The organism is Acrocarpospora pleiomorpha, from assembly GCF_009687885.1.
In the GTDB taxonomy this organism is placed as follows: Bacteria; Actinomycetota; Actinomycetes; order Streptosporangiales; family Streptosporangiaceae; genus Acrocarpospora; species Acrocarpospora pleiomorpha.
On sequence record NZ_BLAF01000011.1, the window covers coordinates 115,344 to 171,738 of the forward strand.

A 56,395-nucleotide genomic window follows, 5' to 3' on the forward strand; every position below is an offset into this window, starting at 1 on the left:
CAAGAACGTGGACGCGGTCATCATCTCCGGCGGCCCGCTGGAGTCCGCGCCCGCGGTGCTCAACTCCATCAAGGCGGCCGGCAAGCCGGTCGTGCTGGTGGACCGCAAGTTCCAGACCGGTGAGTACACCAGCTGGATCGGCCCCGACAACGAGGCCATCGGGCGGCAGAACGGCGAGTTCCTGGCCGAGAAGCTGCCCGACGGCGGCAAGGTCGGCATCATCAAGGGCGGCCCGGCCGACAACACGATCGGCTCGGCCCGGACCAACGGCGTCAAGTCGGTGCTGTCCGCCAAGTCCAACATCACGCTGGTCGAGGCCCCGGACTTCGGCAACTGGGGTTCGGACGGCGGGCTCACCGTGATGGAGAGCCTGCTCGCCACCAACGGCGACCTGAAGGCGGTGTTCTGCGAGAACGACGCGATGTGCCTGGGCGCGCAGCGGGCGATCGCGGACGCCGGCAAGACCGACCAGATCATCATCGCCGGCGTGGACGGCCAGGCCGAGGCGCTGAAGGCGATCATGGACGGCACCAACTACCTGGTCACCGGCCTCAACGACGCCGACATCATCGGCGCCATGGGCCTGGACCGGGCGGTCGAGATCCTGGGCGGCGCCCAGGTCGAGAAGGACACGGTCGTTCCGTCCCCCCGAGTCACCAAGGAGAACGCGAAACAGTTCATGAACCCGGACGGCAGCTTCTAAGCCCCCCGCGGCCCGGTGGCGGACGGCGACGCCACCTGGCCCTCCCTTCCTGAGAAGGACCAATGAAGAAAACCCTCATGCGCCGGGCGACCATCGCCGCGGCCGCCTCCGCCCTCCTCCTCACCGGAACGGTCGCGACCAGCCCAGAGGCGGTCGCCGATGATCCCACCCGCCCCGGCTGGACCCTCCTCTACAACGAGACGTTCACCTCCGCGCTGAATCCGGGGAACGTGCCCTGGACGCGGGACACCTACGCCCAGCCGTTCGACACGATCATGGATGATCCCGGGCAGTGGTACCGCAACGACTACGGGCCCGCGTGGACCACGGCGCTCAACTCCTTCAACACCTACCGGAAGGAGTTCCCGGTCGGGCAGAGCGGCTGGCTGACCGCATCCTTGTCGGCCCGCGACTGGAACAAGGACGGCGTGATCGAGAATCCGCCGACGCTCACCACGCAGCCGCTCGGCGCCGAGAGCGTGGCGGTGATGAACGTGCCCGATCACACGGGTGGCGTGATCCTGCGGCCGACGAACCGGCTGCCTGATCGGTATCGCGTGGAGTACAAGCTGAAGACGCTGGACTTCGGGGGGAAGCGGAACGGGTCGATCACGTACAACAACCGGACCAACGGGTACAGCAACACGGGGTGTAAGACGCAGCACCCATGGGGTGAAGGGTCGCGTTCGCCGGGGTGGACCGGTAACGCGTCGGTCCCGTACTGCGAGTGGCAGGACGTCAGGTCTGGCCCTTATGGGTATAACGGGTTCCACTTCATGGCGATCGTGGACTTCGCCAATCCCGCGCCGCGGAACAACCACTTCTGGCACTACCGGCGCAAAGTGCTGATGGACTCCTTCTCCCAGCATCCGGATCGGGTGGGGTCAGGGACCGGTGGGCGGGTTTGTAACGCCGCGAACAACACGTACTACAACTACCGGGACGGCAACTTCAACACGGTCAACATGTGGATCAGCGGGCTGCCGAACTGGAACCCGGGTCCTGGTGGGCTGGCGGGGAACTCGCAGTGGTTCATGACGCCGTGCTCCAACGGCGTGGCGGAGCAGCAGCTGTCCTCGGCGGCCGAACTCCAGCCCGAGCTGATGCCGAACCAGTTCTACACCTTCGCCATCGAGCGTGACGCGACCGGTTACGTGCTCGAGGTGACCGGAAACTTCGCCCGGTCAGGTCAGCGGACGATCCGGATGCACCGGCCGTTCATCGTTAACAACGCGCCGATCTGGCACTACAACACCGCGCCGGGCGAGTACGACGGCCGCTACAACGCCAACCTGGTCCAGAACGAGCCCAACGGCAGCACCACCTGGCCCAACCAGTGGCCCGCCGGCTCGTCCTACCCCGACTACTTCGTGATCGGCGACCTCTACACCAACGTGTACGAGGGCAGCGCCAGCCTCACCGATCTCCGCCTGTACGTCCCGCAAACGGGCACCCCGAACCTGGCCCTCAACAAGCCCGCCACCGCCGACAGCCAGTGCGCCGCGGGCGAAGGCCCCGCCAAGGCCGTCAACGGAACCTACAACGCCGGCCTGGCCGACAAGTGGTGCTCCCTGGGCGCCTCCAAGTGGCTCCGCGTCGACCTCCAGTCGGCCACGACGGTCAGCAAGGTCGTCATCCGCCATTCGGGCGCGGGCGGCGAGAAGACCTCCTGGAACACCAAGGACTTCGACGTCCAGCTCAGCACCAACGGCACGACGTGGACGAACGTGGCAACGGTGCGAAATAACACCGCAAGTACGACCACGCACACGTTCACCCCGGCATCCGCCCGATATATACGACTAAATGTCATCACTCCCACGAGTGACAGCGACACCGCCGCCCGCATCTTCGAACTGGAGGCATACGCCAGCTAACGACAGCAAGGGGGGGCCGGGTCACGACCGGCCCCCTGTCAGTGCTGGAAGACCAGGATGGATTCGGACTCGCCCCGCCGGACCCGCAGCTGAACCGTGTCACCGATACGAGGGTCCTCGTCGGGCGAGACGGCGAGCGCGACCAGGCGAGCGCCGTCGGCCTGAGGCAGTTCAATCACGCCCAGGACATACGGCGGTTCGAGCCCCGGCCGTCTTACGGTGGGGCGGATCACCCTGGTCCAGGAATGGACAACGCCGCTCGTGCCGACGTCGTCCCACTGCCAGGTCTGGCACCCGCAGGCCGGGCACGCCACCAGCGGGTACCACTGCCACCGGCGGCAGTCCTGGCACCGCGTGATACGGACGACCCCTTGATCCAGGCTGAGATGCCAGAACCGGTAGCCGTCGCCATCCAGCACATCGGACAGGAACTCTTCAGGCATCGGTCCTCCGGAACAGCAAGCCGGTGTACTGACGGCCGGGCCCGGCCCCCACGAACGCCGTGGTGGCGTCCTTGACCTGGTTGCCGAGCGCCTCGTGCCGCAGCTGCCGCACCGCCTCGGACACGTGCGCGGCACCGAGCAGGTAGCCGTGCGACAGGAGCCCCCCGTGTGTGTTCGTCGGGAGAGCACCGCCGATGTCGAGCTGGCGTCCCGCGACCGCTTCCAGGGTTCGCCCGGGCTTGGTGATCCCGAGCGCCTCCAGCTGCACGACGGTGGCCATGGTGAAACAGTCGTACAGCTGGAACATGTCCGCGGACGCGACGTCCTGGCCCGCGCGCTCGGCCACCGTCGCGGCCACGGCCTCCGTCGCGGGCAGATGGGGAAGGTCCCGGCTCTGCGTGTAGAAGGCCTCGTCGGGCAACGGCTGGACGGCGTGACCCCAGCCGGCGAGGGTGACGACTCTCTTCTCCGCGGCTACGGCGTCGCCGGCAGACACGACCATCGCCACGGCGCCGTCGCTCAGCAGCGAAATGTCCGCCCGTCGCAGCGGCTGGGCGAAGTACGGCTGCGCCCGGTAGTCGTCCGGGCCGAGCTCGTCCCGGGCTTGGGCGTGCGCGTGCCGCTGGGCGTTACGGCGAGCCGACGTCGCGACGCGACAGAGCAGATCCTCCAGCTCGGCGGCGGAGAGGCCATAGCGGTGGGCGTACCGCGTCGCCATCGTCGCGAAGTACAGCTGCGGCCCGCTGAAGCCGATCGGGTACTCGACCTCCCGCTTGGCGTCCATGGCGCCGTGGATCCCGGCCGGCCCGGATCCGTGCGTACCCCAGTCGACGCCGAAGAACGTCAGCACGTGGCGGGCGAGACCCGCCTCGACCACGCTGTGCGCCTGGGCGACGGCGAGCAGGATGCCCGCCCCCACCGGACTGGACAGGCCCTGGTAACGCAGCGAGTCCAGCCCGAGGGCCGGGGCGAGCTTGTCGACCGTGAGCACCGGCGGGGTGAGCATCGCCTCGGTGATCACTCCGTCGATGTCCGCCCTGGCGATGCCGGCGTCGGCTATCGCGGCGTCGATGGCCTCCAGCAGCAACGACTGCGCGTGACGCCCGGATCGGCGCTGGGGGTGAACCTCACCCAGGCCGGAGACGACCGCTGTCGCCATGTCAGAACACCACGACCGGGGCCAGCGGGCTGGCGGTCGCCCCCACGATGTTCAGCGGGGCGAGCGTCAGCATCCCGGCCACGGCCGCGCCGGCGAAGCCGGCCAGGTCGAGGAGTTCGACGAAGTACACGCCGTGGTCCCGCATGAGCCGGACGTGCAGCGGAACGGCGCACGCCGGGTCGCTCGCCGGCGACATCTCCACGCCGATGTTGTCGGCGCCGATGATCGGGAAGCCGCTCTCGAGGACCCAGTCGATCGCGTCGACGTCGAGGCCGCCCCAGCCCAGCTGGTCTTGCACACCCGCCGCCCAGGCCTCAACCCAGCCGGTGCGCAGGAACAGGGCGTCGCCTCGTTCGGGGACGAGACCGGCGGCGTCGAGCCTGTGCCGGACGAGATCCAGCGAGACCGGTTCGGCGGCATCCAGCCACGGGCGGCCCTCGGGGACGGCGTCGACGATGAGGACCCTGGTGACGACCGGGCCGGCCTCCTCGATCCCGAGACGCTTCGCCCCGCGGCTGGTCACCAGATCGGCGGGGAGGTCGCCGTACATCCTGCCGTCCTGCCAGACGTGGCAGAGCGCGTCCATGTGCGTGGTCCCGTGCGTGGGGATCAGCAGGATGTCGTCGCTGAAGGAGAAGCCGTGCCGGGCCGACGCTTCCGGCGCCAGCGCCGCGTCCCCGCCGTCACGGACCATGAAGTGCTGTGGCGGCTGCCGCCGGGGCCCCACGGGTCCCTTGCCGTTGCGCACCTGGAGGCCGAGGCTGCGCACCTCCATCGTGCTGACGGCGGCCATGGCCCGCTTGATGACCGTCCCGTCGATGTTCGCCAGAGCTCCCCGCCCCGAGACCTCGGTCATCAGTTCCGCACCCATCCCGGACTCCACTTCCCTTCGTCGCTCTGGAGACCATCCTTCCGCCCCATCGAGGGTGTGTCAACAGTAACGTTGACAACGCGACATAGCCTTCGCCGTCGTATAACGTGGCGCCGTCAACACTTGTATTGAGTCGGCGCAGGAAGGGCACCCTCCCATGACAAGCGACATCAGCCGCCGCCGTAAGATCGCCGCACGGGAGCAGAGCGCGGTCTACGTGGAGCGCCGGCAGGCGCTGATGAAGGCGGCGGCGGAAACCTTTCGGGAACAGGGCCTCGACGGCGCGTCCCTGAACGACATCGCCAGCCGCGCCAAGCTCGACCGCGCGAGCCTGTACTACTACGTCTCCTCGAAGGAGGAGCTCTACCGCGCGCTCGTCGAAGAGATCGTCCAGAAGAACGTCGAGCAGGTCGAGATCGTCCGGTCCGGAGCGGGGACGGGCGCGGACAAGCTCAGGGAGATGATCCGCCTCCTGATGAAGAGCTACGCGGAGAACTATCCGCACCTGTACATCTTCGTCGCGGAGGACTTCGGGCGCCGGGGACCCGGGCGGCGCCAGGGCCGCAGCTCGGCCAAGGTGGCGGAGTCGCAGGACTGGCGGGCCGAACTCTCCAAGCTCGGCGACCTCTACCACACCGCCGTGCGCGACATCGTCACCGAAGGTTTCGGCGACGGCTCGCTGTCGTCGCCCCTGTCACCGGGTCTGGTCGCGCACGGTGTCATCGGCATGGTCAGCTGGAGTCACCGGTGGTTCGATCCCGACGGCAGGACCACCGCCAAGGAGATCGCCGAGGGGTTCGTGCACATGGTCCTGGACGGCCTGTCGCCGCAGCCTTGACGCTCAGGAAACCCGCGTCATCGCGAAGCTGGAGTACCCGCGGGCCGCTTCCTCCGCGAGCAGGCGACGGTAGCGCACCGCGCCGCCCGTGTAGATCATCGCCCGCGGCCGCTCATCCCGGTCGAGATTGCGGTTGTGGCCGTTGAACCACGACTTGACCTTGCTCATCAGGACCCTGTCGTTGATCTCCATGACGTGGTCGAGCCACGCGAGTTCGGCCTCCCTGGTGGCGGCCACCCGCACGATGTCGTGCTCCAGGAGGTACGACACGAACACGATCATCCAGTTGACGATGTCCTCGATGCCGCGGGGGAAGTTGGCGGCGACCGATCCCGACTGGGGGCCGACGAGCGTGAGCAGGTTCGGGAAGGCCGTGGTCTGCACCCCGAGATAGGTGTCGGGTCCGTCGGCCCACTTGTCCCGCAGGCGTACGCCGTTCTCGCCGACGAAGTCGATCCGGTCGAAGGCGCCGGTGACCGCGTCGAAGCCGGTGGCGAAGACGATGACGTCGAAGTCGAAGTCGCGGGCGCACTCGCCGCCGGCGGTCCTGATCCCGGTGGGGGTCACCTGCTGGATCGGCGTCACGTTCAGATCGACGAGCTCGACGTTCTGGCGGTTGTAGACCTCGTAGTAGCCGGTTTCGAGCGGCACGCGCTTGGTCCCGAACCCGTGGTCCTTCGGGATCAGGATCTCGGCGACGGCCGGGTCCTGCACCCGCTCGCGGATCTTGCTCGCGATGAACTCCGACAGCTCCGCGTTGGCGGTTTCGTCCATCAGCGTGTCCCGGAAGTTTCCCAGCCAGATCCCGAAGCCCGGCGAGTCGTAGAGCTCCTCCCACCAGGCGAGGCGCTCCTCCCGGGTCACATCGGTGCTGCGCCGGCGGTCCGGCCGGTGGATGAATCCGTTGGGTGAGTCGAAGCAGCGCTGGAAGATCTCGTCGTACGAGTCCTTGATCTGGGCCATCTCCTCGGCGCTGATGGGACCGTTGTGCAGCGGCGCGCACCAGTTCGCGTCCAGCTGGAAGACCGTGAGCCGCGCGACCTGCTCGGCGATCGTGGAGATCACCTGCACGCCGGTCGAGCCGGTGCCGACCACCGCGACGCGCTTCCCGGAGACGTCCAGGTCCTCGGGCCAGTCGAAGGTGTGGAACGCCCGTCCGCCGAAGGTCTCGAGCCCCGGCAGCCGCGGGGTGGTCGGCACCGAGAGCAGGCCCATCGCCGTCATCAGGAACCGGGTGGTGATCTCCCGGCCGTCGTCGGTCCGCACCCGCCACTGGAGGTGCTCCTCCTCCCAGTGCGCCGCGACGACCGTCGTGTCGAACTGGATGTGCTCCCGCAGGCCGAACTTGTCCGCGACGTGGTTGAGGTAGCGCAGGGTCTCCGGTTGCGCGGCGAACCGCTCGGACCAGTCCCACTCCGCCAGCAGTTCCGGCGAGAACGAGTACGCGTAGGTGTAGGACTCCGAGTCGAACCGGCATCCGGGGTAGCGGTTGCGGAACCAGGTCCCGCCCACGCCGCCGTTCATTTCCAGCACCGTCACCTTCGCGCCCAGCCCGAGCAACCGATGCAGCTGGTACAGCCCACACACGCCGGCCCCGATGATCACGAACTGGTAGTCCGGCTCGCTCCTGTCCGACATCTTCACCCCTGACTGCAGACCCGACTCACCGGGCGATCCTGGCTGGGACTTTCTGGGCGTCAACATAACTGTTTACAATCCTTTGTGTCAACATAATCGTTGACTGCTTGGGCGTGCAGGGTTGCGGCGTTTCACAGTCCGAAAACAGCGTCCCCTCAGGCCTGCCGAAGGGCCGGAGGGAGGAGGCGGCTCAGGTCCGGGTCACCACCGGTTCAGGTGAAGGACGTCGTCGAGTGGCTGCCGTGGCCCGGGGCGGAAATCGGTGCCGAGGGTGTAGGCGACCGGAACGAGGGCGGCCTGCGTGTAGTCGGCGTACGGGATCTCGAGGATGTCGGCGACCTCCTGCTCGTAGCGCAGGTGCATCGTCGTCCACGACGTGCCGAGGCCGCGTTCGCGGGCCGCGAGCATGAAGCTCCACACGGCGGGAATGATCCCGCCCCAGTAGTTCGCCTGCCGGTGCGCGGAGGTCAGCTGGTCGGCGCGGCCCGCGGCGACCGGGACGAGCAGGCACGGGACGCGGTGCAGGTGCTGCGCGAGGTAGGCCGCCGAGCCGAACACCTTCCCCTGTGCCGCGTGCCGCTCGGCGTCGTCGGCGAACAGCCGCCCGGAGTTGAGCGGACTGGCCTCGTAGTCGGCGAACGCCTTGCGGTACACCTCCGCGACCCGCGCGCGGCGCTGTTCGTCCCGCACCACCACGAAGTGCCAGGACTGCTTGTTGCTGCCGCTCGGCGCCTGCAGGGCGACTTCGAGGCACTCCCGGATGACCCCGAGCTCGACGGGGCGATCGAAGTCCAGGCGCTTGCGAACCGCGCGGGTCGTCGTCAGGACCTCGTCGACCCCCAGCCCCAGCTTGTCCATGTCTCCTCCTCGTCCGTCGTCGTCGCCGGTCGCCCGGTAGCTGATGCGTCTGCTGGCGAACACCCACTCCCCTTCTGGACCGAGCACGACGCGGTCGTCGTACTCCCCGCACGCCAGGACAGCGGCGTGCTCGTCCAGGACGGCGAAGGTGGCACGTCCCCGGATGACGCCGCCGTCTTCCCGGTCGAAGAGCGTGTTGCAGGTCAGATGGGTGCGCCCGGCATGCCACCGGGACCGGATCCGGTCCATGATCGCGTCCTTGCCCCGCGCCGAGTAGACGCCGTCGACTTCGTACGTCGCGTCGGCCGCGAAGCAGCGGGCCACGAGGTCGAAGTCCGCGCCGTCGAGGCCCAGCGCGTAGCGGGCGTAGAGATCCTGGAGCGCCTCGATCATGACGCGCCCCCGACGATCCCGGCGGCCCGCAGGCCGGCGACATCGTTCGCGGACATCCCCAGCACGCCGGTCAGCACCGCGTCGGTGTCGGCGCCGAGCAGGGGCGCCGGTCGCTCGACCCGGAGCCGCTGGCCGTCCTGTCGCCACTCGATGCCGAACAGCGGCTGCTCCCCCAGCCAGCGGTGGCTGACCAGGTCGAAGACGTCCCGGCCGCCCGCCCGCATCGACTCGTACGTCGCCACGGGGGCCACCGGAATCCGCAGGACCGCGAGCTCGGCCACGACGCGTCCCGGCGGTAAGGCGGCGAGCATGCGCTCCAGCGTGGCTTCGAGTTCGTCCTGCGCGGATCCGCACCAGCTCGTCAGGCGGGCGCGCTCGTCGTCGTTGCGGCACGCGAGCGCCACCCAGCCGTCGTCGCCGGCGCACCGGTAGACGCCGTGCGGCCACCAGGTCGCGTGTCCGTTGGCCGGCGGAAGCACGCGGCCCTCCACCTGGGCGCGGTGCACCGGGACCTGGAGGATGCTGAGCAGGGCCTCGACCTGCGAGACGTCGATCCACGCGCCGCGCCCCTCGCGCAGGGACCGGCGGAGCGCGGCCAGCACGACCGCCAGACCGTGGGCGGCGCCGTTCGGGTCCCCCAGCGCGGGATTGAAGGTGCCGATCAACCGGTCCGGTCCGTACCCGATCAGCGAGTCCAGGCCCGCCAGGCCCGACATCACCACGGCGTAGCCCCGGATCCCGCTGAGCGGCCCGGTCTGGCCGAGCATCGACAGCGACACCATGACCAGCGCCGGATGGTCCTTGGACAGCCCGGCGTAGTCGAGACCGCGTCGCGCCAGGACACCGGGCCGCATGTTCTCCACGACCACGTCGCACTCGGCGGCCAGCCGGCGGACGAGTGCCGCCCCCTCCTCGGTGGTGATGTCGATCTCGACCGAACGTTTGCCGCGGTTCATCTGGTTGTGGTACGGCGTGACCTCGAGTTCGGGCCCGGCGAGCGGCTCGCCGTCACGGTAGGCGCGTCCACGCATCCGGGAGGGGTCCGGGCGGGCGCGGCTCTCCACTTTGATCACCTCGGCGCCGAGGTCGGCCAGCGACGCGGTGACCATGGGCCCGGACCACACCCAGGCGAGGTCGAGCACCCGCAGGCCGGCCAGGGGCCGGTCATCGGCGGCGGGCGTCAGGCGTGGCACGCGGGCGGGCCGCTCGGTCGCCGCCGGATCCGTGACCCGGTAGGGGCTGCCTGGAATGAGCGATCCCGACGGTCCCTTGACGAAGAATGCGCGGTGCAGGAGTTGTTCCTCGCGCATCGCCTCGGGAACGGTCAACACGGGAGCGACCGGGAAGCCGTGCCGGCGTCCGGCCTCGAAAACCTCCGCGCGGGACAGCGACCGGCACCATTCGGTCACGATCGGATCGAGCTCGTCGGCATGGTGGCGTGCCACGACTCGCGCGTCGCGGTAGCGCTCGTCGGCCAGCCACTCGGGGCGATCCAGGGCGGCGACCAGGCCGTGCCATTCGACTTGCGTCCTGCACATCACGGACACCCAGCCGTCCTCGCATTGGAACATGGCGGCGGGGTAGGACCCGCCTGACATGGTCGCGCGGGCGCCGTCCCGGTGCCAGGGCCGCTCGTACGCCACGAAGTTCGAGCTGATCTGCCCGACGTAGTTGGATATCACGTCGCTGACCGCGACCGACCAGCGCTGCCCCGGCCGCTGGACCGAGGTCAGCAGCGCCAGGGCGGCGGTGGCCGCGGCCTCGGTCCCCGCGAGGTAGTCGGGTATGTCGAAGGGCAGCGTGAGCGGGCGGTCGCCGGGATCGCCGATCGCCCACGACATGGCCCCTTCCGCGCAGGCGGTGAGGCTGGTGCCCGCCGGCCGCGCGTCATCCCCGTGGGCGGGGATCTCGACCACGTGCGTGTTCGGCGGCAGCTCGGCGAGGAGCGCCTCGACGGCGGCGCGGGCCGTTCCGCCGGTCGCGTCGTCCTTCGTGCAGTCGGAGATCACCACGTCGCAGGAGCCGATCGCGAGCGCCGCGTCCCGGAGCCGGATCGTGGTCTTGTGCTCGTCCATGGACGACCGGACGGCGGCGAGCTCGTCCGGGCGGCAGTCGAACGCGGTAGGCAGGTCGACGCGGGTGACCTCGGCGCCGAGAAGCGCCAGCAGCCGCCCGGCGTAGGCGCCCGCCGCCCGGCTCGACAGTTCGAGCACCCGGCAGCCGGCGAGGAAGTCCGCCCGGGGGCTGACCCCCGGCCAGTCGGTGTCCGCCGCCTCGGGCATCTCAGTAGCTCCTCGGCAGGCCGAGCGAACGCTCGGCGATGAAGTTCAGGATCATCTGGTTGTTCACCGGCGCGATCCGCTGCAGCCTGGACTCGATCCAGTGCCGGCCGATGTGGTACTCCCGCGCGAAGGAGTAACCGCCGAAGACCTGCATGGAGCTGTCGGTGGCCGCGAACGCCGCCTCGGTCGCGAGGTACTTCGCGGAGTTCGCCAGCGTCCCGACTCCGGCCTGGTCTCCCGACTCGTACTCCTCCACCGCGCGGTAGACGACCTGGCCCGCGGCGAGCAGGCCCAGGTAGCTCGCGGCCAGCGGGTGCTGGACCGCCTGGTTCATGCCGATCGGCCGGTCGAACACGACACGCTCCGCGGCGTATTTCGACGCCGCCCGGAGGGCCCAGCGACCGACTCCCAGCGCCTCCGCGGACAGATACAGCCGCTCCCCGTTGAGGCTGTGCAGCAGATGGTAGAAACCGCGGCCCACCTCGCCGAGGACCTCAGAATCGGGGATGAAATGCTCGCGGAAGAAGACCTCCGCCGACGCCACGGCGTTCCGGCCGATCTTGGGGATCGGGCGGATGTCGATGGTCGGCGCGTTCAGATCGGTCAGGAACAGCGTCAGCCCGGTGGCTCGTTTCCGGTCGGAGTCGGGCGGGGACGTGCGGGCCAGGAGCAGGATCTTGTCACCGCGCAGCGCGCCGGAGTTCCACACCTTGGTGCCGGAGACGAGGTAGCCGCCGTCGGCCGGGACCGCGCGCGTGCTGATGCTCGCCGTGTCGGTGCCCGCGTCAGGCTCGGTCACGCCGAAGGTGACGAACAGCTCGCCGGCGGCGATCCGCGGCAGGTACGCCTGCTTCTGCTCGTCCGATCCGAAGGCGAGCAGGGCCGGGATGCACAGCAGCGGGATGTGCACCGACGAGCACGCGTTGATCGCGCCACCGCCGGCAGCCAGTTCCTCCAGGACGGCCACCTGGTCGGAGAGGGTCCCGCCACCGCCGCCGTACTCCTCGGGAATGGTGATGCCGAGCAGCCCGGCCTTCGCGAACTCCCGGAAGAACTCCTCGGGGAACCGCTTCTCCTCGTCGCACGACGCCCAGTAGTCCTCGTCGAACTTGGCGCAGATCGACTGGACCAGTCGCCGCAGGTCGGGCTTGGTGCTCTGGTGCGGGAACGGCTGGAAGTCCATCTGCACTCCTTGGCGACATAGTGACTGGACGGTCTCGACGGTAGTGATGGGATGAGCAGGTTGTCAACACTAACGTTGACAGCCTCAGAAGATCCGTTCCAGGTCGGCCCGCCAGCGCCGCGTCGACGCCCCCTTCACGGCCGCTCCGTTCTCCGTGACGACGGCCCCGACGTGCCGCGTCTCGACGGTCACCGTTTCCAGGGAGTCCACCAGGGCGGACTTCCCGGAACGGCTGGTCGAGGGGAGGGCGATCACGCACAGCCCACCGGGGCTGGCCGCGGCGCCCGCCGCGAGGTCGGGGGCGCCGCCGAGGCCGGAGACCAGCCGTCCGGCGACGCGCTCGGCGTTGGCGTTGCCCGCACCGTCGACGTTGAGGGCCCCCAGCACGGTGACCAGCCGCTCCCGGCCGGACAGCCAGCCCGGGTCGTGCACCAGGGTGGACGGCAGCAGCCGTACCCGGGGATCCGTCGCCGCCCAGTCGATCACCTCGGGACCGCCGATGACCGACATGCCGATCACCTCGGCGGCGGCGTCGAGCGCCCCGGCCTCGGCGAGCATGCGCGCGCCGTCCGCGAGGGCTCCCGACACGAGTCTCAGCCCCTTCATGTCACGGCACTCCTCGGCGAGCGCGTCGGGCACCTTGCCCACCCCGAGGGAGAGCGTGCACCGCGGCGGGAGCAGGCTCGCGACGTGTGCGGCGATCCGGCGGCTGATCGGATCGGGCGCCGCGGACAGTCCCCGGAATCCCGGGGCGGGTGGAGCCGGGATCACCGCATCGGGCGGCCGGACCGTAGCCGCTCCGGGCACGGACGGGAGATCGGCCATCTCTTCGAGGACTATCGTCCTGGCCATTTCGCCCGCGAGCTGGAGGTAGCCGTTGACGACGCCCAGCGAGCGCGCCCCCGAAGCCGCGGGCCCGCCGCCGACGGCAATCAACGCGTCGAGCCGGAGGCGTCCGCTGGTCAGTGATCCGCAGATCTGGGAGTAGGAGTAGCGCTCGTACGTCAGATCGGGCACGTCACGCAGTCCACGGCCGGGCATGAACGTGCCGATCTCCACGTACGGGCCGGCCAGCCCGGCGGGCAGCGGAGTGCGCCGGACCCCGAACAGGAGCCGCACCGGATCCGCGGCGGACGGAGGCCACAGGTCCAGGTACCGGCGAAGCCCCGCCGACGGCTCGAAGAGCCCCTCGGCGCACAGCACCGTTCTCACGGATCGGCGTCCGGCGCGGAACCGAGATAGGACGCGAGCAGCAGGCTGTGCACGCGGGTCTGGAGGGAATCGCCACGGCTCGGCAGGGAGATGGGCGCCCTGGCGCCCAGCACGACGCCCATGGCGCGCCCGGTCGCGCCGATGATCGCCTTGCTGGTCATGTTCGCGGCGTCGATGTCCGGCGCCAGCAGGATGTCCGCCCGGCCGGGCACGGCGCCCGCGAGCGACTTGCTGCGGGCCGCCTCCACGGAGAGTGCCGCGTCGATGGAGAGCGGCCCGTCGACGATGACGTCGCCGAGCTGTCCCCGGTGCGCCATCACCGTCAGGAGGGCGGCGTCCACACTGCTCAGCAGGCCGGGCTTGACGAGTTCGACCGCGCTGAGCACGGCCAGCCGGGGCCGGCTGACGCCCAGGGCGCGCAGCGCCTCGGCCGAGTTGCGGATGATGTCGGCCTTGGTGGCGAGATCCGGCGCGATGTTGACGCCCGAGTCGGCGAAGGCGATGGTCCGGCCCGCGTACGCCGGGGCCTCGATGATGTAGAGGTGGCTCGCGACCCGGCCGGTGCCGAGCCGGTCGCGTCCCAGCAGCCCCTTGAGCAGATCCGCGGACGCGATCGAGCCCTTGACGACGTAGTCGGCGTCACCCGCGGCCACCCGGGCCGCGGCCTCCGCCGCGGCCGCGGCGGAGGAGCCGGCGTGGACGACCTCCACCCGGCCGAGGTCCAGCGTGGACGCGCGGAGCCGGTCCTCGACCCTGGCCTTGTCACCGACGAGCACAGGCGCGACATCCGCCCAGTCCCCCACCGCGGCGAGGGCCTCCAGGACGTCGGGGACGTAGGGCTCCACGACGACCGGCCGGCCCACCGGCCGGGCTCCGATCCGCTTGAGCAGGGCGGAGTAGTTCTGCACGGCCGCCTACCTCCGGGCCCGCTGGACGAACGCGTTCACGCCGTCGTGGAACGCGGGAGAGGAGAACAGGAGCGAGCGCAGGATCGAGCCTGACTCCAGGCCGACGCGGTAGTCATCCGCCCCGCCCGCCCGCACCGCCATCTTTCCGATGTGCAGCACCTGCGCCGGCACCCCGGCGAGGCGGTCGACGTACGCCGACAGGAAGGAGTCGAACTCCGGCTCGTCGACGACCTCGGCCACCAGCCCGAGCTCGCGGGCCCGGGTCGCGCCGACCTTCTCGCCCGAGACGGCGAGGGCCATCGTGTTGCGGGCGCCGATGGCGCGGACGAGCGCGGGCGCGATCACCATCGGGAAGGCGCCCAGCCGGATCTCGGGACAGGCGAACGTCGCCGTGCCGGCGGCGATCACGATGTCACAGGCCGCCGCCAGCCCGCAGCCACCGCCGTACGCGCCGCCCTCGACGGCCGCGATCGTCACTCCCGGCAGGTCGTCGAGATCGAGGAAGAGCCGCCGGAAGGACGTCGTGGCCTCGAACTGCTCCGAGGCGTCGGTCGTGAGGGACGCGTGGAACTGCCGGAGGTCGCCGCCGGCGCTGAACGTCCGGCCGGCGCCGCGGATCACGACGGCGGCGGCCGCCCTGGCCTCCGGCGACCGCAGCGCGGCCGACAGCCGCTCGATCATCGGGTCGCTCAGCGGGTTCTTCCGCTCCGGTTCGTTCAGCCAGACGATGTGGACCTCGCCACGCTGCTCGGTCCGGACCAGCGGCTCACTCATGGACGACCTTCGTGACCCGCACGCCCGGCTCGACGAGCTCCCGGGGGATCAGCACGCTCCACTCCCGCAGCACCTGGCTCACCACCGAGCCGCCGCGCAGCCCTCCCACGAAGGGGTAGCTGTTGATGGCGAGCGGCGGCAGCAGTTTGGTGAAGGCCTGCGCCGCGGCCCGATCGCCGGTGTGGATCGCGACGCGCATGACGACCTCGTTGAGGTCGGCCGCCGGGGTCGTGGCGAGACCACCGTGCAGGGAGTTGACGCCGACGAACTCGACATGGGTCTCGCGGACCGGAATCTGTTCGATGGCGACCTGCTTGAGCAGGATGTCGGCGGCGCGCTCGGCCTTGTCCAGCGCGTACGGGAAGGCGAAGGGCAGCGACACCGAAGCCAGATATCCGTCGGCGAGGCCGGCGATCATCTTGAGCGTGGCCGGGGCCGGACGGCCGCGGACCCCCGTGACCTCTACCTGGTCGGGTCCGATGTCCACGAGGTCGACGCCGGAGAAGTCGGCCGTCACGTCCGGGGTCAGGTACGTGGCGGGGTCGTGGATCTCGTAGAACAGCTGCTCCTGCAGGGTGGCGCGGCTCACCCGGCCGCCGGTCGTCGGCGCCTTCCCGATGACGATCCGGTCGGGGCCGACTTCCGCGATCGGGTAGCCGATGTCCTCGAGGTTCGGCACGTTCCACCAGTCGCCGCTGAAGTTGCCGCCGGACGCCTGGCCGCAGCACTCCAGCAGATGGCCGACCACGATGCCGCGGGCCATCGACTCCGGGTCGCCGGGGTCGACGACGCCGCGGGCGATCAGCGGGGCCAGGTAGAGCGAGGTATCGGTGACCCGTCCGGTGATGACGAAGTCGCTGGGCTCCGCCAGGGCTTCCACCAGCGGCGCGGCGCCGAGATAGGCGTTGGCGAACAACGGCTTGCCCGGCAGGTCGCGGTAACGCTGTCCCGTGTCGCGGTCGGAGAGGTCGACGCCCGCGGCGTCCCACTCGTCGAGCTTGGACAGCACGTCGTCGCCGCTGACGGCGTTGACGGCCACGTCCGCGAAGCCGGCCGCCGCGCAGGCGCCGACCAGGGCACGGGCGGCGGCCAGGGGGTTGAGGCCGCCGCCGTTGCTCAGCAGGGTGGTGCCCGTTTTCCTGGCGAGTGGCAGCAGGGAGGCGAACATCGGCGGCAGGTCGCGCGCGAAGCCGGCGTCGGCATCCCGGGCCCGGTCCTTCGCGAGGATCGCCAGCGTCAGCTCGGCGAGGGCGTCGAAGGCCATATAGTCGACGGCGGCCGACTCGAGGGTCCGTCGGGCGGGCCGCCAGGCGTCACCGTAGAAGGCCTGGCCGGCGGCCAGTCGCAGCGAGTTCGTCATGCCACGTCCTTCTTCGGGGGGCCTGCGAACAGCGGGCTGGACTCCGCGAGACCGGCCGGAACGTTCCGCACCGCCATGCGGAGCAGCGCCGAGGCCATCGACTTGCCGAGATTGTCGCTGCGCAGGCTGCTGGAGCCCCCGCCACCCAGTGCGGCATGGCAGACGAACTTGTACGCGAAGAGGTTCGGGATCACGTAGCGGTCGACCGAGCCGAGCACCAGCGGAGCGAGGAACGCCCGCACCGCGTCCGCGCTCAGCTGCTCGTCGCACAGCCGGAAGAGTTCGGCGTTCGGAAAGAAGACCGTGATGTCTGACGTGTCGTTCTTGTCGCCCGACCGCGCCTGCGCGAGCCGATAAAGGGGCACGTCGACGCTTCCGCGTCCTGTGGCCATCGTCATGTCGCAAGACGGTATTGCCGCCAACCCACTGCTGTCAACACTTAAGTTGACCACGCTTTCAACACTAACGTTGACGTTGACAGAAGCGCAGCTCGCTGGCAGCCTGTCGCCCAAAGGGACCGAAGCGGCGTCGGACGCACGGTCATGACGGTGGAGAGATCCCGTTGAACCACACGAAGAACTTCCTGACAGCGAACTTTCTGACAGCGAACTTTCTGACAGCGAACTTCCTGAGGGCAGGGTCACTGGAGGCAGCCGTCGCCAGTGCCAGGTTCGCGCAGGCGCTCCCGGCGTACGCCGACGAGTTCGGTCAGCTCGACATCTCCCCGGAATCCTGGACCGACGTGCCGCTGCTGACCAAGGAGCAGCTGATCGAGGGCGTCACGGACGCGGCGCCGTATGGCCGGCGGCTGGGCGCCGACCTCGCGGACATCGCCTGGGTGTTCGTCGCGCCCGGACCCATCTTCATGCCGTTCACGGCCTCCGACATCGACGCCCTCGCCGAACGGTTCGCCGGAACCTTCAGGTCGTGCGGCTTCACCTCCTCCGACGTCGTGGACCAGACGACGCTCTACAACTGGGTCATCGCCGGCACGATCCTCGGCAAGGCGCTCGAGAAGGTGGGCGCGACGGCGGTGCCCGGCGGGTCCGGCGACACCCAGCGGCACATCGAGGTGATCGAGGGGCTGGGCGTCACCGCCATCCTGGCGTTCCCCACGTTCCTGGTGCACCTGCTCGACACGGCCGCGGCGCAGGGGCGCACGCTTCCGCTGAAGCGGGCGATCGTGATGGGAGAGCTCCACGACCCGCGCGAGAAGGACCGCATCCAGCGCGAGTACGGGGTCTCGGTCCGGGAGTTCTACGGCACCGCGGACGTCGGACCCGTCGCCGCCGAGTGCGGCGTCGAGCCCGGCATGCACCTGCGCGAGGACGTCTTCGTGGAGTTCGTGAACCCGCGGACCGGCGAGCCGGTCACCGGCGCCTCCGCGAGCGAGCCGGCGGAGCTCGTGGTCACCGACCCCGTGCGCCGGGCGATGCCGATCGTCCGGCTGCGGACCGGCGATCTCGTCGACAGCGTGACGGCCGAGCCCTGCGCGTGCGGCACGGCGACCCCGCGCATCGGCCGCATCGTGGGACGGGTCGGGGACATCACCAAGGTCAAGGGCATGTTCGTGGTGCCGGGCTCGGTGAAGAGCGTGCTGCTGCGCCACCGCCTGGTCACCAAGTACCAGCTCGTGGTCTCGCGGGACGCGGGTCGCGACACCCTCGTGCTGCGCGTCGAGGGCAGCAGGCCCGGCGGCTGGGATCGGATCCTGGACGAGGTCTCCCACACGCTGCGCGTCCGCTGCGAGTCGGAGTTCGTGGAACGCATCGAGGGCGACGCGATCCTGCTCGACCAGCGGACCACGTGAAGTGATGTCGACGATGCTCACGTCCGACCCGGACGTCGTTCTCTCGCGGTTCCAGACCGCGGACGGCGAGGTCCTGGAGACCGTGCCGCAACTGGTCCGCCGCAATGCCGCCGAGACGCCGGACCGCACGGCCTTCCGGACGATGGGCGAAGGCGGCGAGTGGATCGGCCAGCCCTGGCGCGAGGTCTACCGCGCCGTGGCCGAGTTCGCCGCCGGCCTCATCGACCTGGAGCGCGAGCATGGACAGGCGCGGCCCGGTCAGGTGGGCTTCGTGATCGGCTCCAACGCGCCGGAGTTCTTCGTGGCGGAATACGCCCTCCAGGCCAGCGGCGTCACCGCGTTCCCGCTCTTCGAGCGGATGACCGCGGAGGAGATGCGGACCACCCTGGCGTCCTACCCCGCCTCCGTGGCGTTCTCGGGATCCGGCGCGGCGACCGCCTGCCTGCTCGACGAACTGGACATCCGTTGTGTCGTCCAGTGGGGAACCGACCCGGTTCCCGGGGATCCGCGGGTGCTGACCCTCGCCGAGCTGCGCACGCGCGGCGCCGCCTCGCTTCGGCGTGACCCGGACGCCGTCGACCGCCGGATCGACTCCGGATCGCTCGACGACATCGCCTGCATCATCCTCACGTCGGGGACGACCGGGGCGTCGAAGGGGGTGCTGGGTTCGTACCGGTACATGCTCGACGTCGCCGCCAGGTATGCCCACACCTACGGCGCCAAGTCCCACGACCGCTACCTCAGTTTCCTGCCGCCGGCGTTCTCGGTCGAGCAGTACAACGGCCTGACCCTGGCGGCGGCCCTGCCGCTGGACGTGGCCTTCGCCTCCTCCCCCGCGGCGACCGCCGAGGAGTTCGTGTCGTCCCGGTCGAGCATGAAATTCCTCGGTCCGCGCCAGTGGGAGGAGCTGCGCGCGACCTTGCCGTCCGAGCTGCTTCACGACCCCGCCGCGATCGAGGCCCGGCAGGCGGAGATCCGGGCTCGGCTCGGCATCGAGCACGTCACCGGTTGTATCAGCGCGGGCGGCTCCCTGAGCGCCGAGGTGTTCGACTTCTTCCGCCGGCTCGGACTCCGCATCCGCAACCTGTACGGCTTCGCCGAGGTCGGCATCATCACCACCACCCGCGACTGCGATCCGCCGGAGAGCGTCGGGATTCCGCTGCCCACCGCGTACGGCGCCGAGCCGATCGAGGTCCGCCTGGAGGGCGGCGAGGTGCAGACCAGAGGCGGTGTCAGGTGCGCCGACTACTGGGGCGAGACGCATCAGCTCGCGCTGACCGCCGACGGCTGGCTGCGCAGCGGTGACGCCGGGGTGATCGACGAGGGCGTGCTCACAGTGCTGGACCGCCTGGCCAACATCCAGCGGCTGCCGGACGGACGCACGTTCGCTCCGCAGCCCATCGAGATCAACGCCATGCGGAGTCCCTTCATCGCCAACTTCCTGGTCATCGGCGGGCACGGCGACGACTCCCGCGTCGCGGCGCTCGTGCAGCTGAACGAGTCGGCGGTGCGCCGCCACCTGTCCGCGGCGGCGCTTCCCGAGGGCTTCGAGGCGTTGGCCGGATCGGCCGCCGTCACCCGGTTGATGGTGGAGGAAGTCCGCAAGCTGAACGCGGAGCAGCCGCCCTCGCAGCGCATCGACCTCATCGGCCTGCTGCCGAAGCCGCTGAGCCTTGACGACGGTGAGCTCACCCCGAGCATGAAGCTGCGGCGTGCGGCGGTGCTGCGACGGTACGAACCCCTGGTGGACATGATGTTCGCCGGGACGGACGCCCAGGTGTCCTTCACCGTGAGCGACCGGACATACACGAGCGGCATCGCTCAGGTTCAGTCCTGAGAATCACGGTTGCCCTGGCCGGAGCGTCACGAAGAGCCCTTCGCCGTCCGCGAGCACCTGGGCGTCCTGGCACAGCCGGACGGCCAGGTACCGCTTGCGCCCCTCCTGGCGCATGACGGTGGCGACGACGCGCAGCGGGGTGTGCAACGGAGTGATGCTGCGGTAGTTGACGTGCAGGTAGGCGGTGCGCGCGCGCTCGTGGCGGTTGGTGTTCGCGAGCCGCCCGAGCACCTCGTCGAACAGCAGCGGGATGGCCCCGCCGTGCGCGGCCCCGTTCCCCCCGAGATGGGCGGCGGTGAACACCACCGAACCGGTGATGCGCTCGGCCGTCCATTCGTCGATGACGAGCGGGACCAGGAGCGGGTGCCCACGGCCCGGCAGGTCGTACCGGTTGCCGGCGTGCGGCGGCCCCGGGCGGCCGCCCTCGATCTCAAGGGCGGCCGACGCCGCTCTGAGCCGCTCCGTCACCTCACGCAGCCCCGGCTCGTCGAGGGACGTCGCGGCCACCAGGTCGTGGAGCCGCCTGAACTCGGCCAGCAGGCGCGCGTAAGCGTCACCGCCTGGCCGCTGCGGCAGCGACGTCACCCACGGGTCGAAGAGAAACGGCTCGCTGGTCATGCGACCGTGTCGGGTACGTCGTCGACCAGGGCGCTCATCACGAGCTCCCGGGTGCGTCCGTCCTGGTAGCGGATCACGGTGTTCATCGAGACACGGCCGGGCCGCTCCGCGTACAAACCCTCGATCAGCTCGGCGAAATGGTCCTCGACGACCGCTCGGCGTACCTTCATGCTGCGCGTCAGCTCGCCCTCGTCGGCGTCCAGCGGCTTCTGCAGGTTGGCGAACCTCTTGATGCGGCTCTCCGGCGGCACGGTTTTGTTGATCTTGGCTAGCTCGGCCGCGATGAGCTTCTCGACGACGTCAGGGGTCTGGGAGAGCTCGTAGAAGGTGCCGAAGGAAAGGCTCCGGTCCTCGGCCCAGCGCGACACGGACTCGTAGTCGATCTCCACGAGAGCCGCGGGATACGGCCGGCGTTCGTCTCCGAGCACGACGATCTCCCGGATGTAGGGGCTGAGGCGCGCCCGGACCTCGAGGGCCTGCGGCGCGAACCTCGCACCCGTCGAGAGCACGCGGATGTTCTCGAGCCTGTCGAGAACGCGCAGCGTGCCGTCCTCCCATACGCCCGCGTCGCCGCTGCGGAGCCAGCCGTCCTCGGTCCTGCGGTCTTCCAGCGAGACCTGGTCTCCCCAGTACCCGTCGGACTCGACGCCGCCGCGCACCTGGATCTCGCCGTCGACGACCCGGACCTCGATGGGCTCGGACGCGTACGGCGAGTCGAGAACGGTGCCGGCGGTGCCGAACTGCTCGGCTTTCAGCGCGCCCGTGATGATGCCGACCTCGGTGAAGCCGTACACGTTCCGGATCGGCACGCCGAGGCCGTAGAAATATTCGTACACCTCCGGGCTCAGCGCGCCTCCGGCGTTGACCGCGGCCCTGACCTTGGCCAGGCCGAGGCGGTCGCGGAGCGGCCGCTGGACCAGGACCTTGGCGGCCAGCGCCCGGCCCCGGATCCCCCGGCCGCCTCGATTCAGCGCGGCCCGGGTGAGCGTGGCGGTCCCCCAGTGGTAGACGCGCCGGACGAACCGGTTCGCGTCGTGAATCCGGGACTCCGAGCTCGAGAGCATCTCCTCCCACTGCCTGGGTGCGAGGTAGAGGAACTCGGCGCCGAGCTCGCGGATGTCGCTGTTCACCGTCTCCGGTTCCTCCGGAAAGTTGATCGTCATGGGGAGAGCCGCGCCGAGCGTCACCCCGACGTACTGCTCGACGGGCGACGCGGGCGACACGTAGCTGAGGTAGTTGGCGAACGGGGTCGCCTGCATCACCTGCGCGTAGCGATGAGCGACGTCGAACAGATACTTGTACGACCCCTTGACGCCTTTGGCGTTGCCGGACGTGCCCGAGGTGTAGATGACGACGCCGATGTCGGAGTGGCTGCCCCGGTCGACCCGGACGTCGACGAGGTCCGGCTCGCGTGCCAGCGCCTCGCGTCCGAGCTCCCGCAGCTGCTCGACCCCTGTTAGCCGGGCGTCCTCGTACAGGTACATGCCACGGTCATCCCAGTAGACGACCAGCTCAAGCCCGATCTCCTCGGAGATCGCGAGAAGCTTGTCGCACTGCTCCTGGTCTTCCGCGAACGCCACCGTGCAGCCGAGCGCGCCGAGCGCGGAGGAAAGCTCGTCGGGCAGCATGTCCGGAAAGAAGCAGACGGTCGTGCAGCCCAGTGCCTGCGCGGCGTACTCGCAGAAGTACAGGTCGGGCTCGTTGTCGCCGATGATGGCCACCGGGGCGTCAAGGGCGACGCCCCGTTCGAGGAGGCCCGCCGCCAGCTGCTCGGTGATCCGCCACGCGTCGGCCCACGTGGTGGACTCCCAGATGCCCAGACGTTTTCTCCGCATCGCGACGGTGTCGCCATGGAGACTCGCGTTCCGTCGCACCAGCATCGGGATGGTCTGGATGGAACTGTCGAGACTCATCCGACCCACCGCTTCCTGCGCTTGTAGTGCTTGACGTCCCGGAAACTCTTCCGGGTCCCGTCGCTGCCGAGCCCGAGATAGAACTCCTGGAGGTCCTTGTTGCCGAGCAGCGCGGCCCGGTCGCCGCTGAGCACGACGCGCCCGGTCTCCAGGACGTAGCCGCGGTGCGCGATCCGCAAGGCCGCGCGGGCGTTCTGCTCGACGAGGAGCACGGCGACTCCCTGGCTCGCGTTGATCTTCGTGATCGCGGCGAAGATCTCGTGCTCGATGCTCGGCGCGAGACCGAGGGAGGGCTCGTCCAGCATGAGGAGCTTCGGCCGGCCCATGAGCGCCCGGCCCAGCACCAGCATCTGCTGCTGCCCGCCGGAGAGATATCCCGCCGTCCGCTTGCGGAACTGCTGCAGCACCGGGAAGAGACCATAGACGTACTGCATGTCGTCGTGTGCCTCGGTCCTGCTGCTGCGGGCTCCGACGGACGCCACCATCAGGTTCTGCTCCACCGTGAGGTGGGACAGCACTCTGCGGCCTTCGAGAACCTGGATGACTCCACGCCGGACGACCTCCACCGGGTCGGCGTTCGTCATGTCATCGCCTTCGATGACCAGGCTGCCTTCGGTGACGGCCCCCTCCTCCGCGTCGAGGAGACCGGAGACCGCCTTCAGCGTGGTCGATTTCCCGGCGCCGTTGCTCCCCAGCAGAGCCACGATCTCGCCCGGCTCGACGGTGAGCGAAAGATTCTTGAGGACCAGGATGCTGCCCTGGTATCGCACCTCGACGTTGTTGAGCGCGAGGACCGGCTGGGTCATGGGAGTTTGACCAGCGGGATGTCGTTGGTGACCGGCACGACCTTGCCGCCCTCGTACCGGTAGAGGAACGCGGTCGTGGCGCCGATCCGCCGGTCGGCGGGGTCGAACCTGATCTCTCCCTGCAGTCCCATCCCGTCGAACGTGCCCGCGTTGAGCTCGGCGAGGACCTCCGCGTTCCCGATCTTCCCGTTGTGCTTCTCGGCGGCCCGCCCGATGGCCTTGACCAGGGTCATCGTCCCGGAGAAGTTGAGCAGGTTCGGAGTGCTCCATTCGAGGTCCTTGTACTTGCCCGAGTCCATGGCCTTCTTGAAGATCTGGTACGCCTCCGACTGCTCGTTCGCGTAGTTCAACGTCGTCACCTCCCACACTCCCTCGAGCACGTCGGGCGAGACGCCGAGCTGCGTCATGTAGGAGAGGCCCTCATGCTGGGAGAGCATGACCTTCGTCATGTCGAATTTCCGCTGCTTGAGCCCGTCCAGGAGGAGCGGCTGCAGCACGTCCGTGGTGCCGAGGACGACCAGATCCGGTTCGGAGCCGACGACGCGTTCGATGTTGACGCCGACGTCGTTGGCGGTGACCGGAATGAACTCCTTGAGGACGACCTCCGCGTTGGTCCCCGCGAGCGTCTCGACCGCGCTCTTCACGAAGTCCTGGCCGGACGCGCCGTCGAAACTCACCAGCGCCACGCGCATCGGGCCGGAGCCCTTCCAGGTCCCGAGCTTCTCCCGGATGCCCGTGGACCAGGCGGAGCCGATGTCTCCGACCGGGCTGAACACGTTGCCCTCACCCTTGTTGAACGAGTACGGCGGTCCCGCGTTGACGGCGGGGATTCCCGACGACAACAGTCTCTGGCCGAGGCCCTGCAAGGTCGGCGCTCCCGAGAACAGGATGCCGATCCCCTTCTCCTCGCCGAGCACCTTCGGCGCGAGCTGGGCCGCCTTCGCCTGGTCGTAGCCGTCGTCGTACGTCTTCTGCTCCAGCTTGACGCCGAGCTTCTTGCCCTGGTCCTCGTTGAACCAGTCGATGACGACCTGGCGGGTGGCCTCGACCGCCGGTCCGCGAGCCGCGAAAGGCCCGGAGAAGTCGGTGAGGCTAGTGATCACATAGGTACTGGGACCGCTGCCGGCTGCGGAAGAGCCGGCATCCGAGCCAGAATCCGAGCCGCCGCAGGCGCTGACGGTCACGGCGAGAAGGGCAGCCGAAAACAGCACGGCAAATTTTGATGTGCGCATTTGATGCTCCTACGGAATGCATTTCTTGGAGGGAGCTTGTGAGGGTTGCTGGAAAACCCTTGTCAGGAAAGGGATGCCTGTTATTGCGGGAACGGCCACAGGTGCGCTTTCCGCTCGAGCGTCCGGTATATGTGGGCCAAGCCCCTGGGCTGCTTGATGATGACAAGGATGACCAGGAGGCCGACCGTGACGCTGACCAACGGATAGACGATGTCGCCCTTCCCGAGGATTCCGAGTTCGGCGATCTGCGGAGCCACGTTGTTGAGGAGCTCCTCGATGAACAAGATCAGGAATGTGCCGAGCACGGCGCCGAGAGTGGAACCCATTCCGCCGATGATCAGCATGCCGATGAACCACAGGGAGTGATTCACCTGGTACTGCTCGAAATGCGCCAGCCCGCTCTGGTAGGCGAGCAGTCCCCCGGCGATTCCCGCGTAGAAGGACGACAGCCCGAAGGCCTTGATCTTGGTTCTGGCGACGTTGACCCCGAGGACCGCCGCGGCGTTGTCGTCCTCTCGGACCGCGATGAAGTCGCGGCCGATCTTGCCGGCGTTGATGAAGATCGCGGCGGCCACCATCACGACCACGAACGGCAGCACCAGGTAGTACATGTTCGTCGTGTCGAAGAAATCGATCCCTCCGAACGTGGGGAGCGGAACGGAGAGCCCGTTGACTCCGCCGAACCAGTCCGCGGGAAGCCGTACCACGGTGAAAACGAAGACGTACTGCGCGGCCAGCGTGGTGAGGGCGAGGTAGAAGCCCCGGATCCGCGCCGCCGGTCCGCCGAACAGCGCCCCGACGATCGTGGCGCAGACCGCTCCGAGCAGGATCGGCAACGGGAACGGGAAGCCCCGGATGGCGAAGAACGCCGTGGCGTAGGCGCCGACGCCCATGAAGGCGGCCTGGCCGATGCTCACCTGGCCGGCGCTGCCCATGAGCATCTGCAGACCGACCACCGCCACCACCGTGATGCCCGCCACGGTCGCGAAGCGGGTCCACGTCGGGGAGAGCGCCAGGGGCAAAACCAGAAGGACGATGGCGCCGAAGACGAGGGCGAGCTTCTGGCCGCGGGTGCGCAACAGCCGGATGTCCTCGATGTACGACGTCGCGAAGTATCCACTAGGGCGCCACATATCAGAGCCTCTCCACTCGTTTCCAGCCGAACAGTCCCTGCGGCCGGATCAGCAACAGGACCAACATGAGCGCGAATGGGAAGATCAGGGACGCTCCGCCCTCGGTGTAGGGGTCGAACCAGCGCGCGGCGGCCGCCTGCCCGACACCGACGATCAAGGCGGCGATCGCGACCCCGCCGATGCTCTCCAGGCCCGCCAGGAGAACCACGGGAAGCGCCACGAACGCGACCGAGGAGATCTCGGGTGTGACCGTGCGGCCGCTGGCGTACAGCAGGGTCACGAAACCGGACAGCGCTCCGGCGATGACCCAGGAGATCGCCATGCTGAGCTTGACGTTGATGCCCAGCGACCGCGCCACCTGGTGGCTCTCGGCGACCGCGGTCATGCCGAGCCCGACCTTGGTGCGGTTGAACAGCAGGAACAACGCCCAGACCAGCAGTGCGATCGCGAGCACCCCGATGAGCGCGGACTGCTTGACGAAGACGCCCGCCACCTCGAACGAGGCGGTGCCGAGCAAGGGCGGGAACTTCTGCGGCGCGAGGCCGAACACCACCGTCGACGCGCCCTGGATGACCAGGAGCAGCCCGAGCGTGGCCATGAACGAGGAGAGTTCCGGCTGGCCGACGAGGCGCCGCAGGACCAGCCGTTCGACCACGATGCCCAGCACGCCCATCAGCACGATGCCCGCCCCCATGGCGAGCCATGGGCTGAGACCCCAGGAGACGAAGGTCAGGGTCATGAACGTGGAGAGAACGATCATCTCGCCCTGGGCGATGTTGAAGACGCGGCCGGAACGGTAGACCACGTTGAAGGCGACCGCGACGGCGGTGAAGACGGCGGCGGCGAACACCCCGTCGACCAGGGTCTGGAAGATGGCCGTCATGACGTGCCCACCACCGTTCTGCGCGTCGGTTCTTCCGGCGAGGGTTCCTCGTCCTCGGCGGACCCGCCCAGGTAGGCGGCGATGACCTCGGGTCTGGCCAGGACCTGCTGGGGCGCCCCCTCCGCGATCTTCTTGCCCCAGTCGAGGACCAGCGCCCGATCGCAGATGTCGGTGACCACGCCCATGTCGTGCTCGACCATGACCACGGTGACCCCGCGCTCCGCCCGCACGTCGAGGACGAGGCGGGCGATGTCCTCGCGTTCCTCCAGCGTCATGCCCGCGAGCGGCTCGTCCAGCAGCAGGAGCTTCGGCTGCAGGCACAGCGCTCGCGCGAGGTCGACCCGCTTGCGGACGCCGTACCCCAGGCTCTCCACCGGGGCGTGACGGTACTCCTGCAGGCCCACGAAGTCGATGACCTCTTCCACGACCTGGCGATGGCGAGCCTCTTCGCGAATCCCCAGCGGCCGGAACGCCGCGCGGAAGATGCCTGACTTCATGTGCACGCCGCGTGCCGTCATGAGGTTCATCAGCACCGACATGCCCGCGAACAGGTGCATGTTCTGGAAGGTCCGGCCGATGCCCTTCTTCGCCATCGTGTGCGGCGGTCTCCCGACCACCGACACCCCGGCGACCACGACGGAACCCTCCTGCGGCCGGTAGAAGCCGTTCAGGACGTTCAACATCGAGCTCTTCCCGCCGCCGTTCGGCCCGACGATCGCGTAAACCTCGTGCGGCAGCACGGAGAAGGAAACGGAGTCCAGGGCGGTCACCCCGCCGAAGCGCAGGGTCACGCCCGCGACTTCCAGAATCGGTTCCTTGGGTGGGGGGGTCATCGGGTTGCTCCTAGGGGCAGGACTTCCGCATTCGGCCTGGTAGCAGGCGAAGCGGGGTGTTCCGTTACAAACGTGTAATAACTGTGCTAAGCCGGTCACGACACGGTAATCAGGGTCGTAGTGGCCTGTCAACGGTTTCGTTTACGCGATTCGCCGGTGGACTATTGACCCTTAATTCGCGGGGTTAGGCACCCCTCCGCGATCTTCGGGCGCCCGGTTGGCCATCCCGCCTTTTCTCGCATCACGATCAAATTCGGCGAAACTCGGACGGGGCTATCAACACCATAGTTGACAACGTTGCGTGCCATCGCACACGATGTGGCCCACGACATCCGCCGGGGCACTACACGAGGAGTTGGCCGAGTCTCATGCGCGTGATCGGAACGGACCGGCTCCCCGGGATCGGCCTCGGCTGCATGGGGCTCTCGTGGGCCTACGCGGACGGGATCGACACCACCGAGGCGGACAAGCACGCGCTGCTCGACCACGCGCTGGACCGCGGCATCCGGCTGCTCGACACGTCCGACTTCTACGGTCCGCACACCAACGAGCGGCTGCTCGGCCAGGTGCTGCGCCGCCGCCGTACGGAGGCCTTCATCAGCACCAAGGGCGGTCTCGTCCCGGCCGGGGACACGTTCATGGGCTTCGACGGGCGGCCGGAGCACCTGCGCGCCGCGTGCGACGCCTCGCTACGCCGGCTGGGCGTGGACCACATCGACCTCTACCAGCTCCACCGGGTCGACCCGGCCGTCCCCCTCGAAGACAGCTGGGGCGCGCTGGCCGAGCTGGTCGCCGCCGGAAAGGCCCGCCACATCGGCCTGTGCGAGGTCGACGCCGACCAGCTCGAGGCCGCGCACCGCATCCACCCCGTCGCCACGGTGCAGAGCGAGCTGTCGGTGTGGGAGAAGGGCGCGCTCGACGCCGTACTGCCGTGGTGCCGCGAGCACGGCACCGCCTTCATCGCGTTCTCGCCGCTCGGCCGCGGCTACCTGGCCGGGACGATCACCACCGGCACCACCTTCACCGCCGGGGACTTCCGGGCGAGCCACCCGCGCTTCACCGTCGAGGCACGCACGGAGAACCAGCGCATCGTGGACACGGTGACGGAGGTCGCGCGGCGGCACGGCGCCACGCCGGCCCAGGTCGCGATCGCCTGGCTGCTGGCCGTGGACGACCGCGTCATCCCCATCCCGGGGACCACGAAGCGGCACCGCCTGGACGAGAACCTCGGCGCGCTCGAACTCCACCTCGACGCCGACGACATGACGCGGCTGTCGTCGCTCGCCCCGCCCGTCCAAGCCCGCTACTGACCCGCCCGCTACTGACCCGTACCCCGGCGTGGCGCCGGCTCACGAAGGGATCGTGCAGATGACTGCGTTGACCGGATGTGCCATCGGCGTCGACGTCGGCGGCACCCACACCGACGTCCAGGTCGCCTGGAACGGGCGGCTCGAGCGCGGCAAGGCGCTCACCGACTACACCGACTTCAGCCGCGGGCTGCTGCGTGCCATCGAGGTGGCGGCGGAGAAGTTCGACGTGTCGCTGGAGCACCTGCTGGCCCACACCGACACGATCTTCAACGCCACCACGGTCGTCACCAACGCGATCTCCGAGTTCCGCGGCGACCGCGTCGGCGTCCTCGTCACCGCCGGGTTCAAGGACACCTTCCGGCTCTCCGGCGGGCCGCGGCTGGCCGAATTCGACGACCACCTGCAGGTCAACGTCCCCGACCTGGTCGACCGGCGCGCGATCATCGAGATCGGCGGCCGGATGTCCGCCCAGGGAGCCGAGCTGGTCCCACTCGATCCGGCCGAGGTCGACGCGGCGGTGGACACCCTGGTCCTGGACCGGGGTGTGGACGCGCTGGCCGTCTGCCTGCTGTCCAGCTACGCCAACCCCGCGCACGAGCAGGCCGTCGAGCAGCGCGTCCGCGAGCGCCACCCGGGGGTGTTCGTGAGCAGCTCGCACCGCCTGTTCCCGGTCATGCGCGAGACCCGGCGCTGGACGACCGCGGTCCTGAACTCGTTCGTCCAGTCGACGGCGGAAACCTACCTCGACACGATCAACCGCAGCCTGGCCGAGCACGGGTTCGCGGGGACGCTGGCGTTCTTCCAGGGCCTGGGCGCCGGCATCACCCAGCGCCGCGCCAAGGAGTTCCCGCTGTCGCTGCTCGCCTCCGGCCCGGCGGCCGGCGCGATGGGCGCCAACGCGCTGGCGCGGACCCTCGCCACACCCGACATCCTGCTCGGCGACATGGGCGGCACCAGCTTCGACACCTGCCTGATCCGGGACAACGAGGTCCGCATCAACAAGAACCTCGACCTCGGCCAGCTGCAGACCGGCCTCAATCTCGTGGACGTCGTCTCCATCGGCGCCGGCGGCGGAAGCATCGCCTGGGTGAGCGAGCGTGGCGTGCCGCAGGTCGGCCCGCGCAGCGCCCGCTCCACCCCCGGTCCCGCCTGCTACGGCCGTGGCGGCGAGGAGCCCACCGTCACCGACGCGATGGTGTGCCTCGGCGTGATCGACCCGGGCAACTACCTGGGCGGCCGTACGCCCATCTACCCCGACCTGGCGGACGCGGCCATCCAGCGCGGGCTGGGCGAGCACTTCGGCTGGAGCACCGAGGAGTCCGCCGTCGCCGTGCACGACCTCGTCGTCGCCAACATGTCCAACGCCATCCGCGAGGTCAGCGTCCGCAAGGGGCACGACCCGAGGCGGTTCACCTTCCTGGCCTTCGGCGGCACCCTGCCGATGTTCGCCTGGCAGATCGCCCAGGCCGTCGGCATGTCCGAGGTGATCATCCCGGCGAACAGCTCGGTCTTCTGCGCGCAGGGGCTGCTGCACTCCGACTTCGCCATCCGCCGCGACCACAGCCTGTTCTGGAGCCTGGACGACCCGAGCGCGCTCGACTCGGTCAACGCCGCCACCGACGCCTTCGTGACCCAGGCCGTGGCCGACATGGTCGCGGACGGCTTCGACCTCGACCAGCTGCGAGTGAAGCGGTACGCGGACCTGAAGTACCCCGGCCAGGTGTACGAGCTGACGATCGCCATGCCGGAGCGGATCACCGCGGACGCCCTGGACGAGCTGCGCGCCCGCTTCCTCGAGCTCTACGAGAGCACCTACGGCGAGGGCACGGCGTGGACCGGCGCGGCGCCGATCATGCAGAGCTACACCGTCGCCGTGTCCACCCGTCGCGAAGCCCCGCAGATGTTCGGCGAGGCCGACTCCACCGCGCGAGCCCAGGACGGCCCGCCGCCACGGCGCCGCGTCTTCCTGCCCGAGACCAAGCAGTGGCAGGAGATCCCGGTCGTGCCCGAGTCGTCCTTCGCGTCCGGCGACACCTTCGCGGGCCCGCTCATCGTCGACGCCACCGACACCACCGTCTACGTGCCGACGGGCGTCGTCATCGGCCGGGACAAACTGGCCAACTACCGCCTCACGGCAGCCCAGGAGGGACGGTCATGACCGCGACCAGCATGATGAAGGACCCCGTCGGCGCCGAGGTGCACCGCAAGGCCCTGGAGAACCTGGCCAACGACATGGGGCTGACACTGGTCCGCACCTCGGGCTCGCCGTCCACGACCGACGCCAAGGATTTCAGCACCTGCCTGCTCGACGCGTCCGGCGAGCCACTGGCGATGTCGTCGTCGATGCTCGCGCACTCCGCGTCCTCGCTGCTCGGCACCAACGCCGTCATCGACGCGCTGGCCGCCGCCGGCCAGACGCCCAGGCCCGGCGACGGCTGGCTGGTCAACGACCCGCACCGCTGCGGCGCGCTGCACCAGGCCGACGTCGGCGTCGTCACTCCGATCTTCCGGACCGACCAGGGCGACGACCTCGTCGGCTGGGCCTTCTCGAACGTGCACCTGCTCGACGTCGGCGGATCGGGCGTGTCCGGCATCGCCCCGTCCGCGCTGAGCATGTACGAGGAAGGGCTGCGCCTGCCGGCGGTCCGCGCCATCCGGGACAACCGGCTCGACGAGGTCTGGGCCGGCTACATCGCCGCCAACGTGCGCGCGCCCGAAGCGGCCATGAACGACATCCGCAGCATGCTCGCCGCCAACAACACCGGCGTACAGACGATGCGGCGGATCATCGACGCCTACGGCGCGGAACGCCACCACGAGTTCGCCGGCATCGGCAAGGATCTCACCGAGAACCTGCTGCGCGCGCGCATCGCGAGCCTGCCCGACGGTCGCTACGAGTCGGTGGAGTTCATCGAGTTCGACGGCCACGGCGTGGATCGCCTGGTCGAGGTGCGGGCGGCCGTGATCGTCGACGGCTCGGACCTGCGCTTCGAACTGCGCGGCGACCCGCAGGTGGACGCCTTCGTCAACTCCGGGCGCGGCTCGTCCTACGGCAGTGTCATGGTGACGATCCTCACCATGCTGGGGTACGGCGACCTGCCGTACAACGCGGGTGTCTGGCGGCCCCTGCACATCGACCTCGGCGAGCCCGGCTCGGTGATCAACCCGACCGAGCCCGCGCCCGTCAGCCTCGGCCACGCGGAGGCGGGCACGCGAGTCACCACGGCCGTGCGGCAGGCGCTCAACCAGGCGCTGGCGCTGAGCGCGGACCCGGTGGTCCGGTCCCGCGTGGCGGGCATCCCCAACGACAGCACCAACATCGCGGGACTGTTCGGCGTCGCCGACAGCGGCGCCCCCGCCGTACTGTTCTACATGGACGGCGCCGCCGGGCTCGGCGGCCCGGCGCAGACGGTCGGCGACGGCCAGGACGCCTTCGGCATGTCGATGATGTCCGGCTGCGGCATGCCCGACGCCGAACTGTACGAGTCCACCGATCCCGTGCTGTTCCTCTGGCGGCGCCTGCACGTCAACAGCGCCGGTCCGGGACAGACCCGCGGCGGGCTCGGCACCGACCGGGCCTACGTGCTGCGCGGCGCCGACTCGGTCAGCGGCTTCAACACCACGGTGCTGCGGGAGCGGCCCGCGGTCGGGACGGGCGGCGGCGCGCCCGCCAGCGCGGGCAACCAGTACCCCGTCCGGCAGTCCGGTGTCGACGAGCTGATGGCCCGCGGGGTGCAGCCGCTGTCGGTTGAGCAGCTCGCCGGCGAGATCGACATGATCCGCGCCAAGGACGGCCGGTTCACCCTCTACCGGCACGACACGTTCCGGACGATCGGCGGCGGCGGCTCCGGGCTCGGCGACCCGCTGCTGCGCGACCCGGAGGCCGTCGGCCGCGACGTCTACGACGGCTACCTCACCCGCGGGCACGCCGAGGCCGCCTACGGTGTGGTGACCGGCGACGACGGCGTGGTCGACACTGCGGCGACGGTCGAACGGCGCGAGCAGATCCGAGCGCGGCGCCTCGGCGTTCCACCGGCGGTGCCACTGCGGCCACCGGCCGACCCAGGCGTGAGCGTACGCCCCGACGAGAGCCACTGGCGGTGCGGCCACTGCCGGCACCCACTCTGCGACCGCGACGGCGACTGGCGCGCCGAGGGCACCGTCACCCACGTCGAGCCCGTCGCCGACTGGGCCGCCGCCCGCGAGATGGCCGTCTACGCGCGCACCGCCGAGCCCCGCATCCTCGTCACCGAGCACTACTGCCCCAACTGCGCCGCGGCCCTGCACACCGACGTGCTGCCCGAAGGCGTCACCTACGCGAGCCCCCGGCTGGCCCCGGCCGCAACGATGGAGACCGTCCGATGACCAGCCGCGCCGACGTCAGCGGAAAGGCCGCACTCGTCACGGGCGCCGCGGCCGGCATCGGGCGCGAGGTCGCCGCCGAACTGGTCCGCCGCGGCGCCCGGGTGGTCGGCGTCGACCGCGACGCCGAACCGCTGGAGGCCCTGCGGACCGAACTCGACGACGCCCCCGGACGCTTCCTGCCCTACGAACTCGACCTCCGTGACGTCGGTGCCTACGCGGCCTTGCTCGGCTTCGTCGAACGCGAACTCGGCGGACTCGACATCCTCGCCAACGTCGCCGGCATCACCCGCTGGAAGCAATGGCACGAGGTGACCCTCGACGACTGGGAGCAGATCATCGAGGTCAACGCCCGCGCCGTGCTGTTCCTGACACAGCAGGCCGTCCCGCTCCTGGCGAAGGACGGCGGCGGCGCGGTGATCTCGATCGCCTCCATCGCGGGCAAGGGATTCCGCCGCACGTCGTCGGTGGCCTACGCGGGTTCGAAGGCCGCGGTGATCGCGATGTCCCGCGTGCTGTCCAGCGCCCTCGCGCCGATGAACATCCGCGTCAACTGCCTGTGCCCCGGACCTGTCGAGACCGGCTTCCTCGCCGAGGGCATGCGGAACTTCTCCGACCGCAGCGGCGACTCGGCCGACATCGAGCACGAGCAGTGGCTGGCCCAGGTGCCCCTGCGGCGGGCAGCCGAGCCGATCGACATCGCCGACCTGGTCTGCTTCCTCGCAGCCGACACGGGCCGCTGCATCACCGGCCAGGCGTGGAACGTCGACGGCGGAATGGTCTTCGACTGACAGCGACACCGCGGCTCGCCCACACGAACAGAGGGCCGGTCCTCTGCTCTCGATCCCCCGAAAAGCAGGCGGGACAGCGCCCCCAGTCCTGTCCCGCTCGGCTCTCCCGGACTCGTCCGTGGGAATCACCCAGATTCAGCCTGAGCCGCGGTCTTCTTGCGTCCGCGAATGACCAGCCAGAGAAGCCATGCCTGAAAGAGCCCACCGGCGGTGAACATCAGCACGTTGAACACGATGTCGCCTGAATCGATCACGGAGCCGAGCAGCAGCGAGGTCGGCAACGTAGGGATGATCAGTACGAGCCCGTCCAAGGGATCACCACCCGGCTGGCTCAGAAGAACCACCAGGTAGACGGCAGAGGCAAGAACGATCAGCGCGTAGGCGCCACCAATAGTCAGGGCCACGGTCCCCCGGGTCAACCCTCGTTGCGATCTCATGGCCACAAGCCTGCTCGTTCCACAACGCCCGCTGATGAGTAGGAATACTCAAGCCATCCTGGCCAGACTGCTCATCCTGACTGACGCGGAGCGAGAGCGTTCCATGTGCAGGACTAACAGCCCCTGCCTACACCACCGGCAGGGGCTGTTTGCTGTTCCAACGCGGAGGGCTGGCGCCCCCAGCTCGGCAAACGCGGTGGCACGCTCCTGCGCCGCAGCCTCCCGCGGCATGTGCGGCACCAAGACCGCGGAGATCCGCAGCTCGTGACACCGCCACTACAAAGAGTGCTGACAGAAAAGAAGCCGGATTGTAAAGGGTGATTGTTTGTGAATATTAGGGCCGATCTTGATGCAGATCTGCTCCGGCGCCGGAGGTTATTTCGCCTCATCGTTACGCAGTGGCAGACCACTGCTGTTGAGGTTTCCCCCCGAACGAAGGCAGAGCCCCATGGTCAAGCGAGCCCTCGCAATCGTCGCCCCCTCCCTCGCCACATTACTCGGATTAACACTTCCTGCATACGCGGTTACGCTGCAGCAAAAGCTCGCCACACTTTCCAGCTTCAGCCAGCCCACCACTGCCAGCGCCAACAACTGGCGGGCCGCCTGGCAGAACCAGGGCGCCTGGGCTGACTACGCCTTCGACTGGTCGACCGACCTGTGCTCCTCCAGCCCCGACCAGCCGCTCGGCTTCGACTTCAGAATGCCGTGCCGCCGCCATGACTTCGGTTACCGCAACTACAAGGCCGTGGCCCAGTTCCCGGCCAACAAGCCGCGCATCGACGACGCGTTCTACTTCGACATGAAGCAGGTCTGTGCGACGTATTCCACCATCCCCCGGAACACCTGCAACGGAATCGCCTGGACCTATTACCAGGCCGTCAAGCAATTCGGCGCCCTCAATGTCACCGAAGCGCAGATCGAGCAGATCCGCCAGACCTCCGAGCAGTCAGCACAGCTCGCCGGGATGTGACCCGATACCCGAGGATCCGCCCGACGCCGGAAAGAAGGCATGACTTATGAGCCTTTCCGGCAGTAACTTGAGATAGCACTTAATCCGGACGAATTGCAGAATTGAATACGTCAACTCTCTCTAGTGTTTGACGGCAATTCGAAGGGTGTGATAGCGGGTGGCTGGGCCCGCCAAATCGGGCTCAGCCACCCCGCCGCATGCCGTCTCGGCCCACGGATTCCCGAAGATCGCCGGCCTAAGCTTCCCTACGGATCGCGGCGTGTGTGCTAGCCGTGGGATCGACGTCCGAGTGGCATTCGGGGCACCAGGTGACAAACCGCGGGTCCGCCGAGCGGGTGGTGGAGCAGGAGCACGGGCTGTCGGCCGGGGTAGCGGGCAGCGACGTCATGACGGAGATCATGCAGTATGTGAACTTTCTGCGGGCTGGATCTACCGTCATCTGTTGAGCGTGCCAGCCTGGCCCAGTGAATCAAGGGCACCTGCGGGTGATCAAGCGCGTCGGCACGGTGGTCTTCGACTTTCTCAAGGCCTTCTCCACCGGCCCGGTCCCACCGTCAACGGCGTCAAGGAACAGGCCATGAACGTCGCCGCCGCCGGCAACGGGATCGACGGCATCAAGAGACGCCTGGAGCAGGTCGAGCGGAAGATCGCCAGTGGCGAGATCGTCGTTCCCGCCCTGTGATCGGCGCAACGGCGTCAGATGGCGCTCAGGCCGCTGGGAACGGCCCGGGCCGCCGTTCGTCCGGTCAGGTCAGTACTTGTAGACCCACTGTCCGGTGACGTACGAGCCGTTGACGTAGAGGTCCGCGGTGGCCGCGAAGACCTGGGCCCAATTCGCCGTTGCGCCGAGGGTGGTGACGTGCCGGGTCGAGCCGATCGAGCCGCCGTTGCTGGCCGACTTGCAGACCAGTGTTGCGTTGTTGCCGTTGTCCAGGGTCTGCCAGCCGCAGATCTTCAACGTGATCGAGGCGCTGGAGTCGCGGTAGATGTACGCGTCCACGGTCCACGAGTAATTGTTGAAGGTGACCGTGCCCCAGGCGGCGCCGTCGTAGGCGGACACGCTGAAGCTGCGGGTCACGGCGGCCTCGGCGGGCGAGGCGGTGAGGACGCTGAGGCCCAGGGCAACCGTGGTCGCCGCGGCGGTGAGCATTCGGGTGGTCTTCATGATGTCTCCGTTTCTTGAGTGTCCCGGGAGAGCATCGCCAGGGCGGCTTGACACAGGCTTGCCACTCGCGGCGGGGACGGGCGGTCGTCGCGGGCGGGCGCGTCAAGGGCATGTCAAGCCGCGGGCCGGGTGCTCCCGATGGCCAATCGTGCGGATCGCCGACAAGGCGGATTCCCGGCGTCCTGGGAAACCAGCCGCTTGACGGCTAACAGTGTTAGCCACACCATGATGGCTAACACTGTTAGCCGCATGAGGAGACGGATGTGACTACGCCCGCCACCGCACGCCGGGCCGCCGAACCGGTTCGCAGGGTTGCCTGGGGGACTTTCGCTGCTTTCCTGGGCGCGTTCGCCGTCTTCGAGTCCGTTAAGTACGGCCTGCCCACCACGGCGGCCGCGGTCGCGTCTCTGGCTGTGCCGTTCGCGTTCCGGACCAACCGGGTGGCCCAGTCGGCGTTCCTGCCACTTGCCGTCATGATCGCCTACGCGTTGTTCACGCCGGTCGCGATGCCGCCGGTATTCACCGCGGGGCTCGGCTGGCTGACCGGTGTCGCCGTCCTGCGCGCGGCCCGTCGTGGCTGATCGGCTCGCGCAGATCGTCGCCGCCGCCAGGGAACTGCTGGAAACGCAGGGCCCCGAGGCAGTGTCGATGCGGCGCATCGCCGACCGGCTCGGCATCCGGGCGCCGTCCCTGTACAAGCATCTGCCGGACAAGGCGGCCGTCGAGTCGGCCCTGCAGGCGGAAGGACTGGCCGGTCTGGCTGAGGCGCTGGAGGCGGCCGAGGCCGGCAGGCGCGACGGGCCGGCGCTGTCCGCGTTGGCCGCCGCTTACCGGCAGTTCGCGCTGGAGCATCCGCACCTGTACCGGCTGACCAGTGATCGCCCGCTGGCCCGCGACGCGCTGCCCCCCGGCCTGGAAGCGCGCGCCGTCGCCCCCCTGCTGCGCGCGGTGGGCGGTGACATCGACGTGGCCCGCGCGGTATGGGCCTTCGCCCACGGCATGGTGCTGCTGGAATTAGACGGCCGATTCCCGCCCGGCACCGACCTGACCGGCGCCTGGCTGGCGGGCACCACCGCCTTCGCAGTCCCCCGACACCCGCTCACGACGTGAAGGTTCAGCACCCGATCGGCCTGGAACACGCCACCGCCGGTCAGCTTTTGAAGACGCCCTCCACCGCGTACGTGACGAGCATGGTCAGCACGTCCTTGACCGACTCGCGGTCGCGTACGTCGCAGAGCATGATGGGCGTGAGGTCGCCAAGCCCAAGTGCCCGCCGTACGGTGCCTGGTTCGTGGCGGCGGGCGCCGTCGAAGCAGTTGACCGCGACCAGGAACGGGATGCCGCGCTGCTCGAAGTAGTCGATGGCGGCGAAGCACTCCCGCAGGCGGCGGGTGTCGGCGAGGACGACCGCGCCGAGCGAGCCGATGGCCAACTCGTCCCACATGAACCAGAACCGGTCCTGTCCGGGCGTGCCAAACAGGTAGAGCCACAGGCCTTCGCGGATGGTGATGCGGCCGAAGTCGAGCGCCACGGTCGTGGTGGTTTGGATTCCACGCCTGAGGTGTCGTCCACGCCGATGCCGCGTTCGCTCAGCAGTTCCTCGGTGTGCAGCGGGCGGATCTCGCTGATCGTGCCGACCATGGTGGTCTTGCCGACGCCGAAGCCGCCGGCGATGAGGATCTTGATGGCCAGCGCCGAGGAGACCTCGGACTCAGAGGCGGCGTAGCCCATTCAGCACTTCCCTGTAGATGCGTTCGTCGATCATCTGTGCCACCGGACGCGGCCGGTCGATGGTCACCAGGCCTTCCCGGCGCAGATCGCCGAGAATCACGCGGGTGATGTTGAGCGGCAGCTTGAGGTGCGCCGCGACGTCCGCCACCGGGCAGGGCTTGCGGCACAACGACAGGACGGTGAGATGTTCCAGCATCAGGTCCGCCCGCTCGGCGGCCACGCTGACGGTCGTGACGATGGCCACCAGGTCGAAGGCCTCGCCCTGCGGGCGCGCGCGGCCACCGGTCAGGCCGAAGAGCCTGATCAGTGGCCCGGGATCCTGGCCTGTCACGGCTGTGGACCATTCCAGGCGGGTGCCGGAGCCGATCCTCTCGGCTGCGTGGACAGGTGCTCGCCGACTCGCTTGACCAGCAGCGCCATCTCGTAGGTGATCATGCCGAGGTCGGCGTCGCCCGTCGCGAGCACGGCCAGCCTGGCGCCCTGGCCGGCTCCGGTGACGAGCAGGAAGCCGCCTTCCATCTCGATGATGGTCTGCCGTACGCCGCCGAGACCGAAATGCCGTCCGGCGCCCTGCGCGAGGCTGTGGCTTCCCGCGGAGATGGCGGAAAGGTGCTCGACGTCCTCCCGCGTCAGTTCCCTCGACCCGCCCATGGCAAGACCGTCGGCGGACAGGACGATGGCGTGCCGGATGTCGGGGACGCGCTGGGTGAGGTCGTCGAGCAGCCACTTCAGTTCAGCTCCGGGGTTGTGCATCGGGATGGCCGTCCTTTCGATTCCACGTGTCGTGTCCCTGCTCGACCTGGGTACGGCCCTGCTGCCAGCCGCGTTGCATCGACGACATGAGTCTCCGAAGCTCTTCCGGAGATCTCACGGAGACGTCCCGCTGTTCCTGGGACGGCGTGCCGCGAAGCTGCGGAGCCAGGTTGGCCAGGGGGACCCGCATCGGCAATCCGTCCAGATCGTCGTCGTCCGGCACGGGCGGGGTCCTGCGTGCCGGCACCGGAGACGGAGATCGCTCGGCCGCGAACCAGTCCGGCGTCCCCTGGGACCAGGTGTCGGGCATCGCGCTCAGCACCCGCGTGGGGGCCGTCAGCTGGGCGTACCGATCGGTTACCTCCGCGGTGGCGAGCAGGCTCGACGGCAGCAGCACGATCGCGGTGGTGCCGCCGTACGGCGAGGGCCGGAGCGCGATCTTGATGCCGTGCCGGGCGGCGAGCCTGGACACCACGAAGAGGCCGAGCCGGTCGCTGTCGGCCAGGTCGAACTCCGGCGGTTCGACGAGCCGCGCGTTGACCTGATCGAGCGTGGCCGGGCTGAGCCCCAGACCCCGGTCCTCGACCTCCAGCCCGAAGCCGTTCGCGGCCACCGCGCTGCGGATGTGGATCGTGGTCTCGGGGGGCGAGAAGACCGCGGCGTTCTCCACCAGCTCGGCCACCAGGTGGATCACGTCGGTGACCGCCGCGCCCACCAGCGCCGGGGCGTTCGGCATGGGGGCCACGATGACGCGGGTGTAGTCCTTGACCTCGAGCACCGCGCCGCGTACGACGTCGTAGAGCGGCACCGGGTCGCGCCACCTCCGGGCCGGGGCGGAGCCGGACAGGATGATCAGGTTCTCCGCGTGCCGCCGCATCCGGGTGGTGAGGTGGTCGAGTTTGAAGAGATCCTCCAGGATCTCCGGTTCGTCGACGCGGCGCTCCATCGTGTCGAGCAGGCTGAGCTGGCTGTGCAGCAGCGCCTGGTTGCGCCTGGCGAGGTTGAGGAAGACCTGGCCGACGCCCTTGCGGAGGGTCGCCTGGCCGACGGCGGCCTCGACGGCGGTGCGCCGTACGGCCGAGAACGCCCGCACGACCCGGTCGAACTCGGCGGTGTCGGCGGGGGCCGGGTCCGGGGCCTCGGTGGCCGGGTCCACGTCGTCGCCCCTGCGCAGCCGCTCGACCAGCCGGGGCAGGCGCTCCTCGGCGAGCTCCACGGCCGAGGCCTGCAGCCGCTTGAGCTCGTTGATCAGCAACCGGCCGAACCGGTAGGACAGCACGACCGACAGGATGACCGCGATCAGGCCGAGAACCAGGACCAGGCCGATCCGCCAGTACGCCGCGGTCTTGGCCGCCTGCTGTTCCGCCGCGGCCCGGCCGAGCTCCTGCGAGGTGTCCTGGTTGATCGTGTTGAGGATCGCCTCCGCGTCGCTCTTCCACTCGGCGGGATCCACCGGCGGCGCGCCGTTGGTGTCCCACACGAAGAGCCTGTCCTCCACGGCCACGAGCCGCTTGTACGGGCCGCCGTTCAGGAGATCCTGGTAGCGCTCCCTCAAGTCGGGACCCATGTCGCGGTCGGCGTTGGCGAAGACGAGCCTGCGGCTGGTCATCGCGGCCACGAACGCGGCCCGGTCGGTGGGGGTCATCTTCTGGTGCACCATCGTGCTGGTCAGCACGGCGTGCTCCCTGCCCAGGTATTCCGCGGTGGCGCTGTAGGCGGACATGCCACGCACCGCGCGGTAGGACGACACGTCGCTCAACGCGTCGCGATCGCTGAACTGCCGGTTGGCGACGCCGATCAGGTCGTCGTACGCGTCGATGACCTTGAGCGGAGGGGTGAGCCTGCCGCTGTCGGCGGACGCGCGCAGGTCACCGAGCCCGTCGAGCGCCTCCATCAGAGCGCGCACCGCGGCGGGGGTCCCGCTCTGGGGGACCGAGTCCACCGACCCGATCGCCTCGCGCAGGCGCCCCATCTTGCCGTCGGTGACCCGGCGCTGATCCGCCAAGGGCTGGTCGGCACCGGTGCCGCCGACCGCCTCGGCGGAGAGCTGGCGCTCCCGCTGAAGCTCGACGATCAGCTGCAGCACCGGTGAGCCGATGGCCTCCCAGCGGTCCTGGCTCTGGGAGATGTCGACGATCTCCTGGACGCTGGAGTAGGCGATGAACCCCCACAAAGCGATCATGGAGATCAGGGGAATCAACAGGATTCTGAGAAGCTTGGAGCGAATTGGCGGCGGCGAGCTCAACCTTCACGTCCCATTCCGCGCATAAAGTGCGCTACCGACTATGATCTTGGCTCGCCCCCAAGAACACATACCACCGCGTAATACGCCGGTGGTTGCACCACTATGCCCACGAGACGTACGGACTTCAAGCGGCAATTCAGAAGAATTCGGCCGAGAAATCGTGCGGACCGGACGGCGCGGCGGCCCACACTCACAACGCACCTGGTCAGGACGTGAGACCCGCCCGTGACCCGCTACTAGCCCGCCAGCCACTCAGGGCGGCCGGCACCCTCGTCGAGCAGGGCAAGCGCGGCGAGCGGTTGCGTCACAGGATCGACATCGTCGGCAAGCCCCGGCCCACAAGCGTGACAACGGTCCGCTCAGCACGCGAGGCCAGCGTGACCGCCTGCACGGGTGAGCCACTGCTGCCTGGTGATCGCGTACTCGACCTCGCCCAGGTCGCTGCCTGGAAGTGGATCTTCCCACTCCATGAAGAATGTACGGACATGCTCCATGCCGATCGTGGCCATGGTCGCGCGAGAAGCGGTGTTGACCGCCATTGTCTCGGCGAAGACACGGTTCAGGCCAAGGTCTTCGAAACCATGCCGGAGTAGCTCGCGGGCTCCCTCGCTGGCCAGGCCCTGGCGCCAGTGGCGGGGTAGGAGCCGGTAGCCGAGCTCGGCCTGGCCTTCGAGTGGGCCCTGATCGGGGCGCTGCGGCGGTTCCAGGATCCACCAGCCGACGAACGTTCCCTCGACGAAACCGGCCCAGAAACCCAGCCCTGGCACATGGTCGGCGACCGCGAGGCGGTGGCGGTGGAGGAGTTCGACCTTCTCGCGGGTACGGGGACGGCCGTCGCCCAAATAGCGCATGACCTCGGGGTCGGCGTCCAGCTCGACCTCGTGTTCCAGGTGTTCGTCCGCGAGCGGGACCAGCAGGATGCGACCGCTCCGCAACGTCGTCTGAGCCATGGGGAGATTGTCACCGACTCCCCTTCGATGCATCACATCGATCTCAAGGTGACGACTGGGCACGCGCGATGCGTATGAGCGCGAAAGGCCCCATAAGCTGCGCGCGGGAACAAGCTTCGTCCCACGCGCAGCCAGGTAGGTGCGCTATGGCATCCAGGTGATCACGAGCCGCGGTGCGGTCATGCTCTCTCTGGTGCCGAAGGCAATCATTCCGTTCTGACTTTCATCGGACTTCTTGATGAGCCAGCCGAAGTTCGGATTCGTGCCGTCCAGGAATTCGGCCACGTCGGCGGTCACATCGTACTCGATGACACCGGATTGATTGTTGGTGATGATCTGGGTTTCGGTGGGAGGTTCCGCCCACGGATGGACTGATGGGTTGCCGGGCTGGCCCATTTCCCATTCCGCCGCTCCAGTGCAGTTCTTGGCCTGATTGGCGATCTGACCGTCGACGGCGCAGTTCCATGTCGCGCCGGACCCGGTTCCACGATCCGATTCCGTACCATTGCCCTCAGCCCAATCGACCAGCACACGGTGAACGCCGACCGGCCTACCGGAGGAACCCCAATTGTTTCCGTTGTCGGTGATGGTGAGCCGTAGTTTCGCGGCGAGCACCGTTCCGCCGCCGATTTCCGCTTCCATCGCGGCCTGATCGAAGCGCACGACACTGCGATTGTCGCCGCTCGCCCGTACGACCATTAGCGCTGCGCTGCCCTCGTTCTTATTTGCTTGCCCGCTTCGTACATACGTGTCCGCGCTCGCGGTGAACTCACTTGAGAACGGTCCCTCGGACAGTCGCGCCAGCGCCCACGCGTTACTGGCGCCTTCATGCGCGGCACCTGCCACGACAATCTTGCCGTCCTGCTGTTCCGCGATAGCGCTGAGGTTGTCATCGGCGGAGCTCAACGGTATGACGAGCGAGCCGTTCGTGCCGAAAGAGGTGTCGAGGGTGCCATCCGGGTTGAACTGCCTGACGGCACTGTCCTGGGCGCTGCCGGTCCCCTCGTAGCCGGCGACGAGAATCTTTCCGTCGGGGCGGATGGCGAGGGCGTTCGACGAATCGGCGTCGGCTGAGAATGACGTGATTACGCTGCCGCCGCTGCCGAATCCGGTGTCAGGCGCTCCGTTGATGCCATAACGGGCGATATAGGTATCACCAGGTCCAGGGATGACTGCGCCTCCGGTGACGACTATCTTTCCATCTGCCTGCAGCTTGAGATCACGTGCGCCGTTGTGAGTAAGGAAGCTGTCGGTGATACGGCCACCGCTTCCGAATCCTGTATCCAATGTCCCATTCGCGTTGTAACGCAGAAGGAACACATCGTCATGGCCGCTCGCATCGAAGTCGCCGAATACTACGAGTTTTCCGTCAGGCTGGACGGCGATGGCGTTGCCTCGATCGTTGGGTGTCGGTGACGTACTGATCGGAGTGGTTACGAATCCGGAAGAACCGAACCCGAGGTCTGGGGAACCGTCGTTGTGATAGCGGGCGACGGCCACATCATCATGACCGGCGCCAGTGTTCGTATATCCTGTCGCGACGATTTTTCCGTCGGGTTGCCGAGCGATGCCCAGCAGGTTGGACGACATGCCGGAGAACAATGTCGCCGCGATTCCCGACGACCCGAAACCTGTGTCGATCGTCCCGTTCGTGTTGTACCGGGCGACCGTCCAGCGAGCGGTGCCGGTCGGCCGGCTGTAGCCACCGACGAGGATCTTTCCGTCCGGCTGAACGGCCACCGTGTCGAGATTGTCGTCGCCACCGAAGTCGGCCGTAACTATGCCCGCCGTCCCGAACGACGCGTCCAGGGCTCCGTCCGCACCATATCGCGCGATCCGCCAGTCGGTATCGGTTCCATTGAATGCGTTGCCGACCGCGACAATCTTGCCGTCCGCCTGCAACGTCATCCCCCCGAGATATGCGTTTCCTTCGAACGACGTCGTTATCTTTCCGCCGACCCCGAATGTAGGGTCCAGCTCGGCTGCCGCCGCGGTGACGGCTCCGATTCCGGTCAAGGTCATTGACAGCGTGATCATGCTCGCTATCGCCAGCCTGAATGATCTTCGCACCTGATCTCCTAACTTGCCCTCTCGCACCCCGTGGAGGCCAAGAGTGTGGAAGTGATGTGTTGAGCCTGGACCCGAATCACGCTGGTCTGGGCGAAGACCGACCAGGGCGATTCACACAGACCACCCACAGACCACGGCTACTGATCCGTAGCGGCATCGGCAATAATCTGACTCTGACGATGGAGTTGCTGATGATTGACGGCGGATCACCTGAGCAGTTACCCGAACAACGTGTGGGAGCCGCGATGAGGTCGGCCCGCATGTCAGCGAGAATCGGCCTACGCAAAATGGCGAAACTCGTGGGTTACAACTCCCACTCACAACTCCACGAGTATGAGACGGGCAGCAAGATGCCGTCCGATAAGATCGTCAGACTGTACGAACAAGTACTCGGCATCGACGATGAATCTTTGCAGTCGGTGCTCGAAGACGCTCGGATCGAACGGCATGGTGATCCTTTTTCGCGCCGTCGCGCTCATCTGCCGATGAGGCTCGAACCCGCATCGCTGGATCACGCTGCCACGAAGCGCTTTTCGCATGTTTCGGAAGGCTCAGATGAACCCGCTCCCCCGGCTAATCACGTGTTCGTAGCCCGGGCCTTCCGCTGGAAGCGATATGCGCTACTGGTGCTCGTATTGGTAACGGCGACCGTGGCCGTCCTATGGTCTGCTCGGCAGGCAGGCGACCAGGTTCCGCCTGTCGCTGTCGACGGTAGTGATCCCGAGGTACTGGGCTGCGGAAGGGACGCGGAAACCGCGGACAGTGTCAAGATCTTCTATCCTGAGCGCTATCTGGCCGGGTTCTTGGAACTTCGGGCGTCCCGGCACTGCCAGGCCAGTTGGGGAAAGTTCATTCACTCGGACGCACTCCAGCAAACGCCCCCGTTGATTGTCGCGGTAAGCGTCCACCGTCCTGCGGACGGTGCGTCAGCGCCATATGAACATACTTTCGCCGGTCAGGATATCTACGGAAACCTGCTGATGAGCAGCCATACCTGCGTCTATGCTCAAGTTCGGCTGAAACGAGAGCAGTCGATGTCGCCGTTGTATCGAACTGCGTGCCTGGAAATCAGGTGAGCGAGATCTTCGATGGCTTTGGTGCGCCATAGCGAGCCCTGCGAATTGGGCCTGGGTAAAGAATTCGGCCGCACCCCACACCGCGACGAGCGCGTCCCGTGCAGAGCTCGAAGCGTGCGGCGTCTCACGTAGGGGGATGCCGGTGCAGGCGTCTCAGGGCGAAGGCGAGTTGGAGGCGGAGGCGGCCTTGCGGGTCGCGGACGTTCCAGCCGAGGAGGTGTTCCGCGCGGGTGAGGCGGTCCTGGAGGGTCGAGTGGTGGAGGGTGAGGGCGGTGGCGGCCGTGCGGAGGCTTGGTTCCGACGCGGCGGCGTACAGGGTGGACAGCATCCAGGGTGCTGCGGTGGCCGCGTGGTCTAGAGCTCGGACGTCGGGCGCCGGCTCGGTGTCGGCGCCTACCGCGGTGGCCAGGACCATGAGGCCGCCCAGTTCGTCGGCCCGTACCACCCTTGGGCCCGGATCTTGCTCGTCTCCTTCGGCCGCGAACCGGAGCGCGGTCTTGGCCGCCGTCCAGGAGGTGGGAAGGTCGGCCACGCGCCCGACGGTTCCGACTCCCGCCCGCCGCCCAGGGCTGGCGCGCGTGCCGGTGTGTTCGATCGCGGGTGGGGCACCCGCGATGGCCACGGCCCAGACGCCGGTCTCGGGGAGGCGGAGGCGGCGGGCCGCGTGCAGGCGGTCGGCCTCGGTGGCGGTCGGGTCGAGGAGGAGTTCGACCAAGGCGGGGTCGCTGGCCGAGGGGGCCCGGCCGCGGGTGCGTTCCAGGGCGTCGCGGGCGACTCCGGTGGCTCGTTCGAGGACCATCAGGTCGACCGCCCCGGCGGGTCCGGGCCGCTCCAGCCACAGTACGGCGTGCTCGTACCCCAGCGGCGCGTGCAACCAGGCGGGATCGGGCGGGGCCACGGCGTCGTCCCGGCGCCCGTCGCCCAGGACGCGCACGTTCACCCGGTGATCGGGATCGATGAGGCGGGCCGGGCAGCCCGCCAGCACCGCCGCTCCCCGGACGATCGCCTCCAGCCCGGCCCTGGTCGCCACCAGACCGTCGAAGTAGGCGATGACCTGGACGGCGGCGCTGGCGTCCGGGTCGAGCGCGGCCAGCCTGCCGGCAAGCTCTCTCACCATGCCATCCTGCCTCAGCCCGCCAGGTACGACTAGGCGCCGAGGATCCGCCGCAGCCACCTCAGCCGCGCCGCCTTCGCCTCCTGCGAGATCGCGGCCTGCGGCGCCATCATGTCGAACCCGTGGAACCCGCCGGGCCACACGTGCAGCTCGGCCACGCCGCCCGACTGCCAGATGCCGGTGGCGTACGCGACGTCCTCGTCCCGGAAGGTCTCGGCCGAGCCGACGTCGACGAAGGCAGGCGGCAGGCCGGACAGGTCGGCGGCCCGCGCGGGCGCGGCGTACGGGGAGACGTCGGGGCCGCCGCGCCGGTCGCCGAGCAGCGCCGTCCAGCCGGTGTCGTTCGAGGTTCTGTCCCAGACGCCCAGGCCCGCCATCTGGTGGCTGGACACGGTGTCGTTCCTGTCGTCGAGCATCGGGCAGATCAGCAGCTGGCCGATCAGAGCGGGGCCGCCCCGGTCGCGGGCCAGCAGCGCCACGGCCGCCGCGAGGCCGCCGCCCGCGCTCGCGCCCGCGACGATGATCCTCCCTGGGTCGACGCCGATCTCGTCGGCGTGCTTGGCCGTCCACACCAGGCCCGCGTAGCTGTCCTCGACCGGCGCGGGGTGCGGGTGTTCGGGCGCGAGCCGGTACTCCACCGAGACGACCGCCAGCTTCAGCTCCACGACCATGTCGAGCATCTCGGTGGGGATCAGTCGGTTGGTGCCCAGGATCATGCCGCCGCCGTGGATGTTGTAGAGCGCGGGCACCGGTTCCGTCTCGCCCGCCGGGCGCAGGACGAGCAGCGAGATGTCGGGCTCGCCCGCCGGACCGGGGACGGTCAGCTCCGTGACGTCGATCGCGCCGCCGCGGGTGAAGTCCTCCTCCGGCATGAACGGCGCATCGCGCAGCGCGGGCAGCGTCTCCATCGTCAGGGACGGCGGTATGAACTCTGCCATCACGGTCAGCGCGGCGGCCAGCTCGGGGTCGAACGGCGGCGGGGTGGGTACGGTCATGATCGGCTCCTGGATGTCGATGGTGTTACGCGCGGCTGACATCACCGCCTACCAGCATCGTGATCCGGCCCCGCCTCCCGATCGAGCGCCACGCGGCGGAAACCACCCGCCAAATGGCGGAACGTCTCACGGGGCAATCACCCCATCACCGGCAGGCCTCCCGACGCGCTGGGTCCGGAAATGAGTACGGGCCTACTCATGCGCGGACGAAATCGTCAACATCATCGTGAAGTATGACAAGTTCCCCCGAGGGTGATCCGATCCTCCGCTCAGAACCCGGAGACGGCGCGCCCCAGCCGGATGATCCGGACCTGCCGCTGGAAGCCCCCGACTACGACGCGATCGACCGGGAGGTGGCCGCCCATGCCTAAGGCCAGCGACCTGCTCAAGATGATGGCCGCCTTCGAAGGATACCGAGAGGGGCGCAGCCAGTCCCTTTTCGGCCGCCGGTACGGCATCCGCCACCGTGCCCCCATATTCAGCGGAGCCAAATGGTGTGACATGTTCCTCGCCGAGTGCGCGCTCCTGGCGGGCGGCAAGGACATGCTCACGATCGTGGGCGATTTCGCCTTCACGCCCTCCCACGCCAACTGGTTCAAGGAGAACGGACGCTGGCACAAGGGAGCCGCCGGTATTCGCGCGGGAGACGTGGTGTTCTTCGACTTCCCCGACTCCGAGCCGGGAATCCAGCACGTCGGCGTGGTGGAGAAGGTGCGCTCCGGCACGACGATCCAGACGATCGAAGGCAATACGTCAAACGTCGTGGCGCGCCGCTCGCGCAACCTGCGTCACGTCGTCGGGTACGGCAGGCCCGCCTACAACGGCACGTCCTCGCCGTCCCGTGTCCCGTCCTTCCCGAATTCGGTGACGGCGGGACTCATCGGCGAACTGGACGTGCGCAGCGTGCAAGAACTGCTGATCCAGCACGGCTTCGGCGTCGGCCCTGACGGCGCCGACGGCGACTTCGGGCCGAACACCCGCCGGGCGCTGCGGAAGTTCCAGCACGCGCACAATCTGCCGGAGACCGATCTCCCAGATGACAAAACCTGGCAGGAACTCTGGCTCGCCTGGTGAGCGATCCGCGTCGCCGGCAAAAATCCCCACTCGACCTCGGCCGTTCAGTGAAGTACGGCGGAGTTGCCAGGACTTCAAAACCAGCATCAGGGCTGCGCTGCGCTTGTTGCGGAACCGCCTCCCTCTGGCCTCTCTGAAACTAGCGCTCGTCCGCCTCGTCTCCTGCGGGCCTTACTACTCGACCTGAGCTCAGCGTGATCTGGCGCCATATCTTTTATCTTTTGCTCTACCTCACCCGCGAATGCTGCTGCTAGCTTCTCGGACTCTGCGCTGGAAGCCCCCCACTGGACGACAGCAAGCTGAAGCGCTGTCCGATAGATCTTCAGCACCGCTTCGATGTCCTTGACCTTGGCTTCGGCATCCAGGAGCTTCGCGCGCAGGGCTTCTTCCGATCTCCCAGGGGGAATCGCTGAGGAAGATTGCGCCCCAGTCTCGGTGCCTACAGCAGAAAGCGCCATCTCATCGGGGAGCTTAGTTGTGTCCCGCGAACGACCAGTCAGCAGCATGAGGAAGGTCTCCATCAGATAAACCCGCCTCCGAAACGTGTCGCCCTCCCGGCTCGACATCAAGGCCGCCAGCGCCAGGATCACGAGAACGAGAACAGGAAGAGAGGCGATGAAGCCAAGAACTCCAGCTGCGCTTGGTAGGGCATAGCCTTTGAGGATCATCACGGATCCGAGCCCAGCGCCCCCGAGGCCCAAGACGAGGCCCACCCTCCGCCCCGTGGTGCCGATTGCCCTCGGCCAGAGCCTCTCCCACCTGGCAGCGGCAGCGTGCTGTGCAGGCCTCGCATTCCGTTGCCCGGATTTGGCAGCGGGAGTCCTTTCAAGCGCTGACCTGGTCCGCCTTCTCCGACTCCCCGACATTAGAGTCCCCGGCAGGAGTAAGTCGGATCATTGACTCCATTATTAACGATCATCGTTTCCTGCCTTCTACGCTGAAGGTCGAACTTGGGATCACCAATCCACCTGATCGCAATCCCCACAAGGAAGATCTATCACAGCGGCAGCAGGAGGCCAATCCGTCCCCGCCGTGACAATCCTTTGAGAAGAAAGCTACGACCTTCTGCGATAGATCAGGGCCACCGGGAACCCGAATTAGCCGTGATCCAATAGGCATAGCCGACGCCCTTCCCCGTCGAACCGACGTTTACTCTGCTTGAAGGGGAAGCGAAATGTCGATGTTCGCAACAACTAGACACATTTCGACATCACTTTAAGTTATGATGCATAACACTCAGCAATAGGGTGCCGGATCGATCTACAACCTGTGATGTTTGTCACATTTTTGCATCGAGGATGGGCGCTTGATCCGCCAGTATGCGGCAGCTTTCGTTCGCTTGTTCTCCGAGCCCTATACGGCCTCAAGGCGTGGATTCGACTCGGATGGGGTGGGACAGCACCGGGTGATAGAGGTAGCCGAGGTCATTCCAGGGGACGGTGTCGGGCTGGGTACGGCCATGATCGTCGGTGGCGCGTACCCGGACGATGTGATCGCCGGGCTCTGGGTCCCAGCTGAACTGCCAGCGGACCCACGCCGCCGGTATCTCCGCCGGAGCCAGTGACGCCTCCTGCCAAGGGCCCTCGTCGATGCGATATTCGACCGTCGTGACCCGGTTCTCCCCCGCGAACGCACGCCCCCGGATGACTTGCGGCACCGGCCGCAGCCGTGCCGGCCAGGGCAGTTCCACCAGGCTCGCCACCGGTAGGCCGGTGATCGGCATACCAGGTGAGGGCGCCTGCGGAGGGTAGTCCGGGCCGATCAGCACGTAGTCTTCGGTGTTCCACGGAACGTGCAAGGGCTGTTCGGAGACTTCGATCCGGCCCACCCATTTGATGCTGGCCGCGCCGAGCCATCCGGACACCACGATCCGTGCCGGGTATCCATGATCGGGCGGCAGCGTCTCGCCGTTCATGGCCAGCGCGAGCAGGGTGTCGTCGGCGAGCGCCTTGGCCAGCGGCATGGGGCGGCGGGCATGGATCTCGTCGAGGGACTCCGGCATCACCTCGCACGCGTCCGGCGTGATCCCGGCGGGTTCGAGCAGGTCGCGCAACCGGACGCCGGTCCATTCCGCGGTGCCGATCGCACCGCGTCCCCACTGGGTGCCGTCGAACTTGTGTCCGTGCTCCTCGCCAAACAGCATCCGGCGGTTACCGGCGCACTCGATTGTGCGGATCATTGAGACCATCGGCATTTTCCACAGGTCGGCGTAGGTGTAGGTGATCGGTTCGCGTACCCCACGTCCTTCGATCCGGAGCAGCCATCTCTCCGCGTCCAGATGAGGAGTCGGTGCGTGACTGCGAAGGAAGAAACGATCGATCGGGGTGATGTAGCCAGGCATGCGGTCCGGCCGGATCCCGTAGTCCAGACCGGTCCCGGTGTCCTCCATGAGCTCGGAGGGAGTTGGTTTGACGACCTTGCGTTCCCTGACCGCCTCACGTGAGGGATAACCAGGCTCGCTCCCGTACAGGGCCCCACTCAAGGCGTGTCGCCTCCTACGGCTCGCTTGAGCCTCTTCATGAGTCCCCAGCTGGGACACTATTTTTGTCATCGTGCCATAGCAGGTTACGGATGCCCTGAACCGGTCCTCTGCGCCGGTGGGAGGCCGCGACGATCCGCTGGAGAAATCGGATGCTTCGGACTGGCAGGTTCCGTAACCATGGTTCGGTGACGACCCCGTACCGGCCGTTCCGGTGGGATCTGGTCCGCCGTGATCAGCTCGGCACGCTCCTGGATGGCCAAGAAGTCGCGCTGGACTTTCTGGAGCCGTTGATCGAGTGCGCGGCCAAGGTCCTGGCCCGCAGCGGCGATGGCGACCTGTATTTCGTCGGCCGCTCCGCCGACAGCATCTTCGACGTGCTCTCCGGCGCGCTGTCCGGCACCTCTCGCTCTGACCGGGTCTGCCTGCTGCCGTTCTCCTACCGGTTCGAGGAACCGCTGCTCGTACACGAGGTCCGGCAGTTGCGGATCAACCTGGAGGCGATGGGCATCAGCCCGTACGGCCTGGCCCGCCGTGCGCGCCCGATCGTCTTCGCCGACCTGGTCTACGGGGGCCACACCTTCACCCATTTGTACGGTTTCCTACGCGACTGGATCGCCGACGAACACGAGACATGGGATGTCATTCGGCTGAAGCTGCGCTTTCTGGGCGTCACCGCACGCAAGAAGACCAGCCCCAGCACTTGGCGCTGGTGGCAGGACGCCGACTGGACCGATGAACTGCCCCGCAGCGCCATCACCAACGTGTCCATACCCGGCACCCTGTGGAACTACCTCGGCAACTCCCAGGAGAAGATCGCACCGTCCTTCCGACGTACCCTCTGGGCTGACGAGACCGTCACCGCACCTCGGCACAGCGAGAAGGTCGCCCACGCCCTGGCCGAGGCTGTCGCCTACGTTGAGCAGGGCCGAAGCCATCCGACCCGGACAGCGATAGCGCGCCATCTGGCCAGCGAACCCACCTTCGCTCAACCCTGGCTACGGACGCTCGCCCTGGAACTCCGTAAAGGATCACCATGACACCGATGCTGCTGCTGGACGTGGACGGCGTGCTCAACCCATCACGCCGTTCGTCGCTCGCGTGGCGGCGCTACACCGGCATCGTGGATGGAGAGCCGTACAAGATCTTGCTCGACCCACGCCACGGCCCGCACCGGGCTGCCCCGCCTGCCCATCATTCCCGTCGACGACTTCCTCTTGATCCACGTCGACGCCAGATTCGCCGACCGTGACGGTCCCCCCTCCTCAGGGGAGGCCGCTGGATAGGATGGACCGATGGCGACAAACTATCGGCCGATCACGCTCAGCGAGCTGGCCGGGCATCTCGCCGTGGCCACCAACGACAAGATCCGGTGGAAACTCGTCTGGGAGTTCCTGGAGGAATACCGCTGGGAGCCCGCCGCAGCGCAACCGGCACTGCTGAAGGACGAGCCAAGCCTGATCGGCGACGAACGCTGGGACACCCTCCTCGCGGCACTCGCCGAGCACCTGGCCGCCCAACACGACCTCGCGCCTCCGGCATGGGCCGACGGCAGAGTCCTACGCCGTGCCTGGTTTCCCGCAGAACTGGCTGTCCAGCGAGCCGACGCCATCGCATGGGCGCCCGCCGCCTTCCGCAAGCACGGTGTCTACCTCTCGATCAAGGATCTGGAAGCAGCATGACCGAACCCGCCAGCACCATCGGAGTAACGGTCAGTCTACGCCCACCCGCCAAGCGGCCCGATGGAGATCGATGATCTCCTGATCTCGAGGCCGCCCCGCCGCCTCAGACGGCGATTCGTCCTCCACGTCACCCGCTCCGCACACGAAGGCCCAGGTCAAGGTGCGAGTCGCCGATCGATGGCGGCAATCAGGGTCGGGGGAGAAAGCCGGTCTCGCGCGCATTCTGATAGGCCAGGGTCAGCTGTTGCGCTCAGCCCACTCCGCCCGCGTCTGCATCGGCACCGGTCATGCTCTTCCCGGCGACCCGACCGTGTATCTCAAGGCACCCTGGCCGCCACTCCGCTTACTTATCGCTTACGCGTTTGCCAGGAAGTGGAATGGATTTCCACAGAGTCGCGCAAGGCGGCGTCAATATGTTTAATCCCCAGCGGCAGGCTTTGCAGATGAAATCACCGGGATTTCAGAAGGCCGCCGCGGATCGGGGGTTCAATATCATGCGTTTCGCCAAGCCTCTCATCGCAGGTGTCCTCAGCGCGAGCCTGATCGCCGTGCCGTTCGCGGGTGCGTCGCTCGCGGACACGGCCACGTACCGGCCGCCCGTGGCTTCGGCGGTCCAGCAGAAGGACCGGCACCCGGAGGTCTCGGTCAGCGACGACCAGGTAGCGTCCGGGGACTCCTACACGGTCACCGTCGAGACCAAAGGCGTGCGGCACGCCGGCACCGCCACCATCACCGGCCTGAACGGCAGGACGTACACGGTCCGGCTGCGGAACGGCCGCGCCACCAAGACCCTGACCGTCCCCGAGGGCATCCGGCCGGGCACGTACCAGGTCCACGCCACGGTCGACGGCAGGAGTGCCTCCGCGTCGATCAACGTTACGCGGGCCGCCAGGCGCGACGACCGTCACTAGGACGACGGGACCGGCAGGACACTCGCACACCCGCCCTGGAACTCGGCGTGCAGGTGGTGGCCAGGTTGGCCACCACCTGCACGCGATTCCTCCTCCTGCGAACGTGGGTGTCCGGCCGGGCCCTACGCCGACTAAGTACCATGACATGGCATCTGCGGCGCCGACGGAACGGGAGCAAAGTGAAGATCGCAGTAGACGACCTTTCCGGGCCGGAGATCGCCGAGTTCCTCAACGAGCACATCCAGGAGATGCGGTCCATCACGCCCCTGGAGAGTAAGCACGCCCTCGATCTCGACGGGCTCCGCAAGCCCGAGATCACCTTCTGGTCAGTCATGGACGGTGACACCCTGGTGGGCTGCGGTGCGATCAAGAGACTGGACACGGACCACGCCGAGGTGAAGTCGATGCGCACCAGGCCGGTGCGCAAGCGGAGCGGGATCGCATCCCTGTTGCTGGAGCACATCATCACCGAGGCCAGGCGCATGGGTTTCACCCGGCTTAGCCTCGAGACCGGCTCGGATGATTTCTTCCTGCCCGCCAGGAAGCTGTACGAGAAATTCGGGTTCGATTACTGCGAACCCTTTGCGGACTACCGGCTCGACCCGTACAGCGCGTTCATGACAAGGTCGCTCTGAAAGTCATCCGCCGCGCAGCCGGGAGCGCACGTCCTCGAGGCTCGGGTTGACCAGGGCTGAGCCGTCAGGGAAGACGACGGTGGGGATGAGCCAGGAGCCGCCGTTCAGCTCGCTGATGAGCTCGACGGCGCCGGGCGTGCTGTCCACGTCCACCTCCGTGTAGGCGATGCCCGCTTCGCTGAGCCGCGCCTTGAGCCGGTGGCAGTGCCCGCACCAGCGGGCGCCATAGATCGTGATCATTTATTTCCTATTCGGGCGGGGGGTTTGACCGGTGGCGACACGACCGAATACTCTCATGAGCCAAGTGGATTCTACCGGTAGACACCGCAGCTAGGCAGGTTGATCCGGTCGCGTGAAAGTAGGTCCTCGGGTGGCCGATCTCCCTGTGTCCCGGCGTTCCCTTCTGCGCTCCACCGCCCTCATGGGTGGTCTCGCCGCGCTTCCCGGCCTGCTGGCAGCCTGTGGCGGTACCACGCAGCCGAACTCCCAGAGCGAGCCCGCCAAGAGCCTCGACGTGCTGCGCGTCGCCCTGCCCTCCTCCCTCGGCTCGCTGGATGCGAGCAAGGAGGCCGGAATCATGAACTACGTGGTCGCCCTCCTCGTGCAGGAGGCCCTGGTCGGCGTCGGCCAGGACGGCGGTCTCCAGCCGTCCCTGGCCGAGTCGTGGACGAGGAGGGACCCCACCACGTACGTCTACACGCTGCGCGCCGGGGTCACGTTCTCCGACGGCAGCCCGATGACCGCCGATGACGTCGTCGCCAGCCTCAACCTGCACGCCAAGAAGGGCTCCACCACCGCCTTCGCCTACGCCTACGCCAACGTGGCGTCCGTCGAGGCGACCGGCCCCGCGGAGATCACGATCAGGCTGAAGAGTCCCGACGCCTCCTTCGCCTGGACGCCCTCCCCGGGCACCCTCCTGGTGACCAGCAGGAAGTTCATCGAGGCCACCGGCGAGAAGATCGGCACGCCCGAGGGCAAGCTGCTCGGCACCGGGCCCTACAAGGTGGCGGAGTTCGCGCCCGACTCGCACGTCACGCTGGAGCGCAACGACGGCTGGTGGGGCGGCAGGGCGCCGTACGGGCAGATCAAGATCGACTTCATCCCGGAGGAGTCCACCCGGCTGCTGGCCATGCGCGGCGACTCGGTGGACGTCGCGCTGAACGTTCCCGCCGAGCAGATCGACCAGTGGAAGTCCCTCTCCGGCGTCCAGCTCATGACCGCGGGCGACCGCTCCCTGGTCACGCTGGCCTTCAACACCGCCAAGAAGCCCTGGAACGACGTTCACGTCCGCAGGGCCGTCGCGCACGCCGTGGACCGCGAGGGCATCGTCAGGAGCGTCCTGCGCGGCCACGGCAAGGTCGCCACCACCATCCCCGACCCCGCCCAGTGGGGCGGCGTCCTGGACCAGGCCGGGGTGACCAGCCTGTACGCGAGCATCCCGCAGGTCGGCTTCGACCTGGCCATGGCCAAGGCGGAGCTGGCGCAGTCGGCCACCCCCCAGGGGTTCGGCGACACGCTCACCTACCCCAGCAGCGGCCCCCAGCTCGGCCGGGCCGCGCTCACCCTCGCCGAGAACCTCAGCCAGATCGGCATCACGCTGGAGGTCAAGGAGGTGCCGCTGGAGCAGTGGATCGCCGACCTCGGCAAGCACGCCTCCGGCATCTACCTGGGCTGGTACTTCGCCACCACCGGCGACCCGGCCGAGTACGTCCAGCAGCTCCTGCACGGCTCGGCCACCGGTGCGAACGGCACCAACATCGCCGAGTACGACAACCCCGAGGTCACCAAGCTCCTCGACGACGCCAAGGCGAGCACGGACGACGCGGCCAGGGGCAGGCTGCTCGGCGAGGCCCTGGTGAAGTCCGCCGCCGACGTGCCCTACCAGCCGCTGTGGTGGGGCGAGGCGGCCACCGCCTTCGGCAGGAACGTCACGGCCGGGGGGTTCGGGCCCTACTTCTTCGTCGGCCCGTGGGCGACCGAGATCGCGGCCCGTTGATGGCCGGACCGCTGGAGGTCCACGACGCGCTGGCCGGGCTGCGCGTCCCCGAGTCGGTGGCGCTGCACCCGGACGGCGAGCACGT

General features: G+C 68.3%; 54 protein-coding genes and 1 pseudogene (2 of these 55 only partly in view). 23 read left to right on the forward strand and 32 right to left on the reverse strand.

The genetic code is table 11. The features are described 5' to 3' along the window. Positions 1-703, forward strand: the 3' portion of a protein-coding gene (locus Aple_RS11110) for a substrate-binding domain-containing protein (protein ID WP_155344450.1). 275 nt of this gene lie to the left of the window's left edge; 703 of the gene's 978 nt are visible here — the last part of the coding sequence; the start codon falls outside the window, past its left edge; its stop codon occupies positions 701-703. 62 nt (positions 704-765) lie between these two features. Continuing rightward, positions 766-2,580 (forward strand): discoidin domain-containing protein, encoded by a 1,815-nt coding sequence (locus Aple_RS11115; protein ID WP_155344451.1) that lies wholly within the window; start codon positions 766-768, stop codon positions 2,578-2,580. Between the two features lie 38 nt (positions 2,581-2,618). Here the strand turns inward: Aple_RS11115 and Aple_RS11120 are convergent, their stop codons facing one another. The 3 genes from Aple_RS11120 to Aple_RS11130 are packed head-to-tail and all read right to left on the reverse strand — an operon-like array spanning position 2,619 to position 5,053. Continuing rightward, the gene (locus Aple_RS11120) at positions 2,619-3,023 is read right to left on the reverse strand and encodes a Zn-ribbon domain-containing OB-fold protein (RefSeq protein WP_155344452.1); all 405 of its coding nucleotides are present in this window, start codon (positions 3,021-3,023) and stop codon (positions 2,619-2,621) included. Further along, positions 3,016-4,182, reverse strand: coding sequence for a thiolase family protein (locus Aple_RS11125; protein WP_155344453.1), 1,167 nt, complete (start codon positions 4,180-4,182; stop codon positions 3,016-3,018). The genes Aple_RS11120 and Aple_RS11125 overlap by 8 nt, the downstream gene beginning before the upstream one ends. 1 nt (position 4,183) lies before the next feature. After that, positions 4,184-5,053, reverse strand: coding sequence for a cyclase family protein (locus Aple_RS11130; protein ID WP_155344454.1), 870 nt, complete (start codon positions 5,051-5,053; stop codon positions 4,184-4,186). 157 nt (positions 5,054-5,210) lie between these two features. On the opposite strand from Aple_RS11130, the gene Aple_RS11135 reads away from it, so the two are divergent. After that, on the forward strand, positions 5,211-5,891 hold the full coding sequence (locus Aple_RS11135; protein ID WP_155344455.1) for a TetR/AcrR family transcriptional regulator: 681 nt from the start codon (positions 5,211-5,213) through the stop codon (positions 5,889-5,891). Between the two features lie 3 nt (positions 5,892-5,894). Here Aple_RS11135 and Aple_RS11140 read toward each other — a convergent pair whose 3' ends face one another. The 9 genes from Aple_RS11140 to Aple_RS11180 form a co-directional block, all read right to left on the reverse strand. After that, a complete protein-coding gene (locus Aple_RS11140) occupies positions 5,895-7,529 on the reverse strand; it encodes a flavin-containing monooxygenase (RefSeq protein ID WP_155344456.1) in 1,635 nt (544 codons plus the stop codon). 201 nt (positions 7,530-7,730) lie between these two features. Beyond that, on the reverse strand, positions 7,731-8,780 hold the full coding sequence (locus Aple_RS11145) for a nitroreductase family protein (protein WP_155344457.1): 1,050 nt from the start codon (positions 8,778-8,780) through the stop codon (positions 7,731-7,733). After that, a complete protein-coding gene (locus Aple_RS11150; protein WP_155344458.1) occupies positions 8,777-11,062 on the reverse strand; it encodes a CaiB/BaiF CoA-transferase family protein in 2,286 nt (761 codons plus the stop codon). The genes Aple_RS11145 and Aple_RS11150 overlap by 4 nt, the downstream gene beginning before the upstream one ends. Before the next feature lies 1 nt (position 11,063). After that, positions 11,064-12,245 (reverse strand): acyl-CoA dehydrogenase family protein, encoded by a 1,182-nt coding sequence (locus Aple_RS11155; RefSeq protein WP_155344459.1) that lies wholly within the window; start codon positions 12,243-12,245, stop codon positions 11,064-11,066. 84 nt (positions 12,246-12,329) lie between these two features. Beyond that, a complete protein-coding gene (locus Aple_RS11160; protein ID WP_155344460.1) occupies positions 12,330-13,457 on the reverse strand; it encodes an acetyl-CoA hydrolase/transferase C-terminal domain-containing protein in 1,128 nt (375 codons plus the stop codon). Next, positions 13,454-14,365, reverse strand: a complete 912-nt coding sequence (locus tag Aple_RS11165; RefSeq protein WP_155344461.1) for a phosphate acyltransferase — start codon at positions 14,363-14,365, stop codon at positions 13,454-13,456. Before Aple_RS11165 ends, Aple_RS11160 begins: the two co-directional genes overlap by 4 nt. 6 nt (positions 14,366-14,371) lie before the next feature. Beyond that, on the reverse strand, positions 14,372-15,139 hold the full coding sequence (locus tag Aple_RS11170) for an enoyl-CoA hydratase/isomerase family protein (protein ID WP_155344462.1): 768 nt from the start codon (positions 15,137-15,139) through the stop codon (positions 14,372-14,374). Beyond that, the gene (locus Aple_RS11175; RefSeq protein WP_155344463.1) at positions 15,132-16,499 is read right to left on the reverse strand and encodes an acyclic terpene utilization AtuA family protein; all 1,368 of its coding nucleotides are present in this window, start codon (positions 16,497-16,499) and stop codon (positions 15,132-15,134) included. Before Aple_RS11175 ends, Aple_RS11170 begins: the two co-directional genes overlap by 8 nt. After that, entirely contained in the window at positions 16,496-16,897 is a 402-nt protein-coding gene (locus tag Aple_RS11180; RefSeq protein ID WP_218038245.1) for an AtuA-related protein, read from the reverse strand. The genes Aple_RS11175 and Aple_RS11180 overlap by 4 nt, the downstream gene beginning before the upstream one ends. Before the next feature lie 164 nt (positions 16,898-17,061). On the opposite strand from Aple_RS11180, the gene Aple_RS11185 reads away from it, so the two are divergent. Together Aple_RS11185 and Aple_RS11190 are read left to right on the forward strand one after the other, a co-directional pair. Further along, positions 17,062-18,309, forward strand: a complete 1,248-nt coding sequence (locus Aple_RS11185) for a phenylacetate--CoA ligase family protein (protein ID WP_155344464.1) — start codon at positions 17,062-17,064, stop codon at positions 18,307-18,309. A gap of 4 nt (positions 18,310-18,313) precedes the next feature. Continuing rightward, a complete protein-coding gene (locus Aple_RS11190; protein ID WP_155344465.1) occupies positions 18,314-20,146 on the forward strand; it encodes an AMP-binding protein in 1,833 nt (610 codons plus the stop codon). A 3-nt stretch (positions 20,147-20,149) separates the two neighbouring features. Here the strand turns inward: Aple_RS11190 and Aple_RS11195 are convergent, their stop codons facing one another. From Aple_RS11195 to Aple_RS11225, 7 genes are all read right to left on the reverse strand, one after another. Continuing rightward, positions 20,150-20,764 (reverse strand): hotdog domain-containing protein, encoded by a 615-nt coding sequence (locus tag Aple_RS11195; protein ID WP_155344466.1) that lies wholly within the window; start codon positions 20,762-20,764, stop codon positions 20,150-20,152. Then, complete coding sequence (locus Aple_RS11200; RefSeq protein ID WP_155344467.1) at positions 20,761-22,677, reverse strand: AMP-dependent synthetase/ligase; 1,917 nt, start codon at positions 22,675-22,677, stop codon at positions 20,761-20,763. Before Aple_RS11200 ends, Aple_RS11195 begins: the two co-directional genes overlap by 4 nt. Further along, positions 22,674-23,483, reverse strand: coding sequence for an ABC transporter ATP-binding protein (locus tag Aple_RS11205; protein ID WP_155344468.1), 810 nt, complete (start codon positions 23,481-23,483; stop codon positions 22,674-22,676). The genes Aple_RS11200 and Aple_RS11205 overlap by 4 nt, the downstream gene beginning before the upstream one ends. Then, on the reverse strand, positions 23,480-24,586 hold the full coding sequence (locus Aple_RS11210; RefSeq protein WP_170321399.1) for an ABC transporter substrate-binding protein: 1,107 nt from the start codon (positions 24,584-24,586) through the stop codon (positions 23,480-23,482). Before Aple_RS11210 ends, Aple_RS11205 begins: the two co-directional genes overlap by 4 nt. Before the next feature lie 209 nt (positions 24,587-24,795). Then, positions 24,796-25,848 (reverse strand): branched-chain amino acid ABC transporter permease, encoded by a 1,053-nt coding sequence (locus tag Aple_RS11215; protein ID WP_155344470.1) that lies wholly within the window; start codon positions 25,846-25,848, stop codon positions 24,796-24,798. Position 25,849: 1 nt separating this feature from the next. Beyond that, positions 25,850-26,731, reverse strand: coding sequence for a branched-chain amino acid ABC transporter permease (locus Aple_RS11220; RefSeq protein ID WP_155344471.1), 882 nt, complete (start codon positions 26,729-26,731; stop codon positions 25,850-25,852). Then, positions 26,728-27,564, reverse strand: coding sequence for an ABC transporter ATP-binding protein (locus Aple_RS11225; RefSeq protein ID WP_155344472.1), 837 nt, complete (start codon positions 27,562-27,564; stop codon positions 26,728-26,730). The genes Aple_RS11220 and Aple_RS11225 overlap by 4 nt, the downstream gene beginning before the upstream one ends. A gap of 368 nt (positions 27,565-27,932) precedes the next feature. On the opposite strand from Aple_RS11225, the gene Aple_RS11230 reads away from it, so the two are divergent. Genes Aple_RS11230 through Aple_RS11245 form a run of 4 tightly spaced genes read left to right on the forward strand, consistent with a single transcriptional unit; the run spans position 27,933 to position 34,027 of the window. Continuing rightward, a complete protein-coding gene (locus Aple_RS11230; protein WP_155344473.1) occupies positions 27,933-28,874 on the forward strand; it encodes an aldo/keto reductase in 942 nt (313 codons plus the stop codon). Between the two features lie 58 nt (positions 28,875-28,932). Beyond that, complete coding sequence (locus Aple_RS11235) at positions 28,933-31,032, forward strand: hydantoinase/oxoprolinase family protein (RefSeq protein ID WP_155344474.1); 2,100 nt, start codon at positions 28,933-28,935, stop codon at positions 31,030-31,032. Further along, positions 31,029-33,239 carry a hydantoinase B/oxoprolinase family protein gene (locus Aple_RS11240; RefSeq protein WP_155344475.1) on the forward strand — a complete coding sequence of 737 codons (2,211 nt, stop codon included), beginning with the start codon at positions 31,029-31,031 and terminating at the stop codon, positions 33,237-33,239. The genes Aple_RS11235 and Aple_RS11240 overlap by 4 nt, the downstream gene beginning before the upstream one ends. Next, complete coding sequence (locus Aple_RS11245; protein ID WP_155344476.1) at positions 33,236-34,027, forward strand: SDR family NAD(P)-dependent oxidoreductase; 792 nt, start codon at positions 33,236-33,238, stop codon at positions 34,025-34,027. Before Aple_RS11240 ends, Aple_RS11245 begins: the two co-directional genes overlap by 4 nt. Positions 34,028-34,152: 125 nt before the next feature. Here the strand turns inward: Aple_RS11245 and Aple_RS11250 are convergent, their stop codons facing one another. After that, positions 34,153-34,464, reverse strand: coding sequence for an SCO4225 family membrane protein (locus Aple_RS11250; protein ID WP_373869577.1), 312 nt, complete (start codon positions 34,462-34,464; stop codon positions 34,153-34,155). A 448-nt stretch (positions 34,465-34,912) separates the two neighbouring features. Here Aple_RS11250 and Aple_RS11255 point away from each other — a divergent pair, with 448 nt between their 5' ends. Beyond that, positions 34,913-35,434, forward strand: coding sequence for a phospholipase (locus Aple_RS11255; RefSeq protein WP_155344478.1), 522 nt, complete (start codon positions 34,913-34,915; stop codon positions 35,432-35,434). Between the two features lie 308 nt (positions 35,435-35,742). Next, complete coding sequence (locus Aple_RS11260; RefSeq protein WP_155344479.1) at positions 35,743-35,880, forward strand: hypothetical protein; 138 nt, start codon at positions 35,743-35,745, stop codon at positions 35,878-35,880. Positions 35,881-36,185: 305 nt separating this feature from the next. Here the strand turns inward: Aple_RS11260 and Aple_RS11265 are convergent, their stop codons facing one another. Beyond that, positions 36,186-36,599, reverse strand: a complete 414-nt coding sequence (locus tag Aple_RS11265) for a hypothetical protein (RefSeq protein ID WP_155344480.1) — start codon at positions 36,597-36,599, stop codon at positions 36,186-36,188. Positions 36,600-36,862: 263 nt separating this feature from the next. Here Aple_RS11265 and Aple_RS11270 point away from each other — a divergent pair, with 263 nt between their 5' ends. Then, complete coding sequence (locus tag Aple_RS11270) at positions 36,863-37,180, forward strand: hypothetical protein (protein ID WP_155344481.1); 318 nt, start codon at positions 36,863-36,865, stop codon at positions 37,178-37,180. Next, positions 37,173-37,709: a TetR/AcrR family transcriptional regulator gene (locus Aple_RS11275; RefSeq protein WP_155344482.1), complete on the forward strand. Its 537-nt coding sequence runs from the start codon at positions 37,173-37,175 to the stop codon at positions 37,707-37,709. The genes Aple_RS11270 and Aple_RS11275 overlap by 8 nt, the downstream gene beginning before the upstream one ends. A gap of 40 nt (positions 37,710-37,749) precedes the next feature. On the opposite strand, the pseudogene Aple_RS11280 reads toward Aple_RS11275, so the two are convergent. The 6 genes and pseudogenes from Aple_RS11280 to Aple_RS11305 form a co-directional block, all read right to left on the reverse strand. Next, a pseudogene (locus Aple_RS11280) lies at positions 37,750-38,330 on the reverse strand (GTP-binding protein). Next, the gene (locus Aple_RS11285) at positions 38,311-38,661 is read right to left on the reverse strand and encodes a DUF742 domain-containing protein (protein ID WP_218038246.1); all 351 of its coding nucleotides are present in this window, start codon (positions 38,659-38,661) and stop codon (positions 38,311-38,313) included. The pseudogene Aple_RS11280 and the gene Aple_RS11285 overlap by 20 nt, the downstream one beginning before the upstream one ends. After that, complete coding sequence (locus Aple_RS11290; protein WP_155344483.1) at positions 38,658-39,083, reverse strand: roadblock/LC7 domain-containing protein; 426 nt, start codon at positions 39,081-39,083, stop codon at positions 38,658-38,660. The genes Aple_RS11285 and Aple_RS11290 overlap by 4 nt, the downstream gene beginning before the upstream one ends. Next, positions 39,064-41,265, reverse strand: coding sequence for a sensor histidine kinase (locus tag Aple_RS11295; RefSeq protein WP_155344484.1), 2,202 nt, complete (start codon positions 41,263-41,265; stop codon positions 39,064-39,066). Before Aple_RS11295 ends, Aple_RS11290 begins: the two co-directional genes overlap by 20 nt. A gap of 422 nt (positions 41,266-41,687) precedes the next feature. After that, positions 41,688-42,278 carry a GNAT family N-acetyltransferase gene (locus Aple_RS11300; protein ID WP_155344485.1) on the reverse strand — a complete coding sequence of 197 codons (591 nt, stop codon included), beginning with the start codon at positions 42,276-42,278 and terminating at the stop codon, positions 41,688-41,690. A gap of 144 nt (positions 42,279-42,422) precedes the next feature. Further along, entirely contained in the window at positions 42,423-44,315 is a 1,893-nt protein-coding gene (locus Aple_RS11305) for a DNRLRE domain-containing protein (RefSeq protein ID WP_155344486.1), read from the reverse strand. A 212-nt stretch (positions 44,316-44,527) separates the two neighbouring features. Here Aple_RS11305 and Aple_RS11310 point away from each other — a divergent pair, with 212 nt between their 5' ends. Next, positions 44,528-45,424, forward strand: coding sequence for a helix-turn-helix domain-containing protein (locus Aple_RS11310; RefSeq protein WP_170321400.1), 897 nt, complete (start codon positions 44,528-44,530; stop codon positions 45,422-45,424). Between the two features lie 124 nt (positions 45,425-45,548). Here the strand turns inward: Aple_RS11310 and Aple_RS11315 are convergent, their stop codons facing one another. Both Aple_RS11315 and Aple_RS11320 read right to left on the reverse strand, forming a co-directional pair. After that, entirely contained in the window at positions 45,549-46,541 is a 993-nt protein-coding gene (locus tag Aple_RS11315) for a helix-turn-helix domain-containing protein (protein WP_246264366.1), read from the reverse strand. Positions 46,542-46,570: 29 nt separating this feature from the next. Further along, positions 46,571-47,533, reverse strand: a complete 963-nt coding sequence (locus Aple_RS11320; RefSeq protein ID WP_155344488.1) for an alpha/beta hydrolase — start codon at positions 47,531-47,533, stop codon at positions 46,571-46,573. 233 nt (positions 47,534-47,766) lie between these two features. Here Aple_RS11320 and Aple_RS51945 point away from each other — a divergent pair, with 233 nt between their 5' ends. Next, positions 47,767-47,904, forward strand: a complete 138-nt coding sequence (locus tag Aple_RS51945) for a hypothetical protein (protein ID WP_170321401.1) — start codon at positions 47,767-47,769, stop codon at positions 47,902-47,904. Then, on the forward strand, positions 47,897-48,607 hold the full coding sequence (locus Aple_RS11325) for a peptidoglycan-binding protein (RefSeq protein ID WP_170321402.1): 711 nt from the start codon (positions 47,897-47,899) through the stop codon (positions 48,605-48,607). Before Aple_RS51945 ends, Aple_RS11325 begins: the two co-directional genes overlap by 8 nt. Before the next feature lie 86 nt (positions 48,608-48,693). On the opposite strand, the gene Aple_RS11330 is transcribed toward Aple_RS11325, so the two are convergent. Both Aple_RS11330 and Aple_RS11335 read right to left on the reverse strand, forming a co-directional pair. Then, on the reverse strand, positions 48,694-49,278 hold the full coding sequence (locus Aple_RS11330; RefSeq protein ID WP_155344490.1) for a hypothetical protein: 585 nt from the start codon (positions 49,276-49,278) through the stop codon (positions 48,694-48,696). 692 nt (positions 49,279-49,970) lie between these two features. Further along, positions 49,971-51,089, reverse strand: coding sequence for a sulfite oxidase (locus Aple_RS11335; protein WP_170321403.1), 1,119 nt, complete (start codon positions 51,087-51,089; stop codon positions 49,971-49,973). Positions 51,090-51,274: 185 nt separating this feature from the next. Between Aple_RS11335 and Aple_RS11340 the strand changes: the two genes are divergently transcribed. The 5 genes from Aple_RS11340 (at position 51,275) to Aple_RS11360 (ending at position 54,314) form a co-directional block, all read left to right on the forward strand. Then, entirely contained in the window at positions 51,275-52,126 is an 852-nt protein-coding gene (locus tag Aple_RS11340) for a hypothetical protein (protein ID WP_246264368.1), read from the forward strand. Between the two features lie 5 nt (positions 52,127-52,131). After that, positions 52,132-52,338: a hypothetical protein gene (locus Aple_RS11345; protein ID WP_155344493.1), complete on the forward strand. Its 207-nt coding sequence runs from the start codon at positions 52,132-52,134 to the stop codon at positions 52,336-52,338. Positions 52,339-52,381: 43 nt separating this feature from the next. Further along, on the forward strand, positions 52,382-52,768 hold the full coding sequence (locus Aple_RS11350; protein WP_155344494.1) for a hypothetical protein: 387 nt from the start codon (positions 52,382-52,384) through the stop codon (positions 52,766-52,768). A 494-nt stretch (positions 52,769-53,262) separates the two neighbouring features. Further along, the gene (locus tag Aple_RS11355; RefSeq protein WP_155344495.1) at positions 53,263-53,679 is read left to right on the forward strand and encodes a hypothetical protein; all 417 of its coding nucleotides are present in this window, start codon (positions 53,263-53,265) and stop codon (positions 53,677-53,679) included. Between the two features lie 179 nt (positions 53,680-53,858). Next, positions 53,859-54,314 carry a GNAT family N-acetyltransferase gene (locus Aple_RS11360; RefSeq protein WP_155344496.1) on the forward strand — a complete coding sequence of 152 codons (456 nt, stop codon included), beginning with the start codon at positions 53,859-53,861 and terminating at the stop codon, positions 54,312-54,314. 3 nt (positions 54,315-54,317) lie between these two features. Here the strand turns inward: Aple_RS11360 and Aple_RS11365 are convergent, their stop codons facing one another. Continuing rightward, complete coding sequence (locus Aple_RS11365; RefSeq protein ID WP_155344497.1) at positions 54,318-54,554, reverse strand: glutaredoxin domain-containing protein; 237 nt, start codon at positions 54,552-54,554, stop codon at positions 54,318-54,320. A gap of 130 nt (positions 54,555-54,684) precedes the next feature. Between Aple_RS11365 and Aple_RS11370 the strand changes: the two genes are divergently transcribed. Further along, positions 54,685-56,310, forward strand: a complete 1,626-nt coding sequence (locus tag Aple_RS11370) for an ABC transporter substrate-binding protein (protein WP_155344498.1) — start codon at positions 54,685-54,687, stop codon at positions 56,308-56,310. Further along, on the forward strand, positions 56,283-56,395 hold the 5' portion of the coding sequence (locus tag Aple_RS11375; protein ID WP_155344499.1) for a S9 family peptidase. It continues 1,756 nt past the right edge of the window; the window shows 113 of its 1,869 coding nt (coding positions 1-113); its start codon is at positions 56,283-56,285; its stop codon lies off the right edge, out of view. Before Aple_RS11370 ends, Aple_RS11375 begins: the two co-directional genes overlap by 28 nt.

Coding starts and splice junctions, on each gene's coding strand:
- Aple_RS11365 (WP_155344497.1), bottom strand. CDS start 54,554: ATGATCACGATCTATGGCGCCCGCTGGTGCGGGCACTGCCACCGGCTC.
- Aple_RS11155 (WP_155344459.1), bottom strand. CDS start 12,245: ATGGACTTCCAGCCGTTCCCGCACCAGAGCACCAAGCCCGACCTGCGG.
- Aple_RS11225 (WP_155344472.1), bottom strand. CDS start 27,564: ATGACCCCCCCACCCAAGGAACCGATTCTGGAAGTCGCGGGCGTGACC.
- Aple_RS11310 (WP_170321400.1), top strand. CDS start 44,528: ATGGAGTTGCTGATGATTGACGGCGGATCACCTGAGCAGTTACCCGAA.
- Aple_RS11190 (WP_155344465.1), top strand. CDS start 18,314: ATGTCGACGATGCTCACGTCCGACCCGGACGTCGTTCTCTCGCGGTTC.
- Aple_RS11255 (WP_155344478.1), top strand. CDS start 34,913: ATGGTCAAGCGAGCCCTCGCAATCGTCGCCCCCTCCCTCGCCACATTA.
- Aple_RS11130 (WP_155344454.1), bottom strand. CDS start 5,053: ATGGGTGCGGAACTGATGACCGAGGTCTCGGGGCGGGGAGCTCTGGCG.
- Aple_RS11140 (WP_155344456.1), bottom strand. CDS start 7,529: ATGTCGGACAGGAGCGAGCCGGACTACCAGTTCGTGATCATCGGGGCC.
- Aple_RS11355 (WP_155344495.1), top strand. CDS start 53,263: ATGCGTTTCGCCAAGCCTCTCATCGCAGGTGTCCTCAGCGCGAGCCTG.
- Aple_RS11290 (WP_155344483.1), bottom strand. CDS start 39,083: ATGCACAACCCCGGAGCTGAACTGAAGTGGCTGCTCGACGACCTCACC.
- Aple_RS51945 (WP_170321401.1), top strand. CDS start 47,767: ATGACAAGTTCCCCCGAGGGTGATCCGATCCTCCGCTCAGAACCCGGA.
- Aple_RS11200 (WP_155344467.1), bottom strand. CDS start 22,677: ATGAGTCTCGACAGTTCCATCCAGACCATCCCGATGCTGGTGCGACGG.
- Aple_RS11205 (WP_155344468.1), bottom strand. CDS start 23,483: ATGACCCAGCCGGTCCTCGCGCTCAACAACGTCGAGGTGCGATACCAG.
- Aple_RS11250 (WP_373869577.1), bottom strand. CDS start 34,464: ATGAGATCGCAACGAGGGTTGACCCGGGGGACCGTGGCCCTGACTATT.
- Aple_RS11245 (WP_155344476.1), top strand. CDS start 33,236: ATGACCAGCCGCGCCGACGTCAGCGGAAAGGCCGCACTCGTCACGGGC.
- Aple_RS11345 (WP_155344493.1), top strand. CDS start 52,132: ATGCTGCTGCTGGACGTGGACGGCGTGCTCAACCCATCACGCCGTTCG.
- Aple_RS11215 (WP_155344470.1), bottom strand. CDS start 25,848: ATGTGGCGCCCTAGTGGATACTTCGCGACGTCGTACATCGAGGACATC.
- Aple_RS11180 (WP_218038245.1), bottom strand. CDS start 16,897: ATGACGATGGCCACAGGACGCGGAAGCGTCGACGTGCCCCTTTATCGG.
- Aple_RS11170 (WP_155344462.1), bottom strand. CDS start 15,139: ATGAGTGAGCCGCTGGTCCGGACCGAGCAGCGTGGCGAGGTCCACATC.
- Aple_RS11135 (WP_155344455.1), top strand. CDS start 5,211: ATGACAAGCGACATCAGCCGCCGCCGTAAGATCGCCGCACGGGAGCAG.
- Aple_RS11115 (WP_155344451.1), top strand. CDS start 766: ATGAAGAAAACCCTCATGCGCCGGGCGACCATCGCCGCGGCCGCCTCC.
- Aple_RS11315 (WP_246264366.1), bottom strand. CDS start 46,541: ATGGTGAGAGAGCTTGCCGGCAGGCTGGCCGCGCTCGACCCGGACGCC.
- Aple_RS11145 (WP_155344457.1), bottom strand. CDS start 8,780: ATGATCGAGGCGCTCCAGGATCTCTACGCCCGCTACGCGCTGGGCCTC.
- Aple_RS11305 (WP_155344486.1), bottom strand. CDS start 44,315: ATGATCACGCTGTCAATGACCTTGACCGGAATCGGAGCCGTCACCGCG.
- Aple_RS11265 (WP_155344480.1), bottom strand. CDS start 36,599: ATGAAGACCACCCGAATGCTCACCGCCGCGGCGACCACGGTTGCCCTG.
- Aple_RS11325 (WP_170321402.1), top strand. CDS start 47,897: ATGCCTAAGGCCAGCGACCTGCTCAAGATGATGGCCGCCTTCGAAGGA.
- Aple_RS11235 (WP_155344474.1), top strand. CDS start 28,933: ATGACTGCGTTGACCGGATGTGCCATCGGCGTCGACGTCGGCGGCACC.
- Aple_RS11150 (WP_155344458.1), bottom strand. CDS start 11,062: ATGCCCGAGGCGGCGGACACCGACTGGCCGGGGGTCAGCCCCCGGGCG.
- Aple_RS11175 (WP_155344463.1), bottom strand. CDS start 16,499: ATGACGAACTCGCTGCGACTGGCCGCCGGCCAGGCCTTCTACGGTGAC.
- Aple_RS11220 (WP_155344471.1), bottom strand. CDS start 26,731: ATGACGGCCATCTTCCAGACCCTGGTCGACGGGGTGTTCGCCGCCGCC.
- Aple_RS11240 (WP_155344475.1), top strand. CDS start 31,029: ATGACCGCGACCAGCATGATGAAGGACCCCGTCGGCGCCGAGGTGCAC.
- Aple_RS11300 (WP_155344485.1), bottom strand. CDS start 42,278: ATGGCTCAGACGACGTTGCGGAGCGGTCGCATCCTGCTGGTCCCGCTC.
- Aple_RS11350 (WP_155344494.1), top strand. CDS start 52,382: ATGGCGACAAACTATCGGCCGATCACGCTCAGCGAGCTGGCCGGGCAT.
- Aple_RS11120 (WP_155344452.1), bottom strand. CDS start 3,023: ATGCCTGAAGAGTTCCTGTCCGATGTGCTGGATGGCGACGGCTACCGG.
- Aple_RS11195 (WP_155344466.1), bottom strand. CDS start 20,764: ATGACCAGCGAGCCGTTTCTCTTCGACCCGTGGGTGACGTCGCTGCCG.
- Aple_RS11295 (WP_155344484.1), bottom strand. CDS start 41,265: ATGATCGCTTTGTGGGGGTTCATCGCCTACTCCAGCGTCCAGGAGATC.
- Aple_RS11320 (WP_155344488.1), bottom strand. CDS start 47,533: ATGACCGTACCCACCCCGCCGCCGTTCGACCCCGAGCTGGCCGCCGCG.
- Aple_RS11230 (WP_155344473.1), top strand. CDS start 27,933: ATGCGCGTGATCGGAACGGACCGGCTCCCCGGGATCGGCCTCGGCTGC.
- Aple_RS11125 (WP_155344453.1), bottom strand. CDS start 4,182: ATGGCGACAGCGGTCGTCTCCGGCCTGGGTGAGGTTCACCCCCAGCGC.